General features: G+C 69.9%; 44 protein-coding genes and 3 pseudogenes. 20 read left to right on the top strand and 27 right to left on the bottom strand.

The window, feature by feature from the left end:
* The first annotated feature begins 50 nt into the window (after window positions 1-50).
* On the top strand, window positions 51-1190 hold the full coding sequence (locus KUM44_RS18845) for a Fic family protein (RefSeq protein ID WP_217209198.1): 1140 nt from the start codon (window positions 51-53) through the stop codon (window positions 1188-1190).
* Window positions 1191-1209: 19 nt separating this feature from the next.
* Here the strand turns inward: KUM44_RS18845 and KUM44_RS18840 are convergent, their stop codons facing one another.
* The 3 genes from KUM44_RS18840 to KUM44_RS18830 all read right to left on the bottom strand — a co-directional run bounded on the left by KUM44_RS18840 (window position 1210) and on the right by KUM44_RS18830 (window position 7183).
* Window positions 1210-2205, bottom strand: a complete 996-nt coding sequence (locus tag KUM44_RS18840) for an alpha/beta hydrolase (protein ID WP_217209197.1) — start codon at window positions 2203-2205, stop codon at window positions 1210-1212.
* The gene (locus KUM44_RS18835) at window positions 2202-3890 is read right to left on the bottom strand and encodes an ATP-binding protein (protein WP_217209196.1); all 1689 of its coding nucleotides are present in this window, start codon (window positions 3888-3890) and stop codon (window positions 2202-2204) included. Before KUM44_RS18835 ends, KUM44_RS18840 begins: the two co-directional genes overlap by 4 nt.
* Window positions 3891-3979: 89 nt before the next feature.
* On the bottom strand, window positions 3980-7183 hold the full coding sequence (locus tag KUM44_RS18830; protein WP_217209195.1) for a tetratricopeptide repeat protein: 3204 nt from the start codon (window positions 7181-7183) through the stop codon (window positions 3980-3982).
* A 149-nt stretch (window positions 7184-7332) separates the two neighbouring features.
* Here KUM44_RS18830 and KUM44_RS18825 point away from each other — a divergent pair, with 149 nt between their 5' ends.
* The 3 genes and pseudogenes from KUM44_RS18825 to KUM44_RS18820 all read left to right on the top strand — a co-directional run bounded on the left by KUM44_RS18825 (window position 7333) and on the right by KUM44_RS18820 (window position 9339).
* Window positions 7333-8025, top strand: coding sequence for a hypothetical protein (locus tag KUM44_RS18825; RefSeq protein WP_217209194.1), 693 nt, complete (start codon window positions 7333-7335; stop codon window positions 8023-8025).
* 480 nt (window positions 8026-8505) lie between these two features.
* A pseudogene (locus KUM44_RS47580) lies at window positions 8506-8772 on the top strand (winged helix-turn-helix domain-containing protein); the annotation flags it as partial.
* Window positions 8773-8829: 57 nt separating this feature from the next.
* Window positions 8830-9339 (top strand): AfsR/SARP family transcriptional regulator, encoded by a 510-nt coding sequence (locus tag KUM44_RS18820; RefSeq protein ID WP_254389743.1) that lies wholly within the window; start codon window positions 8830-8832, stop codon window positions 9337-9339.
* A 32-nt stretch (window positions 9340-9371) separates the two neighbouring features.
* On the opposite strand, the gene KUM44_RS18815 is transcribed toward KUM44_RS18820, so the two are convergent.
* From KUM44_RS18815 to tvaA, 11 genes are all read right to left on the bottom strand, one after another.
* On the bottom strand, window positions 9372-10208 hold the full coding sequence (locus KUM44_RS18815; protein ID WP_217209192.1) for a hypothetical protein: 837 nt from the start codon (window positions 10206-10208) through the stop codon (window positions 9372-9374).
* On the bottom strand, window positions 10205-11017 hold the full coding sequence (locus tag KUM44_RS18810; protein WP_217209190.1) for a C1 family peptidase: 813 nt from the start codon (window positions 11015-11017) through the stop codon (window positions 10205-10207). The genes KUM44_RS18815 and KUM44_RS18810 overlap by 4 nt, the downstream gene beginning before the upstream one ends.
* On the bottom strand, window positions 11011-11880 hold the full coding sequence (locus KUM44_RS18805; RefSeq protein ID WP_217209188.1) for a phytanoyl-CoA dioxygenase family protein: 870 nt from the start codon (window positions 11878-11880) through the stop codon (window positions 11011-11013). Before KUM44_RS18805 ends, KUM44_RS18810 begins: the two co-directional genes overlap by 7 nt.
* A gap of 18 nt (window positions 11881-11898) precedes the next feature.
* Complete coding sequence (locus KUM44_RS18800; protein WP_308402656.1) at window positions 11899-12570, bottom strand: TfuA-like protein; 672 nt, start codon at window positions 12568-12570, stop codon at window positions 11899-11901.
* A gap of 104 nt (window positions 12571-12674) precedes the next feature.
* The gene (locus KUM44_RS18795; protein ID WP_217209184.1) at window positions 12675-14027 is read right to left on the bottom strand and encodes a YcaO-like family protein; all 1353 of its coding nucleotides are present in this window, start codon (window positions 14025-14027) and stop codon (window positions 12675-12677) included.
* Window positions 14028-14034: 7 nt separating this feature from the next.
* Window positions 14035-15243, bottom strand: coding sequence for a 50S ribosomal protein L11 methyltransferase (locus KUM44_RS18790; RefSeq protein ID WP_254389722.1), 1209 nt, complete (start codon window positions 15241-15243; stop codon window positions 14035-14037).
* Entirely contained in the window at window positions 15240-15887 is a 648-nt protein-coding gene (locus tag KUM44_RS18785; RefSeq protein WP_217209182.1) for a flavoprotein, read from the bottom strand. The genes KUM44_RS18790 and KUM44_RS18785 overlap by 4 nt, the downstream gene beginning before the upstream one ends.
* The gene (locus tag KUM44_RS18780; RefSeq protein WP_217209180.1) at window positions 15871-16788 is read right to left on the bottom strand and encodes a phosphotransferase; all 918 of its coding nucleotides are present in this window, start codon (window positions 16786-16788) and stop codon (window positions 15871-15873) included. The genes KUM44_RS18785 and KUM44_RS18780 overlap by 17 nt, the downstream gene beginning before the upstream one ends.
* Entirely contained in the window at window positions 16785-17831 is a 1047-nt protein-coding gene (locus tag KUM44_RS18775; RefSeq protein WP_217209178.1) for a T3SS effector HopA1 family protein, read from the bottom strand. Before KUM44_RS18775 ends, KUM44_RS18780 begins: the two co-directional genes overlap by 4 nt.
* A complete protein-coding gene (locus tag KUM44_RS18770; protein WP_217209176.1) occupies window positions 17828-18925 on the bottom strand; it encodes a phosphotransferase family protein in 1098 nt (365 codons plus the stop codon). Before KUM44_RS18770 ends, KUM44_RS18775 begins: the two co-directional genes overlap by 4 nt.
* Window positions 18926-18931: 6 nt before the next feature.
* Complete coding sequence (tvaA, locus tag KUM44_RS18765; protein WP_217209174.1) at window positions 18932-19168, bottom strand: thioviridamide family RiPP peptide; 237 nt, start codon at window positions 19166-19168, stop codon at window positions 18932-18934.
* Window positions 19169-19360: 192 nt separating this feature from the next.
* Between tvaA and KUM44_RS18760 the strand changes: the two genes are divergently transcribed.
* From KUM44_RS18760 to KUM44_RS18735, 6 genes are all read left to right on the top strand, one after another.
* Window positions 19361-20611 carry a cytochrome P450 gene (locus KUM44_RS18760; protein WP_217209172.1) on the top strand — a complete coding sequence of 417 codons (1251 nt, stop codon included), beginning with the start codon at window positions 19361-19363 and terminating at the stop codon, window positions 20609-20611.
* Between the two features lie 223 nt (window positions 20612-20834).
* The gene (locus tag KUM44_RS18755; RefSeq protein ID WP_217209171.1) at window positions 20835-22868 is read left to right on the top strand and encodes a thioredoxin domain-containing protein; all 2034 of its coding nucleotides are present in this window, start codon (window positions 20835-20837) and stop codon (window positions 22866-22868) included.
* A gap of 202 nt (window positions 22869-23070) precedes the next feature.
* Window positions 23071-24360 carry a glycosyltransferase gene (locus KUM44_RS18750; protein ID WP_217209170.1) on the top strand — a complete coding sequence of 430 codons (1290 nt, stop codon included), beginning with the start codon at window positions 23071-23073 and terminating at the stop codon, window positions 24358-24360.
* Window positions 24357-26006, top strand: a complete 1650-nt coding sequence (locus tag KUM44_RS18745) for a glycosyltransferase family 39 protein (RefSeq protein ID WP_217209169.1) — start codon at window positions 24357-24359, stop codon at window positions 26004-26006. The genes KUM44_RS18750 and KUM44_RS18745 overlap by 4 nt, the downstream gene beginning before the upstream one ends.
* A complete protein-coding gene (locus KUM44_RS18740) occupies window positions 26003-27184 on the top strand; it encodes a glycosyltransferase family 2 protein (RefSeq protein ID WP_217209168.1) in 1182 nt (393 codons plus the stop codon). Before KUM44_RS18745 ends, KUM44_RS18740 begins: the two co-directional genes overlap by 4 nt.
* Window positions 27181-29583 (top strand): galactose oxidase early set domain-containing protein, encoded by a 2403-nt coding sequence (locus tag KUM44_RS18735; protein ID WP_217209167.1) that lies wholly within the window; start codon window positions 27181-27183, stop codon window positions 29581-29583. Before KUM44_RS18740 ends, KUM44_RS18735 begins: the two co-directional genes overlap by 4 nt.
* 96 nt (window positions 29584-29679) lie before the next feature.
* Here the strand turns inward: KUM44_RS18735 and KUM44_RS18730 are convergent, their stop codons facing one another.
* The 3 genes from KUM44_RS18730 to KUM44_RS18720 form a co-directional block, all read right to left on the bottom strand.
* A complete protein-coding gene (locus KUM44_RS18730) occupies window positions 29680-30411 on the bottom strand; it encodes a Mut7-C ubiquitin/RNAse domain-containing protein (protein WP_217209166.1) in 732 nt (243 codons plus the stop codon).
* Window positions 30412-30444: 33 nt separating this feature from the next.
* Window positions 30445-31074, bottom strand: a complete 630-nt coding sequence (locus KUM44_RS18725) for a TetR/AcrR family transcriptional regulator (RefSeq protein WP_217209164.1) — start codon at window positions 31072-31074, stop codon at window positions 30445-30447.
* Between the two features lie 168 nt (window positions 31075-31242).
* A complete protein-coding gene (locus KUM44_RS18720; RefSeq protein ID WP_217209162.1) occupies window positions 31243-31989 on the bottom strand; it encodes a hemolysin III family protein in 747 nt (248 codons plus the stop codon).
* A 352-nt stretch (window positions 31990-32341) separates the two neighbouring features.
* Here KUM44_RS18720 and KUM44_RS18715 point away from each other — a divergent pair, with 352 nt between their 5' ends.
* A complete protein-coding gene (locus KUM44_RS18715) occupies window positions 32342-34165 on the top strand; it encodes a phosphoenolpyruvate carboxykinase (GTP) (RefSeq protein WP_217209161.1) in 1824 nt (607 codons plus the stop codon).
* A 249-nt stretch (window positions 34166-34414) separates the two neighbouring features.
* On the opposite strand, the gene KUM44_RS18710 is transcribed toward KUM44_RS18715, so the two are convergent.
* The 6 genes from KUM44_RS18710 to KUM44_RS18685 all read right to left on the bottom strand — a co-directional run bounded on the left by KUM44_RS18710 (window position 34415) and on the right by KUM44_RS18685 (window position 40860).
* On the bottom strand, window positions 34415-35017 hold the full coding sequence (locus KUM44_RS18710) for a hypothetical protein (RefSeq protein WP_217209160.1): 603 nt from the start codon (window positions 35015-35017) through the stop codon (window positions 34415-34417).
* A complete protein-coding gene (locus tag KUM44_RS18705; RefSeq protein WP_217209159.1) occupies window positions 35004-36551 on the bottom strand; it encodes a substrate-binding and VWA domain-containing protein in 1548 nt (515 codons plus the stop codon). Before KUM44_RS18705 ends, KUM44_RS18710 begins: the two co-directional genes overlap by 14 nt.
* Complete coding sequence (locus KUM44_RS18700) at window positions 36548-37723, bottom strand: toxic anion resistance protein (protein WP_217209158.1); 1176 nt, start codon at window positions 37721-37723, stop codon at window positions 36548-36550. The genes KUM44_RS18705 and KUM44_RS18700 overlap by 4 nt, the downstream gene beginning before the upstream one ends.
* Before the next feature lie 16 nt (window positions 37724-37739).
* Window positions 37740-38804 (bottom strand): substrate-binding domain-containing protein, encoded by a 1065-nt coding sequence (locus tag KUM44_RS18695; protein WP_217209157.1) that lies wholly within the window; start codon window positions 38802-38804, stop codon window positions 37740-37742.
* Window positions 38805-39121: 317 nt separating this feature from the next.
* Window positions 39122-39544 carry a hypothetical protein gene (locus tag KUM44_RS18690; protein WP_217209155.1) on the bottom strand — a complete coding sequence of 141 codons (423 nt, stop codon included), beginning with the start codon at window positions 39542-39544 and terminating at the stop codon, window positions 39122-39124.
* A gap of 104 nt (window positions 39545-39648) precedes the next feature.
* Window positions 39649-40860 carry a pyridoxal phosphate-dependent aminotransferase gene (locus KUM44_RS18685; RefSeq protein ID WP_217209153.1) on the bottom strand — a complete coding sequence of 404 codons (1212 nt, stop codon included), beginning with the start codon at window positions 40858-40860 and terminating at the stop codon, window positions 39649-39651.
* 126 nt (window positions 40861-40986) lie between these two features.
* On the opposite strand from KUM44_RS18685, the gene KUM44_RS18680 reads away from it, so the two are divergent.
* On the top strand, window positions 40987-41709 hold the full coding sequence (locus KUM44_RS18680; protein ID WP_217209151.1) for a hypothetical protein: 723 nt from the start codon (window positions 40987-40989) through the stop codon (window positions 41707-41709).
* 45 nt (window positions 41710-41754) lie between these two features.
* Here the strand turns inward: KUM44_RS18680 and KUM44_RS18675 are convergent, their stop codons facing one another.
* Window positions 41755-43716 carry a glycosyltransferase family 2 protein gene (locus KUM44_RS18675; protein ID WP_254389720.1) on the bottom strand — a complete coding sequence of 654 codons (1962 nt, stop codon included), beginning with the start codon at window positions 43714-43716 and terminating at the stop codon, window positions 41755-41757.
* A gap of 393 nt (window positions 43717-44109) precedes the next feature.
* Here KUM44_RS18675 and KUM44_RS18670 point away from each other — a divergent pair, with 393 nt between their 5' ends.
* Window positions 44110-45042: a serine protease gene (locus KUM44_RS18670; RefSeq protein ID WP_217209147.1), complete on the top strand. Its 933-nt coding sequence runs from the start codon at window positions 44110-44112 to the stop codon at window positions 45040-45042.
* 34 nt (window positions 45043-45076) lie between these two features.
* On the opposite strand, the gene KUM44_RS18665 is transcribed toward KUM44_RS18670, so the two are convergent.
* Together KUM44_RS18665 and KUM44_RS18660 are read right to left on the bottom strand one after the other, a co-directional pair.
* A complete protein-coding gene (locus KUM44_RS18665) occupies window positions 45077-46699 on the bottom strand; it encodes an amidohydrolase family protein (protein ID WP_217209145.1) in 1623 nt (540 codons plus the stop codon).
* A gap of 28 nt (window positions 46700-46727) precedes the next feature.
* The gene (locus KUM44_RS18660) at window positions 46728-48011 is read right to left on the bottom strand and encodes an amino acid deaminase (protein WP_217209143.1); all 1284 of its coding nucleotides are present in this window, start codon (window positions 48009-48011) and stop codon (window positions 46728-46730) included.
* Between the two features lie 201 nt (window positions 48012-48212).
* Here KUM44_RS18660 and KUM44_RS18655 point away from each other — a divergent pair.
* The 6 genes and pseudogenes from KUM44_RS18655 to KUM44_RS18630 all read left to right on the top strand — a co-directional run.
* Window positions 48213-48885: pseudogene (locus KUM44_RS18655) on the top strand (sugar kinase); the annotation flags it as partial.
* 827 nt (window positions 48886-49712) lie between these two features.
* Window positions 49713-50003: pseudogene (locus tag KUM44_RS18650) on the top strand (PfkB family carbohydrate kinase); the annotation flags it as partial.
* Window positions 50000-50755, top strand: a complete 756-nt coding sequence (locus KUM44_RS18645) for an IclR family transcriptional regulator (protein ID WP_217209141.1) — start codon at window positions 50000-50002, stop codon at window positions 50753-50755. The pseudogene KUM44_RS18650 and the gene KUM44_RS18645, both read left to right, overlap by 4 nt.
* 10 nt (window positions 50756-50765) lie before the next feature.
* Window positions 50766-51176, top strand: a complete 411-nt coding sequence (locus KUM44_RS18640; protein WP_217209140.1) for a RidA family protein — start codon at window positions 50766-50768, stop codon at window positions 51174-51176.
* A gap of 119 nt (window positions 51177-51295) precedes the next feature.
* Complete coding sequence (locus tag KUM44_RS18635; RefSeq protein ID WP_217209139.1) at window positions 51296-52783, top strand: GntP family permease; 1488 nt, start codon at window positions 51296-51298, stop codon at window positions 52781-52783.
* Between the two features lie 178 nt (window positions 52784-52961).
* Complete coding sequence (locus tag KUM44_RS18630) at window positions 52962-53525, top strand: hypothetical protein (RefSeq protein ID WP_217209138.1); 564 nt, start codon at window positions 52962-52964, stop codon at window positions 53523-53525.
* 7 nt (window positions 53526-53532) lie between these two features.
* Here KUM44_RS18630 and KUM44_RS18625 read toward each other — a convergent pair whose 3' ends face one another.
* Window positions 53533-54885 (bottom strand): M14 family metallopeptidase, encoded by a 1353-nt coding sequence (locus KUM44_RS18625; RefSeq protein WP_217209137.1) that lies wholly within the window; start codon window positions 54883-54885, stop codon window positions 53533-53535.
* Between the two features lie 355 nt (window positions 54886-55240).
* Between KUM44_RS18625 and KUM44_RS18620 the strand changes: the two genes are divergently transcribed.
* Window positions 55241-57598: a LuxR C-terminal-related transcriptional regulator gene (locus KUM44_RS18620; RefSeq protein WP_217209136.1), complete on the top strand. Its 2358-nt coding sequence runs from the start codon at window positions 55241-55243 to the stop codon at window positions 57596-57598.
* Window positions 57599-57671: the final 73 nt, after the last annotated feature.

Below are 57671 nucleotides of genomic sequence, written 5' to 3'. Positions count from 1 at the left end.
CGATGCGATGACGGCATGATTCTGTGATGCCTTTTGGGTATCATGGGGTCATGCTGTATCGCACCCCTGCCCTCACTCCGAAGGACCGCGAAGTGCTGGAGAGCATCGACAAGATGCGCCATGAGCTGCGGCACCAGGTCCTTCAGACGCCCACGAAGTGGACGGCGGGGCTGCGTAAGACGCTGACCGCCGAGGCCATCGCCGGCTCCAACACCATCGAGGGTTACAAGGTCGACTCTGTCGACGCCGAGGATCTTCTGGACGGCGAGCTGGAAGTGTCCGCGTCGGAGGAGAACAAGGCGGAGACGCTGGCGTACCAGCACGCCATGACGTACGTCCAGTCGCTCCACGACGTCGCGGACTTCACGTACTCCAAGTCGCTGCTGAACGCCCTGCACTGGATGCTCCAAGGGCATCACCACCCTCGCAAGCTCGCGGGCCAGTGGCGCAAGAGCGGGGTGTGGATCAACGAGCCGGGCAGGCCGCAGGAGGCCGCGTATGTCGCTCCCGACGCGGATCAGCTCCCCGCGCTGATGGATGAGCTGGTCACCTGGCTCAACGAGGGCGATCTGAACGGCCATGTGCTGGTCCGCGCCGCCATGGCTCATCTCAACCTTGTCAAGATCCACCCTTGGGGGGACGGCAACGGCCGTATGTCACGCTCGCTCCAGACGCTCCTCATCGCGCGTGGCGGTGTTCTCGCCCCCGAGTTCTCGTCCATCGAGTCCTGGCTGGGGGCGCCGGTCAACACCTGGGAGTACTACAAGATCCTCAGCCGCGTGGGCGGCAAGGAGTGGACCCCCGACCGCGACACCGCCCCGTGGATCCGCTTCAACCTCCTCGCCTACCACCAGCAGTCCCAGTCGGTCCAGCACCGCATCACCCGTTCCAACCGCTGCTGGATCGACCTCACCGAGTACGCGGAGCACCACGGCATCGACGAACGCCAGGTCACCGCACTCCACGACGCAGCCCTGTCCGGCCGCGTCCGCCGCGCCCGCTATCAGCGCGCCGAGAACCTCAGCAACCAGCAGGCGGTACGGGACGTTCGCGCCCTGGCCGAGGCGGGCCTCCTCGAAGCCGTGGGCAACACCAAGGCGCGTTACTACGTGCCGGGTCCGCACTTCCCGACGGACGTGCTGGAGGCGGTGCGGCAGCCGATCCGGCTCGTGGATCCGTACGAGGACTGAGGACCGCCGCTCCCGGAACTCACCGGCAGTGGTCGGCCAGGGACAACAGCAGATGGGCGGACTCCGGCCGCAGATGGTCCGAGTGCGCGCCGGCGGGGCCGGCCCCACGGACGAAGACATCACTGGCGTCGACGCTGACGAACCGGTGGTCGAGGGCGGAGAGCGGATACGGCTCGTCCGGCGGCAGCATCCGGATCGACGAGACCGGTACGGGCGCGGTCCCGATGCCCGCATGGCCGATGCCGGCCCGCCGCTCGGCCCGCACGTGCCAGAAGCCGGTCGCACGGTCGTGCTGTGAGTACGTGGCGACGACCGGCCCGCGCAGGGGCGCCTCGGCGAGCGCGGTGAAGGTGGCGGCGAAGGCGTCCCGCGGGGCTGCCATCTGGAACAGCAGCATCGAGTCGACGGTGAAGGGCCGCCCATGCGGCCGCGGCGTGCTCCACCCCAAGGTGAGCGGCTCCTCTCCCGCAGCCCACTGCACCGCCTCGCACAGGAAGCGGCAGCCGAAGGAGTGGCCGACCAGATGCAGATACTGCCCCTCCTGGTTGGCGAGCACGGGCGGGACTGCCGGATCGGCGCGCTGGGTGTCCAGGTAACCGAGGAGCCGGCCGATGACGTGGGCCGCGTGTCCCTGCGTACTCATCGCATGGGCCCGCTCCCGTATGCGGCGGTAACCGCGAAGGGAGGGCAGGGAGCGCGAGGGCCAGCGGATCAGGACGAGCCAGGGGTGCCAGGGAGCCAGTCGTGCGTACGGCGAGGACGGGGAACCGTGTCTCTGCGCCGCGAGCGCGAGGAGCCGGCGGGCCGCGGTGAGCGCGGAGTCCGGCTTGGTCTGCCAGCCATGGACGTAGACCAGCAGGTCGGTGGCCCCGCCGGGTGGGGCGAGTTCCTCGGCGAAGTGGTCCTCGAGCCGGTCGGCGGGGACGGGACGCGGGCCGCGCACGGTGTGTTCGAGGATGCGGCCCTCCGCGTCCAGGTCGACGGTGCGTACGCCGTAGGTGCCGGACGCCGTCATACGGTGACCGCCTGCCCGCTGCCCGTGCCGTCGGCGGGGTCGCCCGCAGCCCGCTCCAGGCGGGTTTCCATGCCGTGGTGCAGGGCGTAGGCGAGGCCGAGCGGGTTGCACAGTTCGTCGGCGAAGCGGCGGGCGACGGCGTGAGCGATCGCGCCGGCCGTCTCCGCGCCGTGCAGATAGCGGGTCACGAACTCCAGCGCGTACTCGGCGGCGAAGACCTGGGGCATCTCGATCTGCGGGCCGAGCACACCGCGGGCACCCGCATGGATCAGCTCGCGACCGAGGAACGCGAGGTCGCCGCCGCCTGCGGGTACCCCCGCGTGGCAGGCGTTGAGCACGACGAACGGCTGGAAGGGGCTGCCGTCGCCGAAACGTCGTCGGCGGTCCCGTACGGTCTGCGCGTCGATCGGCGTCTGGTCCGTCAATCGGCGTGCGCGGCCCCCCGACTGCCGGTGGACGGCGATCAGGCGGTGGGCGTCGCCGCGTACGGCCAAGAAGGCGGCCAGCGTCTCCGGGAGCGTTTCAGGGGAACGGTGCGGATCGAGCAACGCCATGAACTCGTCGATGTGCGTGGGCACATCCATCGGCGCGAGGTCGGACCTGAACCACTTGGGCCGGCCGTCCAGTGGATGCACGGCGTGCCAGGCACTGTTCAGCGCCGCGTTCCGCTGCTGCTCGACCACCAGTTCGCGCAGGGAGTAGCGGTCTCCCGGCCTTATGTCGCGCTGGACCGCGTCGGCGACACACGAGGGAAGAGCCCAGAGCCCCTCCCGCACCGTGCCGACCAGCTCGTACGCCCTGAGGCTGCTCAGGATGTCCGGCGCGTCGTATGGCCCCCCGAAATCGGGCAGCAGGGCCTCGACGGTGCGGACGGAGAAGGGCGCGGTGTTCGACACCCGCAGGGCCAGGCGCTGGAGAACGCCGCGAGCGGCGGGGTCCAGCCGGCGGGTGGCGAGCGCGAGGAGGGCGTCGGGGGTGGTGACGTGGTCGGGCGGAGTGTCGTGCGGTCCGGGCGGCAGGGCACCCGCCACCCTCAGCCAGACCGGCAGCCCCTGTGCGGCGCGCGCATGTCGAGACGGATCGACAGCCTGGGCCGGCTCGCCGGGTCGCGCCACGCCTTCGATCAGCCGGACGGCGTCCGGGGTGTCGAGTGGCCGCACCTCGTGGACGTGCATCCGCGGCGCACGCGATATCGCCACCCGCGAAGTGGCGATCACCAGGCGGGGACCGCTCTGGCCCGGCAGCAGCCCGCGCAGAAGGCGGCGCAGCAGCGCGGCGTGCGCACCGTCGAGGACGAGGACGGAGTCCCTGACGTACTTCTGGACTTGTTCGGACAGCAGACGGGCGAACAGCAGATCCTCGCCCGCGTTCTCGGCGCGCACCGCCGCGGTGAGGATCGGGCGCCGCGGCGCCCCGTGCTCCGCCAGGAGCCGCAGCAGTACCGTCTCCTCGGTCGCGTTCCCGTCGAGCGACAGCCAGTGCACCGGCCGCCGACCGAACCTGAGACGCTCCACCAGCGCGGCGGCCAGCGCCGACTTCCCCACGCCGGCGAGACCGTGCAGGACCAGGACACGCGGCGACTGGTCGGCCAGGAGCGCGGCGAGCTCCTCGACCTCCTGGTCCCGCCCCACGAACGGCACCGGAATCCCCGGCGGCGGTGTGGGTGCGCGCAGCGCATCGTTCACCGAAGCCCCCAACTCGTCGACCGTCGACCGCAGTTACCCGCATCCAAGCTGCCAGGAACCCGGCCGTCCGGCCACCGGATCGGCCGACCTCACCTCGGTGATGCCGCCACCGGCACCCCCATGACCTCCCGTGCGTGGCGGTTCGGCACCATGCCGAGCCGCCAGGCCTGCCAGCCTGCCTCCAGGTCCACGCCGCGTTCGAGCAGCAGCTGGTACGCCTCCACGTAGTCGCCCAGCTTCCCGTCCCGCAGCGCGTGCCCGCCCCGGCCCAACTGCGCCAGTTCCTCCTGCGCCACAGCCGATCCGACCTCGACGCCGCCCGGCGCCGCGTACGGCAGCAAGGTGCAGCGCAGGAAACGGGCCCAGTCCTCGCCTCTGCGGTCGCCGTACGACGTGAACAACGCCACGGCGTCGTCGCACAGCGCCAGCGCCTGCTGGGTGCGGGCGTTCCCGGCGTCCACCACCGCCAGCTCCAGGCAGGTCCACGCCTCCCCGTGGGCGACCCCGATGCGCTGGAAGTTGGCGCGGGCGTCCACGAGGAGCTGGCGGGCGAAGCCGGAGTTCTTCAGGGAGCCGGTCTGGGCGGCCCGCTGGTCCCGCGTCACGCGCGCCGAGTGGTGCCGGGCGCAGGCGAGACCGTAGACGTCCTGCATACGGGAGAACATCGTGCGGGAACGCTCCAGCTCGCGCACCGCGACGTCCAGGTTGCCCGTCTCCTCCAGGGCCTGCCCCAGGTAGTAGACGGACCAGGCCTCGCCGCGCGCGTCCTCGTTGTCGCGATGCCGGGCGGCCGCCTGCCGCAGCCCGTCCACCGCCGCGGAGGGGTCCCCGGCGACCAGGCGGGCGCGGGCCAGCTGGGTCATCGCCCAGGCCTCCCCACGGGCGTCGCGGGTACGGCCGTACAGTTCGAGGGCCTCGCGCAGCTCGGACTCCGCGCGCGGCACGTCGCCCATGCGCAGGATCAGCTGGCCCAGCTGGAAGTGGGCCCACGCCTCGCCGTGCACGGACTCGCCGGCGCGGTGCAGGTCCAGGGACTCGGTCAGCAGGTCCATCGCCTCCGGCACCCGGCCCCGGTCCCGTTCCACCGCGGCCAGCGCGTGCATCGTCCAGGCGCGGTCCGTGGCCAGCTGGGGCGGCGACTGAAGGTCCAGCGCCTCCCGGAGCCTGGCCACCGCCTCGGTGAGGTTGCCCTGGTGGTGCAGGGTGATGCCGAGGGAGCACAGCGCGCGGGCCGCGCCCGCGTCGTGGTGGGCCTCCATATAGAGGTCGACCACCGACGACAGGGTCGTACGGGCCTTGTCCAGCTCGCCGAGCTGGCGAGCCGCGATGCCCGTACGCCATTGCACCGAGCGCACCAGCAGACCCTGGTCCACGGCCTGGGCCAGCTCGCTGATCTCGCCGAGGCGGTAGAGGTCGCCGCGCAGCAGGCAGTAGTCGCACAGGGCGCCCAGCAGGTTCAGGACGGCCGCCTGGTTGGCGTCCTCCGCGTGCCGGAGCGCCGCCGTGATGAAGCTGGACTCGTCGTCGAGCCAGCGCAGCGCGTCGTCCAGCGAGGTGAACCCGTGCGGGCTGAAGCGGTCCGAGCGGGTCGACATGTTGCCGTCGACCAGCCGCAGCACGGACTCCGCGAGGTCGGCATAGTTCACGATCAGCCGCTCCTGCGCCGCCGTACGCTCCGCCGCCTCCTCCTCGTCGAGGAGACGGGCGTGGGCGAAGGCACGGACCAGGTCGTGCAGGCGGTAGCGGTTGCCGCGCACATGGTCGATCAGACCGGACCGGGACAGGGCCTCCAGGTTGCGTGTCGCCTCGGCCTCGTCCGTGGCCAGCAGCGCCGCCGCCGCTGCCGCGCCCAGCGAGGCGCGGCCCGCCAGGGCCAGTCTGCGCAGCAGCCGCCGGGCCGCCTCCGACTGGTCGGTGTAGCGCAGCCACAGCACCCGCTCGACCGGCTCCACCGGGCCGTACGCGCCGAGGTCCGTCGCCAGCGTGCGCGGTGAACGCGGGCCCAGCGACGAGCCCGCGATGCGCAGTGCCAGCGGCAGCCCGCCGCACAGCCGCCGGATCAGGTCGGCGGATTCGGCGTCGTAGGGCGCCGAGGAATCCTCTGCCGCCGCACTCAGCAGCTCCTCGGCGCCGGCCGCGTCCAGCGGCTCGACCGGCAGCTGGTGCACCCGGGCGGCGAGATCGGCGGGCAGGTCGAGGGGCTCGCGGGCGGTGACCAGGACCAGGCTGTCGGAGCGCTCGGGCACGAGGGTGCGGACCTGCGCCGCGTCCGAGGCGTCGTCCAGTACGACCGTGACCGGCAGGCCGGCCAGGTGCTGGTGGTAGAGCTCGCCCAGCCGCTTGACCTGCTGATCCGCGGACGAACGCTCACGGAAGAGGAGCTGCTCACGCGGGGCGCCCAAACGGTTCAGCAGATGCAGCAGCGCGTCCCTCGTCGACAGCGGCGCCTCCTCCGTCGTGTCGCCGCGCAGATCCACCACGCACGCCCCGCGGAACTGGTCCCTCAGATCATGGGCGGCACGGATCGCCAGTGCCGTACGGCCGCCGCCGGGCGCCCCGTGCAGGACGACCACCGTCGGCTTCGTCTCCGTGCTCGCCCGCGCCGCCTGCACCCACTGCCGGATCCGGGCCATCTCCTGCCTGCGCCCCGCGAACGGGCCCATCGGCTCCGGGAGTTGACCGAACGACTGCTCCAGCACGCTCCGGCCGCGGGCCGCCGCGCTCTTGTCCGCGCCCCGCAGCCGCGGCCCGGTCTGCTTCGGGCCGGTGGACGCGCTCAGCACCCGCTGCTGGTCGAGGAACGGACGGATGCCCCGCACCTCCAACGCCGTCAGCCACTGGAGCCGCAGCTGCTGCGGGCCGCCGGGCTGGCCGACGGCGCCCGCCCGGTGGTGGGCGGCGGGCAGATGCGTGCCGGCCACCTTCACGACCGTCGCCGCCGCGCCCACGACACCGACGGTCACGCCCGCGCCCACGGCCGTCCCCGTGCCGGTGCCGAGCGCCAGGTCGGACACGACGGCCGCGACCGCCGCGACGCCCGCCACCATCAGCGGCGTGGCGCCGCCCTCCCGCGCGAACCGCTGCCCGAACGTCAGCCGGCCGGCCTCCGCCTCGTCCAGCGCCCGCGCATACGCCTCGTACTCCTCGGCCGCCGCCTGCGCCATCGCGTCCAGCGCCCCGCGCGCCCGCGACAGCAGCACCTGCCCGTCGACCCGCCCGCCCGAGCGCCGCACTTCCTCCTCCACGGCCCGGGCCAACAGCCGCTCGGCATCGGCCCGATGACTGTCCCGCATGTCACGTCCTCCTCCGGCGGCAACGGCGTTCTTGGTCAAGTGTGCGGTGGATGGGGTGTGGTTGGGGAGGGGGCCGGGTTCTTCTGGGGCCGCGAGGAGGTTTTGGCTATGGTGATCGCGCACACGAACGGGAACCATCGGGGGAGAACATGAGCTGGGCGAACAACGGGCCGGCGGGTCCACCGCAGGGGCAGCCGTACGGGCCGCCGCAGACCCCGCCCCCGCAGGGTCCCCAGCAGCCCCGCTGGGCGTGGTGGGTCATCGGGATCGTCATCCCGGTCGTGGGCATCCTGATCACGATCCTGGTGGCCAGGCCGGGCTCGTCCGGCGACGACGGCGACCGGCCTGCGGAGTCGGCGCCCACCGCGTCCGCGCGGTCCGGCGGCGGTGAGGGACAGGGCGGCGGCCAGGAGCCGAGCAGCGCGCCGCCCACGGCCGACGGGCAGCAGTACCGGAAGGTGTTCGGGCCGGACAAGGTGGACGCCGAAGCGTCCATCACCGGGTCGTACATCGAGCTGGACACGCCGAAGCCGCTCGTGATGAGTGCCGGCACCGACGGTGCGGACATCATCTTCGGATCCGAAACCGGCGACCCGAGCCTGTTCGTACCGGATTCCGCCACCACCCTGGCCCAGTGGGCCGACCCCGGTACCGCCCCGACGCCCGAGGAGTGCGTGGAGAGCGTCGGGCGCAACAGCGGCTACAGCGCGAACGTGAAGCCCGGCGAGACCTACTGCCTGCAGACCGGTGAGAGCCGGATCGCCTACCTGAAGGTCGTCACCGCGCCGGACAGCGGCGGCGGACAGCTCGACGTCACCGTCTGGGAGCGGTCTGACGCGTGACCCGTGGGGTACTGCGGCAGGACGGAATCAGTCCTGCCGGGCGCCGAACTGCCGCATGCCGTGAGCGAGATGGACGTTGAGGGTGAGGTAGGCCGCCGGCTGCGACCGCGTGGCACCGGGCACGACCCGAGGAACCCTGGAGCACCCGACCCACGCGCCGGTCCTCGGCCATGCCCGCCGACGACAAGCAGCCGGACCCGCAATCTCGAACAACGCGATAAAACCGGTCAGTTGCCCGTCCCGGCCATGCCTGTCGCCAAGGAGTTCCGCCGCCTGCTCAACCGGCTCGCGTGGGCCACATCGCGCTGCCAGTGCAGGAGGGTACGCAAAATGGAACGAATAATTCCTCTCGTGTCTTGACGCTCAGGGGGGAAACGGGCGGCACCGGGCTCAGGAATTCCACCTTCACGTTACAATGGATAGGTCACTCGCTAAAGTGACGGCCTCCACTGAGAGCGCGCATGACTGAGGGGACTGCTGATGATCTTTGGGATACTCGGCTCCGTAACGGTTATGGGTCCGCAGTGCTGTGACAGTAAACTCATCGAGGTGAACCTGTCCGAACATCGCGTACGGGGGTTATTGGCATCGTTGCTGCTGCGGCCGAACAGATTTGTAACGCAGGCGGCACTAGCCGAACTCTTATGGGATAAAACCCCCGCTACCTACCGCTCTAACCTGCGCACCTATGCGTCTCGGCTGCGCCGGTGCCTACGTGCTGCGGATCCCGCGACAAAGCGACTCGAATCGGTGAGAGGCTCCGCCCGGAGTGGCGGCGGAGGTTACTCGCTCAGCGTGACGGAAATGGACCTGGACGCCGATATATTCGTCCGCCTGGTATCCCGGGCGCAGACCGAGACGAGAAATGGCAACAATGACAGGGCCATAGTGAATCTGGAGCGAGCACTGGCCTTATGGCGTGGCACGGCGGGTGGTGCCGATGTCGCGGGCTCCAGCCGACTGCTCACCCAGCTCGACTCGTTCAACCATCTCCGCCTGATCGCTCGGGAGGACCTGATCTCGGCGCGGCTGGTGAGGGGGGAGCATCGGCTGGTCGTCCCGCAGGTACGGGCCCTGCTCGCCGACCACCCGTACCGCGAGGTCTCCTGGGGACAGCTGATGTACGCGTACTACTGCTGCGGCGACATCGAGGCTGCCCTGCGCACCTACCTCGAGCTGCGGAAGGTGCTGGACGAGGAGCTGGGGGTGGAGCCGGGGCAGGAAGTGGGCAGGCTCCACCAGGCGATCCTGGCGCGGGACGACACACAGGCTCGCCGGCTGATCCTGCCGGAGCCGGATCGCTTCGCCGTGTGACGCGTCATCCGTACCCGGTAGCCCCTCGTGCGTCACTTGTCGTATGCGGCCTCGGTGAGCAGGGCCAGCAGCCGGTCGGGGTCGTCGGCCCACAGGTGTACTTCGCTGACGAACCGCTCGCCTTCCTTGGGGAGCGAGATGAGCACCGGCTCGCGAAGCCGGATGGCGACGTTGGTGCTGCCGTAGACCTCCACGTAAAGCGCGTCGTCGGCGAACATCGCGATGCGCCGCTGGGAGCGCGACTGCCGGTGCAGACGCACCCGCTCCACTCCTTCCAGCGGCACGGTCACATCGACCATGTCGGAGAAGCGGATACGCAGCTTTCCGTTGTGCAGCGTCGTCGGATATGCGACGAGCGAGGCGAAGAAAGCGACGAGCCACCACAGTCCGATAACCGAGACGACGAGCAGAATGATGCGCACGGTGGGCCAAGGAATGGCGAGATGTACGACCACGATCTCGACGATTGTAACGGCGAGCATGACCCACAGGATTCCGCTGAGCGCGCGGTAGTACGGCACGCCTGTCCCGCCTTTGGGGACATCACGGCGGCGGGTGGCGAGGAGCAGAGTGGAACGCTGCAAGGTCAATTCGAATGCGATCAGCTTTCCCAACGGCTTGGGCAGGACTTCCTCCACCGCACGCATTGCCGCGGTGAAACGGTCGGGAGCGGTGTCCCGCTGCTCCCGGTATATGTTTCTGATCTGCCATGCGCCGAGGAGCAGCAGGCAGAGAAGCAGGCCCTCGATAATCACCACGACGATCGCAGCGTCCGTGAAAGAGACCTTCCCGGTCCACACCAGGAGGATTTCTGCTAGGATTGTTAAAAGTGCTGCCCATTTGATGAATGGCGTCAGGCGTTGGATCATGTGGACGTTACAACCCAATCTGTCTCGGCTACGATCCAACTATCGCATAGCAACCTTCGGTGAGCGTAGGCGAAAGGTAGCCAACCGTAGCCGCCTTCTCCCCAGGTTTCTCCCCAACTGTTCCGCACCCGGAACGCGCCTTTGAGTCCGGGCCCACATTCCTTGTTCTCGTCGTAGCCGATGAGCAGCGCCACATGATCACCCAGCAGCCGCTCTCGGGGGTGCGGCACCGGGAGGACGCCCGTCGGAAAGGACTTCGCGGTCGAAATATGCAGCGTGAACTCGACGATGACCGGAAGCCCCACCGCGAGCGGCACCTGGAGTGCCGCGAGTTGCTCCTCTGGTGAGAGGGCGCCGCGGTCCAGCTTGCGGCAGTGGAGCTTGGGCCGGCGCGAGGGGTAGGCAGCCTCCGGCGGATCTTCGTTGATCCGGTCCAGGTCGAACGGCCACCGCGCCTCGTCGGCCAGGCCGTACCGCTCCCACGCGGCCATGCTGAAGAGGACATGGGAGCCGTTGCGGTCGGGGTCGCCGCCGAGCCGGCGGGAGAGACGGTAGTTGAAGAGCAGCGAAGGGTCGCTCGGCCGGCCGGTTGCCCGGTGCTGGTAGTACGAGGCCATCGCAGTGATCACTGCGGAGGTGCAGAGCGGCAGGGCCCACTGGTTGATCACCTTGGGGTACCACTTTTCGGTGTCTTCGACGGCGGGAGGAGGCTTCACCTCGGCCGTGCTCAGCGGTGACCAGGGCGGAGAGATGGCCGAAGTGCTGTTCACAAAGCCGTCGTTGATGATGACCTGCCAGTTGTTCAGCACGCGGTCTTCCCCTCGTGTACCTCTCGCATCACCCTGAGCAGACGTGCGTCCCGCAGCGACACCGCGGCCCGGAAGCCACGGAGCGCCTCGGCGGAGAAGTCCGTGTCGGGACGCCTCTCGTATGTGTGGTGGCCGTGGCGGTCCTCACCTCGGACCAGTAGGGCCGAATCCTCGCCAACCGTGGGACGTATCGCGGGACTTATATAGTCGATCGCGAAGCAGAGGCGTTCGGCCTCGCTGGTGCTGGGGCCGGAGCTGTGCACCGTGGCCGGTGTGTGGATCGCGCACTGCCCGGGCTCGAGGTTCACGCTGACGGTGTTCTCGTCCGCGACGAGATAGTCGGCTTTCTCCCCTTGAGTCAGGTCGGCCACCGTCCGGCCGGTGAAATGGTGCGGGACCAGGCCCTCGGCGTGCGAGCCGCGGCAGTAACGCATGGTGCCATTCGCCTCGTCGGTTTGTGTCAGGGCGATCCAGATCCGCACCGCGCGTCCGTTGAAATCGTGCCATCCGTAGTATGGGCCGTCCTGGTGCCAGGCCAGGCGGGCGTCGCTGTAGCCGGAACGTTCGAAGATGTTGGTGGACCACACCATCAGGTCCGGGCCGATCAGGCTCTCGGCGAGGTCGAGTACCGCCTCGTTGTGCACCAGCTCGTCCGCCCAGCGGGTGAGCAGATGGATCTTGGGGTAGTTCCACCGCTGCCACAGGAACCCACCCGCGCGACGAGTGACTTCCTTGTAGGTGCGCACCTGCGCGGCATAGGACTCCGCCGTCCCACGCTCCAGCAGGTCGATGGGGCAGAGGAAGCCGTCGGCCCGGAACCGGGAGAGCTGGTCCTCACTCAGCAGCGGGTGTCGAGTGGTCATCGCGGATCGCCTCTCTTGTCACGCGGCCGAGGCGGCCGGGTTGGCGGCGGCGCGGTCGAGGTACTCCCGGATGGCTGTGAGCAGCAACCGGGCGTCGTCGGCCTTGGTGTCGGGGGCCCCGTCGGCGAAGAAGCGGGTGAGTGCCTCGTGTTCGGCCGGGCTGACCTCCCCGATGATGACCCGCAGTGTGTTGCGCACCGTGCGCTCGGGGAAGTAGAGGCCCTTGGCAGCGGTGAGGAAGACCTCCGCGCTGTCGGGGCTGATGACCTGGCGCTCGGTCGCCGCCTCGATGGCGAACCTGAGGTTGACCATCGGGTCCGAGAAGGCCGCGCCGCTCTCCTCGTCGAAGACGATAGCCACCTCGTCATCGGCGTCGACCGCCCCGGTGGCGTACGCCTCGAAGATCCTGCCGATGCCGACCATCCCCCAGGGGGCGCACTCCGCGGCACGGAGGGCACCCATGCTGGAGGAGCCGTAGACGCGGGTGCCCCGGTCGACCGCGTTGAGCACCTCCTTCGGTGAAATCGACAGCGAGGACAGGAACTTGCCGTCCACGATGCCGATCACCTCGGGCGGCTCAGGGCGGCGTAGCAGCGCGTCGATGTCCCCCCGCTGGACGGGGGGCAGATACTCCGCGTCCAGCACCTCTGCGGCCTGGGCGGGGGAAAGACTTGGTCCCAGAAAGACCACAGCGCGCATTGTGTTTCATACCTTTCTTCGTGGGTGGCTGGAGAGGACTGGCCGGGCGCGGGCAAGGGCGAGCACCACGGCACCGTGATCGACACGAGGGGAGCTCAGCCGGCGTGGGAAGCTGTCAGGCGGCGGTTGAGTTCCGCCACGGTGCGCACCGCGCGGTTCCACTCGGTGCTGGCGCGAGTCCCGAGCTTGCAGTGGTCGACGCCCCAGGACTCCAGGCCGGGCACCAGCAACCGGACTACGGAGACGGGGACTTCGGGTGGTGAGAGGTCGACGACGATGGCGCGCTTCATCCCGATCGTGCGCAGCCGGTCGAGCATGAAGCGCACATCGTCCATGAGGTCGCCGTGCTGGTGGGTGTCGATCCCCCGGGCGTCGACGATCTTCTTCATCGGCTGCCAGATCCAGCCGGTCTTGTCGACGGCCGACGAGCGGTGCACGTGCATCAGATGCTTCGGTATATCGGCGCCCGGCAGCGAGATGTCCTCGCGCATCGCCTGGATGTCGACCGCCCGTCCCTGGGCGCATTCGGTGATCGCGCGAATGATCGCCACCTCGGCGTCGGGGTGAGTGCCGAAGCCGGCATGGCTCTGTGCCGAGGTGGCGGTCAGGCCTTCGGAGATCGCTGCCATGAAGGTCGGTACTCCGATGTCGTTGGTGAGCTGGAGCACCCGGATCTCCAGCCCCGCCGCGCGGATCTTGGCGATCAGTTCCTGGGCGGCTGCCGGCAGGGTGGCGGTGTCCACATGCGGGTGCTTCTCCTTGAGCCAGCCGGTGATCGCCGCCGAGTGCTCCGAGGCCAGGGCACCGCGTTCCAGGGCGCGACAGAGTTGGGTGCACAGCACTTCGGAGATGGTGATCGCGTCCCGCTCGATCACCTCGCACAGTGCGTGGCAGATGGCCTCCTCCAGGCTGTTCCCTGAGGCGAGCCCGTTGGTGGTGGTGATCCGATAGCAGGGCGCCTCGTGCAGTTTGGCCACATAGCAGGCCGCGTCCTGGGGTATCAGCACCCGCTCGTCGCTGAGCAGGTCGTATCCCTCGGCCCAGGAGAGGGGCAGGTCGTCGGAGTAGTGCGGGGCGAGCTCCAGGACGTACTCGGCGGGGTGCATGACCTTCCGGCCGGCCGCGAGGAGTTCGGCGTACGAGGCGATGGCGTCCGGACGGCGGGGCAGCCAGGCCGCGAACCGCTCGATCGCCTCCATCACGGCTGAGGTCTTCGCCTGGAGCGGGGTCGTGCCCTTGCCGTTATAGACGGAGATGATGTCGTTGGACCTCGGTGAGACCGCGTTGTAGACCGGGATGCCGATGCGATCCAGCCAGGTGATGTCGGCGACTCGGGTGATGCCCGCTCGCAGCAGATGCGGCTGCACCTTGGCGAAGGTCTCGGCTGCGGTGATCTCCCGGTGGACGCCACCGCCGTTGATCTTGGGAACGCTGGTACGTAGTTTCATGCTTCCCTCACTCCTCGACCAGGTCCACACGGGCCCGGCCATCGCCCTGGTACTGGTAGCTCAGCGTGATCGCGTCTCCGGGGGTCACCTTCCGGTCCTTGGCGAAGGTCCAGCCGGCGCAGTACCAGTGGCTCAGTTCGCCGCCGTTCCACGGCGCGGTGGAGAGCGTGGTGGTGGGGCCGAGCCGCGCCTCGAAGAAGACGATCGCGGTGTTGAAGACGCCTGAGGTGGTGACGGGGACGGTCACCTGGTTCTCGAAGTGCCGTACATCCGTGCGGAGATCGACGGTGAAGAGTGGCGCGGGATCGGAGAGTCGCTCCCAGTTCCTTACGTGTTCGGGCCGTTCGTAGAAGCCGGCCGAGCGGGGGAGGTCGTCCTCCAGCATCGGGGTGAAGTCGATGCCGTAGCGGTCCTGCCAGGTCCGGATGTGGGAGTCGAGGATCCGGTGCCGGAGGCGGAACTCCTCGGGCATATGTGCGAGATAGGCATGGCTGCGCAGCGAGCCGGGGATGAGCCGGGCGTCCTCGGTGAGCAGGCGTCTCCTGGCGTCCTGGAGGTTCTCCCAGATCACCATGTCCAGGCAGTCGTTGCCGACGATGTCGGTGGTGAGAACCGTCGCCTTCTCCGGCAGCTCGGTGGCCGTGGACCAGCCCCGCACCATGGTGACCCGGTCCTTGAACCCGTTGCGCTCCACGATCCGGGACGCGATGTCTCCGGTTCGGGCCGGCTCGACCGCGTACACCCGGCGGGCTCCGGCCCTGGCCGAGGCGACCGCTAGTATGCCGGAACCCGTCCCGAGGTCCAGGACCACGTCGTCCGGGCCGACCACCTCGTCGATCGCCTTGATGAACAGGCTCTTGCGGATCGGGTCCTGGAGCATCGCGATGTCCATGTACGCCTGGCCGTAGCCACCGACCGGGAACATCAGCTCGGAGTGGCCGGCGGCCGGCTCCGTGGTCAGCAGACCGGCGCTGACCATGGTGGCGAGGGTGGCGACCAGCTCGTCAACCGCCCTACGGCCCTTGAGCCTTGGGCGGAGTCGATGGATCGCGTCACCGACGGTCGTGGGCTCGTAGAAGACGTCCAGCAGGGACAGCGCGTGGGGTCCGAACTCCAGAATGCGGCGATCGTGGTGCACCCGGACCTGATGAGCGCTGTCCACCTCGACCAGAAGCTCCGGAACGCGACGCAGTGTCGCATCGAGGGCAAGGGTCAACGGTCTCTCCTGTTCTCGTTGCGTGCGTGGTGGCCCGCGGCCTGCGTCAGCGCGGCGACCAGCGGTGCGCGGTAGTCGCCCATCGAGCCGGTCTCGTCGGCGCCGGTGGCGAGTGACGGGCCGAGTTTCGGCTCGACCACCTGGTAGCCGTCGGATTTGAGCTGGTCGATGTTGCGCCGCATGGCGGGCTTGTTCCAGGTCGTCTCGTTGGTGGAGGGCACCACGATGGTCGGACAGGACACGGCCATGAGCGTGGAGCTGACGAGGTTGTCGCCAATACCGTGCGCGAGCTTGCCCGCCAGGTCCGCTGTAGTGGGCAACACCAGTGCCACCTGAGCCCATTGGGCGACGGAGACATGCGAGCGGGCGTCGTCCGGAAGGTCGTCCCAGTCGCAGAGCACCTCGCAGCCGACGACCCGTTTGAACGAGTCCTTGGTGACCAGGCGCAGTGCCATCGGGGTGAGCATGACTCGTATCTGGGTCAGGCCTAGGCGGCTCTTGAGCCAAAGCAGGATGTGCGGCACACCGAGGGCGGCCACCGATCCGGAGACGCAGACCAGCAGCCGGACGCCGGAGAGATCGATACGTCCTTCGGCGTCGGCCGCCGCGTCTGTCGTGCTCGCTGATTCAGTCGCTTCGGTCATCCCATCCCAGCCCCCTTGTGCATCGCTCCCATTGGTCTTCCAGCACCCGCAACGTCCGGTCCAGGTCGCCGGCGGGCGTCGGCGCGAGCAGGGCGCTCTGCGCGCAGTGCTCCAGCAACCGGTCGGCGATCAGCGACCTCAACCGGTCCGGGTCGGCCACCTGGCCGTAGCCGTCGAGGAACGCCGCCGGCGCCGGGTCGTCCATCACGCTCATGACTGCCGCCGCCTCGATCAACTCGCTGAGGAAGAAGGCCACATCACGTAGCGGGTCGCCCAGCCCTGCCTCCCGCCAGCCCAGTACCACCGGCCGGTCGGTGTCGGCGCAGACACCGGTGGAGAAGCGGCCATGGACGATCGTCAAATCTCCGGTGTACGGGCGCAGCCGGGCCGCGCTGCGGGCGAGTTTCCCGTGAGGGAGCCGGTCGCGGGCGTTCGCCACGGCCGTGGCGGTCGGCGAGCCCTCGGGCAACCAAGGTGACCCGTGCCGTCGGGGCAACTCGGGCGGCGGCCCGGAATGCAACCGGCCGAGGAAACGGCCCAGTTCCCGGCAGGTGTGCTCGACTCCGCGCCGCTCGATGGCGTAGACCCGGTCGCACAGCAAAGCCGGGGTCGGCAGGGCGGGCCACGTCGCGACCTCGGCTCCATCCTGGGCGGAGAGCGTGGGAAACGCGGCACGTACGGTCCCCGTCGCCGGTACCACGGCACGCAGCGCAGCAAGCTGAACGGCGTTCAGATAGCCGGGTCGCCCGGGGAATGACCCCTCCGGCGTGTCTCCTGCCGCGCCTTGGGGAACCTTGTCCCGCTCTGCCCAGCGGAAGCCGGACGGGGTCCGTACGCACAGACGAAGCACGAACGGGCCCTCCATACGACGCACCGTGTCGGCGCTGGTGGCAGCGGTCACGCCACCACCATCGGGTCGGCGTAAGGGGCCTCGAGGTCCAGGCCCTCCCGCGCGTAGCGTTCGCGGATCGCGGCCACCCGGCCGTCCAGGTCGCGTACGCCCTGCTCGTACGCCGTCACCAGCGCCTCGGCCACCAGCAGACAGCGGTGCTCACCGAAGCTCAGCCGGTGGCCTGCGACCTGCGGCTCCACCGCGAAGGAGACTCCGGGGCGCAGTGGCAGGGCCAGCCGCGGATAGTCGTTCCGCAGTACGGCGTCGGCCTCGTCGCACACCTCGAGCAACGTCTGCCGATGCGTGGACCAGGCCTGGCGGCTGAGGTAGAGGACTCCGGAGTCGCGCCTGGTGTAGGCGGACGGATGGTTCGCCATCTTGAACTGGAAGGGGAGTTCCAGCCGGTTGAGCGCCGAGGTGAGTGTGCGCATCAGGGACGGGGCGCCTTCGGGTCCGTCCAGCGAGAAGTAGAGGCGTACCAGCCCTTCGTCCCGGCTGGGTGCGCCGTGGTCGCCAATGGCCATGTACCAGCCGAGCACGCTGTACCGCTGGCACGGTGGGAAACGTACCGAGACCTGCCCGCCGACCTGGAGCTCGCTGTTCGCCGTACCGCCCGAAGGTGCCGGCTCAGTCGGCTCGTCGGGCACCAAGTCGCTCGACGGGGCGCTCAGGGTGAGGCCGTCGCGCTGTACGAGCCAGGCGTTGCCGCGTCTGCCAGTGACCTGCCAGCCGGGTACCAGATGGCCTCGGCCGGTGTTGTGCGCGTGCAGACGCTCGGCGAAGGCGTAATCCTCGTGGTCCGGGATGGCGGCCACGGCCTTGCCGCCTTCGACGAGCATCCGCGCTGCGACTTCGTCGCCCGCGTAGTACGTCAGATAGATCAGCTTGGACAGGTAGGTGACCACGGGGAACTGGGTGTTGGTCTCCATGTCCCGTGGCGGTTCCAGGGTGCCGAAACGTGGGTGGGTGAAGGTACGGGCGTCCTGGATCACCACCTCTTCCGCGATCTCCTGGAAAAGCCGCAGATAGCTGTTGTCCCGGTCGGCCGTCATCGCAAGATCACCTCTGGCGAGGGGTTCTGGATCAGCCGCCTCCCGTACAGCAGGCAGAGGTGGCCGACTCTGTTGAGGGCGCCAAGCTGCTGGAGGCGCATCGACGCCTGGAGCAGCAGGGTGATGCCCGCATACTGGAAGATCCGTTCCTCGTCTGCGCGTTCGAGTGTGGAGAGCCGGCGGTAGGCGGTGAGGAAGGTTCGTATGTTGCGCTGGGCCGAGGTGGAGGCGTTCATGTCACCGTGGCGGCGCAGCGCGCCCATCATGAACTGGCCCACCAGATAGCCGATGTCGTAGCGCGGGTCGCCGAAGCCGGCGAGCTCCCAGTCGATGATCCGCAGCGGCAGGGGCGAGTCCGGGTCACGGGCGATCAGGATGTTGTCGTCGCGCATGTCGAAGTGGACCAGGGAGTCTGGGCGCCAATCGTCATGCAGCTCCCGGAAGTCGGGTGCCAGGTCCTGCATCGTCCGGATGTAGACGTCGAACTCCATGCCGCAGCCATGGGCGTACTCATACGGCGAGAGGTCCGTGGTCTTCGGCACCGGCGGCCAGAGCAGCCACTCCGGGTACTCGGCGTACGCTTCCGCGATCGGCGTACGGTGCAGACCCGCGAAGACCGCCGCCAGCCGGACCAGATGGCCGGTGTCCACCGGCTGCCGACCGCGGATCAGATCGCTGAGCGGGTCGCAGTCCCGCACCACGTCCAGCGCGATCACCCGGGTCTCCGGGCCGCCGGCGAGGAGCCGGGGCAGCGCCGCCCGGGTCTGGGCGGGGAAATCGAGGCGGTCGAAGAGACTCAGCATCACGTACTCGTAGTCGTTGTCGAGCTCCGTGTCGCTGTCCGGCCACTTCAGCAACTGTGCGCTGCCGTCGGCCAGCTCCACCAGCAGGACCAGCCGACGTGAGATGCACTTGGTCATGCGTACGACGGAATCGGGGTCGATACCCAGTCCGTTGAGCGTCGTGGCGAGCTCGCCGATGTCGTAGGTGATCTCCTGCGTCTGCCGGGGAGCGGGGCGCCGCCCCGGACGCGGGGTGTAGAACCCCAGCGTCCGGGCGCGCAGGAGCTCCTCAGCCCCTGGATTGTGAATCATTCGGTCTCAGCAGTGAGTTGCCGCGGTGACCACGACCGAGATGAAGGAGCCCTGGACACCCTCGTCCGGGGACATGCCGACCTTCTCCTCCAGGAACTGCTGAAGCTCCTCGGGGGAGACGCCGGCCAGCTCGCTGAACGCCTCGTCCGACGTGGTGGCGTCCGCGGCCGACTCCTCGGCCTGGATCTGCGCGACGAGGTCGTCAAGGTTCTGCTCAGAGACAGTCGTCGTAGCGGGTGACATATCCCTCTCCTCTCTGTGTTTCGGCGCTCCCTCACAGGGCGAGCGCCGGTGAACGTGACGGACAGCCCGAGACAAACAGCCGAGGGCATGTCGAACGCATGACGAGTGGCGAATGCGGCAGGCGATGCGTTCGCCATGCACGCGCTACGTACGTTCGGCCTGTTCAGGCATGGCTGGGACGGGAGGGGACGGATGGGCGCGCTGCCGCAGGCCGGTACCGACACAGACGCCGAGGAACTCTTCGAGTCCATAACCCTCAACCCGATGAGTGAGGATCCGTACCCCGAGTACGCGCGACTGCGCAGCAGGGCACCGGTGCTGCTCACCACCTACGACGCACTGGTGCTCAGTCGGCACGCGGAGTGCGATCAGGCGTTGCGGCACCGCTCGTTGGGGAAGAGCACCGAGCTCAAGGCGCTCGACTTCATCCAGGTGCCGCAGGAGCGGCTGAGCCAGGTCACCGAGCGGCTTCAGTGCAGCATGCTGTACGCCAATCCGCCGGATCACACCCGGCTGCGCCGAGGCGTCAACTCGGCCTTCTCCGGTCGCCATGTCGAGGCCCTGCGCCCGCAGATCACCGCACGGGTAGACCAGTTGCTGGACGGGATGTTCGGCGAGCCCGCAGCCGACTTCATGAGCGGCTTCGCCTACCCCTTGCCCATCCAGGTGATCTCCGACCTGCTGGGCATCCCGGAGAGCGACCGCGAGGCGATTGCGAACGACGTGGACAGCTTCGCCGCGATCGGCGAACCGACCGTTGACCCGGACGTATTGGACATCGCCATCGAGGCCGAGGCGCGGCTCGCCTCGTACTTCGCCGATCTGCTCCGGCACAAGCGCCGCCATCAGGCGGACGATCTCCTGACCCGCCTGGCCACCGAGACCGCGCTGACCGAGCTCGAACTTGTCTCCACCGCACAGCTGTTGCTCGGTGCCGGCATCGATACCACCAGCAACCAGCTCGGTAACATCCTCCACGCGCTGCTCGCCGAACCCGGCCGGCTGGACCGGATGTACGCCGGCGTCGCCGTCCGTGCGCCCGGCAGCCTGGGGACCGCGGTGGACGAACTGATCCGCTACGACCCGCCCCTCCAGTTCGATGCCCGGACCGTGCTGGAACCCGTGGAGTTCGCGGGGGCCAAGCTGGAACCTGAGCAGACGGTCATCATGATCCTCGGAGCCGCCAACCGGGACCCGGAACGCTTCCGTAAGCCGGACGAGCTGCTCTTCGACCGGGCAGACAACCCGCACCTGTCGTTCGCGTCCGGTATTCACTTCTGCCTCGGCGCGTATATGGCCCGGCTGGACATCCAGATCTTCCTGGAGCGGCTGCGGGAGCGCGGCCTTGTCATCGAGTCGGCCGCGCCCGCGGAGCGGCGGGAGAGCTACAGCGTGCGCGGTTTTGCCCGGATGCCGATCCGGCTCCGGTACGTACGGTCCTGAGGGCGCGCCTTGAGAGTGCGGCCTCGCTGGATCAGGGCGTGCAGAGCACTGGAGGGCAGTCGCCCGAGCCGTAGGTGCGCCGGTCCCGGTCGGCCGGAGTCTGATCACTCACGGAGTGCTCGGCGCTTCGAGATGTCCGCACCTTCGTGCTGATCGTGTGCGGTCAGCGGATGGGTGCTGGTCTTTGCACAGGTCGGTGGGGGCCTTGTGGGAGGCTGAGCACATGGCCAACCGACTCGCCCAGTCCCAGTCGCCCTACCTCCGGCAGCACGCCGACAACCCGGTCGACTGGTGGCCGTGGTCGCCAGAGGCGTTCGAGGAGGCGCGGCGGCGCGACGTACCCGTATTGTTGTCGGTCGGCTACTCCGCCTGTCACTGGTGCCACGTCATGGCCCACGAGTCCTTCGAGGACCAGGAGACCGCCGACTACCTCAACGCCCACTACATCAGCGTCAAGGTCGACCGCGAGGAACGCCCCGACGTGGACGCCGTCTACATGGAGGCCGTCCAGGCGGCCACCGGCCAGGGCGGCTGGCCCATGACCGTGTTCCTCACCCCGGACGCCGAGCCCTTCTACTTCGGCACCTACTTCCCGCCCGCCCCCCGGCAGGGCATGCCGTCCTTCCGGCAGGTGCTGGAGGGCGTGCGCAGTGCCTGGGTGGACCGGCGGGACGAGGTCGCCGACGTCGCCGGGAAGATCACCCGGGATCTCGCCGAGCGGGAGATCTCCTACGGCGGTACCGAGGCACCCGGCGAGGAGGAGCTCGCCCAGGCGCTCCTCGGGCTGACGCGGGAGTACGACCCACAGCGCGGCGGGTTCGGGGGCGCGCCCAAGTTCCCGCCGTCCATGGTGATCGAGTTCCTGCTGCGGCACCATGCCCGCACCGGGGCCGAGGGTGCGCTGCAAATGGCTCAGGACACCTGCGAGCGGATGGCCCGGGGCGGTATCTACGACCAGCTGGGCGGTGGGTTCGCGCGGTACTCCGTCGACCGTGACTGGATCGTGCCGCACTTCGAGAAGATGCTGTACGACAACGCCCTGCTGTGCCGCGTCTACGCCCACCTGTGGCGCGCCACCGGCTCCGAGCTCGCGCGCCGTGTCGCCCTGGAGACCGCCGACTTCATGGTGCGGGAACTGCGCACCGACGAGGGCGGGTTCGCCTCCGCGCTGGACGCCGACAGCGACGACGGGACCGGCCGGCACGTCGAGGGCGCGTACTACGTGTGGACGCCGGAGCAGCTGCGCGAGGTGCTGGGCGAGGAGGACGCCGAGCTCGCCGCCCGGTACTTCGGCGTCACCGAGGAGGGCACCTTCGAGGAGGGGGCGTCCGTGCTGCAACTCCCGCAGCAGGACGGGCTGTTCGACGCCGAGAAGGTCGCCTCGATCCGTGAGCGGCTGCTCCGGCAGCGCGGCACGCGCCCCGCACCCGGCCGGGACGACAAGATCGTGGCCGCCTGGAACGGCCTCGCGGTCGCGGCCCTAGCCGAGACCGGCGCCTACTTCGACCGCCCCGACCTGGTGGAGGCCGCGCTCGGGGCCGGTGACCTCCTCGTACGGCTGCACCTCGACGACCACGTCCGCCTCGCCCGCACCAGCAAGGACGGCAGGGCCGGCGCCAACGCGGGTGTGCTGGAGGACTACGCCGACGTGGCCGAGGGCTTCCTCGCGCTCGCTTCCGTCACCGGTGAGGGGGTCTGGCTGGAGTTCGCCGGGTTCCTGCTCGACCACGTGCTGGCCCGCTTCGCCGACGCGGAGTCCGGCGCGCTCTACGACACCGCCGCCGACGCCGAGCAGCTGATCCGCCGCCCCCAGGACCCCACCGACAACGCCGCCCCCTCGGGCTGGAGCGCGGCCGCCGGCGCCCTGCTGAGCTATGCCGCGCAGACCGGTGCGGAGCCCCATCGTGCCGCCGCCGAGAAGGCGTTGGGCGTCGTCAAGGCCCTCGGCCCGCGTGTGCCCCGGTTCATCGGCTGGGGGCTGGCCGTCGCCGAGGCCAACCTCGACGGACCGCGTGAGGTCGCCGTCGTCGGTCCGTCCCTCACGGACGAGGGCACAAGGACCCTGCACCGTACGGCACTTCTGGGCACCGCTCCGGGCGCGGTCGTGGCCGTGGGTACTCCGGAGAGTGACGAGTTTCCCCTCCTCGCCGACCGTCCTCTACAGCAGGGACAACCCGCCGCCTACGTCTGCCGCAACTTCACCTGCGATGCCCCGACCACCGATCCGGACCGCCTGCGAACCGCGCTGAGCAGCTGAAACGGCAGTAATACAGCAGTCGGCGCGGGGCGGTTACGCGACCTGTGTTCGAATTGTTCACTCTCGCGGCTCGTTGTGATGAAACGCGCTCTTCACCGAAAGGGCCTGCGCGCTTCACAGATCCCCCCTAATGTCTGCACAGTGGCGCGACAGGTGTAACTCATCGTCGCGACAGGGGGCATTGGGGATCTGGGGGGATCTGTTGCTGACGTCTGTCTTCATAGCCGTCGTCTCGCTGGCCTTGTTCTGGATGGCGGCTTTCACTCTGTGGTGGCAGATGCACGCGTGGCGTACGCCCGAAGTGCTCGCCTCCACCCGGTTCAGCAGACCGGACGGCGGCGAGCACGTGTCGTTCTCGCTGCTGTTGCCGGCCCGGCACGAACAGGCCGTGCTGGACCACACCATCCAGCGGCTGCTGGAGTCCACACACGCCGACTTCGAGATCATCGTCATCGTCGGGCACGACGACCCGGAGACCACTCAGGTGGCCGAGAAGGCCGCCTCGCGTGATCCGCGCGTCCGCGTCGTCGTCGACACCCACGAGAAGAAGAACAAGCCGAAGGCCATGAACACGGCGCTGCCGCACTGCCGCGGCGACGTCGTCGGGGTCTTCGACGCCGAGGACCAGGTCCACCCGGAGCTCCTCGCCCACGTCGACCACGCCTTCCGCACCACCGGGGCGGACGTCGTCCAGGGCGGCGTCCAGCTGATCAACTTCCACTCCAGCTGGTACAGCCTGCGCAACTGCCTGGAGTACTTCTTCTGGTTCCGCTCCCGGCTGCATCTGCACGCGCAGAAGGGGTTCATCCCGCTCGGCGGCAACACCGTCTTCGTCCGCACCGACGTGCTGCGGGAAGCCGACGGCTGGGACCCGAACTGCCTCGCCGAGGACTGCGACCTGGGCGTCAGGCTGTCCAGTGTCGGCAAGAAGGTCGTCGTCGCCTACGACTCCGACATGGTGACCAAGGAGGAGACGCCCGGCAGCCTGATGTCGCTGCTGAAGCAGCGCACCCGCTGGAACCAGGGCTTCCTCCAGGTCTACCGGAAGAAGGACTGGAAGCAACTGCCCACCCTCGGGCAGCGGTTGCTCGCCCGGTACACGCTCATGACGCCGTTCATGCAGGCCTTCACCGGGCTCATCATCCCGCTCAACATCGTGATCGCCGTATTCCTCGACGTGCCGGTGTCCGTCGCCTTCGTCACCTTCCTGCCGGCCGTCACCGCACTGGTCACCTTCGTCTTCGAGGTCGTCGGACTGCACGACTTCGGCAAGCAGTACGGACTGCGCGTCCGCTTCGTCCACTATCTGAAGCTCATCGTGGGCGGTCCCTTCTACCAGGTCCTCCTCGCCGGTGCCGCCGTCCGCGCCGTATGGCGTGAGCAGCGCGGCCGTAACGACTGGGAGCTGACCACTCACGTCGGCGCGCATCTCAATCACGCCGAGACCCGTGCCGGAACGACCCGAGACATCCGAGAGGACGTCACCGCGTGACCTCCACCCTTCCCGCGGTGACCACTCCGAAGGTCCCCGCGCAGAGACAACCTGTCCCTACGCAGCGTTCGACCGGCCGAACGGAGCCGCCGAGACGGCTTCGCTCCTCCCGCCCCGACTTGATCCTGTGCGGCGTACTCCTCCTCGCGATCCTCGTCGTGCAGGGCTGGAACATCGCCGACTACCCGACCCTCAGCGACGACGAGGGCACGTACCTGGCCCAGGCCTGGGCCGTGCAGGAGGGCCGGGGCCTGGCCCACTACACCTACTGGTACGACCACCCGCCCCTCGGCTGGATCCAGATAGCCCTGCTGACCTGGATACCCGCCGCCCTCAGCCCCGACTCGATGACGGTCGGCACCATGCGTGCCGCGATGCTCGTCATCAGCGCGATCAGCGCGGTCCTCGTCTACGTGCTCGGCCGGCGGCTGTCGCTGCCGCGCTGGGCGGCCGGGCTCGGCATGGTCATGTTCGGCCTCTCGCCGCTGTCGGTCGTCCTCCAGCGGGAGATCTTCCTCGACAACCTCGCGGTGATGTGGACGCTGCTCGCCTTCGCGCTCGCCGCTTCCCCGAGCCGTCATCTCTGGCACCACTTCGGCGCAGGCATCGCGGCCGCCACGGCCGTACTGACCAAGGAGACGATGCTCTTCGTCCTCCCCGCGGTCTTCGTCACCATGTGGCGGCACAGCCACCGCGACACCCGTAAGTTCGCCCTCACCGGCGCCGTCACCGCCTGCGCGCTGATCGGCCTGTCGTATCCGCTCTTCGCCCTGCTGAAGGGCGAGCTGTTCGCCGGCAGCGGGCACGTCTCGCTGTGGGACGGCATCAAGTACCAGATGACCAGGCCCGGTTCGGGCTTCATCCTCGACCAGGGCTCCGGCTCCTGGGGCGTCCTCCAGTCGTGGCTCTACTACGATCGTGTCCTCATCGTCGGCGGCCTCGCGGGCGGCCTGCTGCTCCTGGTCACCTGGCGCTGGTCGGTCACCGCCCGCGCCCTGGCCGGACCCTCGTGCGCGGTCGTCATCCTCGCCCTGGTCGCCATGCGCCCCACCGGCTACCTGCCCGCCATGTACGTCATCCAGGTCCTGCCCTTCCTCGCCCTCGTCCTCGCCGGAGGAACGGCCTCAGTCGCCCACGCCGTCCTGCGGCGCCGGCGGTCCGAGGCCGAGAAGCGGTACGTCACCGGCGCGCGGTACGCCCTCGCGGCCGTCCTCGCGCTCGCCGCCTGCGCCTATGTCGTGCCGCGCTGGTACGACGGCGCCCGCACCGCCGTTACCGCCGACGCCAACGCGCCCTACCAGGCGGCCTCGAAGTGGCTGGCCTCGGAGGTGGCCGACCCGCAGGACACCCGGGTGCTCGTCGACGACGCGCTGTGGCTGGACCTGGTGCACGCCGGGTACGAGCCCGGGCTCGGGGCCATCTGGTTCTACAAGGCCGACCTCGACCCGGCCGTGACGAAGACGATGCCGCGCGGCTGGAAGGACCTCGACTACGTGGTCGCCTCGCCGACGGTACGGCGGGACGCGGCGGACCTGCCCAACGTCAGGGCGGCGATGGAGCACTCGACGCCGGTCGCCGTCTTCGGCACCGGCGAGGACCGGATCGAGATCCGGCGGATCCAGACAGCATCCGGAGGGGTTCGATGACTCACGAGTACACCGCCCCCGGAGAGCTGGGCGATCCGTCGGTGGACGCCGCCGAGGTTCCCGAACCCGGCGCCGTCACCATCGTCGTACCGACCTTCAACGAGTCGGAGAACGTAGGGCAGTTGCTGCACCAGATCACCGAATCGGTGCCGTCCCGGCTGCCCTGCGAGGTCGTCTTCGTGGACGACTCCACCGACGACACCCCGCAGGTCATCACGGAGGCGGCCCAGGACTGCCCGTTCCCGGTGACCGTCATCCACCGGGACGAACCCGTCGGCGGGCTCGGCGGCGCGGTGGTCGAGGGGGTGAAGGCGGCCGGGTCGGACTGGATCGTCGTCATGGACGGTGACTGCCAGCATCCGCCGTCCCTGGTCCCGGAGTTGGTGGCCACGGGCGAGCGTGCGAGCGCCGGGCTCGTCGTCGCCTCCCGGTACATCAAGGGCGGCAGCCGGGCCGGGCTCGCGGGCAGCTACCGGATCGCCGTCTCACGGGGCGCCACCTGGCTGACCAAAGCCCTCTTCCCTCGCCGGCTGCACGGCATCAGCGACCCGATGAGCGGCTTCTTCGCCATCCGCCGCAGCGACATCACGGCCGAGGCGCTCAAGCCGCTCGGCTACAAGATCCTGCTGGAGCTGGCGGTCCGCAGCCGTCCGCGCACGGTCACCGAGGTGCCGTTCGTCTTCCAGGAGCGGTTCGCGGGGGAGTCCAAGTCCACGGCGGCGGAGGGGCGGCGCTTCCTGCGGCACCTCGCCGGGCTGCGTACGGCCGACCCGCTGTCGCGGATGGTGGTGTTCGGGCTGATCGGGCTGACGGGCTTCGTGCCGAACCTGGCCGCCCTGTGGGCGCTGACACAGGCGGGCCTGCACTATCTCCCGGCGGAGATAGTCGCCAACCAGTTCGGCGTGGCCTGGAACTTCCTGCTCATCGAGAAGCTGCTGTTCCGCGACCGACGCGTCCACCGCCACTGGGCCGACCGCACCACCCGGTTCGCGCTCCTCGCCAACGCCGACCTGGTGCTGCGCATCCCGCTGATCGCGCTGCTCGTCGGCCAGTTCGGGCTGGCCGTCCTGCCGGCCACCGCGCTGGCCCTGGTCATCACGTTCGTCCTGCGCTTCGTCGGTACCGAGGCGCTGGTCTATCTGCCGCGCAGGAGCCGCACAGCAAGGAGCACTGCATGAGATCGAGACCGAGAACGGCCTTGCTGGCCGTGTTGGGCCTCACCGGAGGTCTCCTCCTCACCGCGCCCCAGCCCGCCTCCGCCGCCAACCTCATCAAGAACCCCGGCTTCGAGACCGCCGGCACCGACGACATGCCCTACTGCTGGAAGAAGTCCGGCTGGGGCGACAACGACTTCACCTTCACCACGACCACGGACGCCCACAGCGGCACCAAGGCCATGAAGGTCGAGCTCACCCGCCGTGTCGAGGGCGACCGAAAGGCCCTCATCACCGAGTCCGCCGAGTGCGCGCCGGTCGTCACGCCGGGCAAGCAGTACGACCTGGGCCTCTGGTACAAGTCGACCACCCCGGACGCCTCGGTCACCCTGTTCCGGCACGACCCGACGGCGGGCTGGCAGTACTGGACCGACCTCAAGACGCTGGACATGGCGGCCGGTTGGACCGAGGCCACGGTCCGTACGCCCGAGGTGCCCACCGGCACGGACCGGATCGCCTGGGGCGTCTCCGTCTACGGCACCGGCTCGGTCACCACCGACGACTACACGATGGACCAGGTCGCCGACCCCGTCCCGGACCCGGTGTGCACGGGCACCGCGGACGAGTGCGCGAACGGCCGCTGGGACGTGCTGCCCACCCAGAACCCGGTCCGCTCCATGCACTCCGTCGTCCTGAACAACGGCAAGGTGCTGCTGATCGCGGGCTCCGGCAACGACCCGGAGAGGTTCGAGGCGGGCACGTTCACCAGCGCGGTCTACGACCCCGAGAACGGCACGTACAAGCAGATCCCCACGCCCAAGGACATGTTCTGCGCCGGGCACGTCCAGCTCGACGACGGCCGGGTGCTCGTGATGAGCGGCAACAAGGGCTATCCGTCGGCCGACGGCACGGTCGGCTACCAGGGCTACAAGGACTCGTACCTCTTCGACCCGGTCACCGAGACCTACAGCAAGACCAACGACATGAACGACGGCCACTGGTACCCGTCGGCCACCATTCTCGGCAACGGTGACGTGATCTCCTTCGGCGGTCTGAAGGAGGACTCGTCCGGTTCGGTCACCGCCGAGCTGTGGTCGGACGCCGAGCAGAAGTGGCTGGAGCTCTGGAAGGTCAACCAGACCTGGTCGTACTGGGGCCTGTACCCGTCGATGATCCTGATGCAGGACGGCCGCCTCTTCTACTCCGGCAGCCATGTCTTCGGCAACAACATCCCGGGCACCGGATCGGCGATCTACGACTACGACGCCAACACGATCACCCAGGTGCCGGGCCTGCAGAACAAGGACGAGCGCGACCAGTCCGCAAGCGTGCTGCTGCCCCCGGCCCAGGACCAGAAGGTCCTCACCGTCGGCGGCGGCAACATCGACTCCAACCCGGACGCGAACCGTCTCACCGACGTCATCGACCTCAAGCAGCCCAACCCGTCCTACGTCGCAGGACCGCCGCTCCCGCAGGGCACCGTCGACCTCGGAGGCGGCAAGGTCCCGCAGACCGGCAACCAGGGCAAGATGTACCCCTCCGTCGTACTCCTTCCCGACGGCAAGGTCCTGGAGACGGGCGGCGCGCTGCACAACCGGGCCAACCCGGTGTTCGAGTCGTCGCTCTACGACCCGGCGACCAACACCTTCGACCCGGTGGCGGCGGACCCGGAGGAGCGCGGCTACCATTCCTCGGCGTTCCTGCTGCCCGACGGCCGTGTGATGGCCACGGGTGACAACCCGGGCAACGGCTCCTGGAACCACGACGTGTCGATCTACACCCCGCCCTATCTCCTCAAGGGCGAGCGCCCGACGATCACGTCGGTCATCGACACGGAGTGGACGTACGGCGACACCCAGCGGATCACCGTCGACCGGCCCATCGCCAAGGCCGAGCTGATCCGTCCGGCCGCCGTCACCCACTCCTCGGACCCCAACCAGCGGTTCGTGGATCTGCCCCTGTCGGTGGACGGCGACAACGTCGACCTGAACGTGACGAGCAACCCCAACCTGGCCCCGCCCGGCTGGTACATGCTCTTCGCGGTCGATGCCAACGGGGTGCCGTCGGTCGCCAAGTGGGTCCACCTCCAGGGCCCGCAGGCCCTGAGCGCGACGGACGCCTCCGCCCACGTCCACGATTTCGCCGACAGCCTCGAAGGCAAGGTCACGGGCCCCGGCAAGAAGCGGAAGTCCCAGAAGGTCAGCCCGACCGTCTCCGGCTGCGACCGGCACTACGGCTCCGCCAACGTCTGCGTGCCGACGGACTTCCCGCCGGCCGTGAAGGCGACGACGAAGGCCCGCTGCGACTGGCTGAAGAAGAACGACTACGGCCGCCTGGAGGTCAACGGCAAGGACGACCCGCTACGGCTGGACCCGAACCGGGACGGTATCGCCTGCGGTAAGGCGGATCCAATGAGGCGTTAGACGCCCTGAGGCGCGCGGGGCCGTATCGATATGCGGCTCCGCCGCCTGGGCGCGGCCAGCCACAGACGGCCCGCAGTTCCCCGCGGCGCTCAACCATCAACGGCGCTCCGAGCGGAGCGACATCGCGCGCTCCACGATGGCCACCAGTTGCTCGTGGTGCGCGCCCTTCCAGTACGCGCGCTTGCACGCGGTGCACTGCGCGAACACGTCGTACGACCGCTGCGTCCCGCCCTCCAGCTGGTCCGCCACCTCGTCCTTGGTGGCCGCCTTGAGCAGGCCGTTGCAGGCGGAGCAGCGGGTCCAGGGGCGTAGTTCGGGGCGGAACCGGTCGAGTACATCGCGGAGTTGGTCGTCGGGCCGTGTGCTGTAGACATACGCCCCGGCCCACAGCTCTCGGCGCCGCAGCAGCCCCCGGTCACGGCTCAGCATGACCCGCTGCTCGGCGGCCGAGAGCGCGGCGAGCGCCGGGTCGCCGATGTCCGTCGACTCGTACGCGGTGTCCACGCCGAGCAGACGCAGACGGCGGGCGAGGGTGCCGAGGTGGACGTCGAGCAGGAAGCGCAGGGGAGCGTCGGGCACCCGCTGGGGGCGCTGGACGGGGCGTACGGTCACGGACTCGCCCGCCGTCGGGATGTGCGACACCGGCACCTCGTGGCCGTCCACGACCAGGGTGCCGACCTCGGTCAGCGGGACGCCGAGGGACTCGACGACATGGCCGAGGGTCGAGACGCCGTCGGTGGTGACTGCGCCGGCGCCCGCGCGCCGTCCGTTGGGCAGGAACAGGCGCAGTTCGGGGGCGAACTCGACGTGGATCTCGGGACCGTTCACCTGGTCAGGATGTCACGGCGGACAGCTCGCGCCTCAGGTGATTTCCGCGGGAAGACCGTGCTCGATGACGTCCAGGGTGCGGTCGAGAAGGTCGAGGAGGTCGTCCTTGAAGTCGTTCTCGGCCCAGTACAGGGGGATCTCCGCAAGGCCGCCGATCAGGGACATCGTGTAGACCCGTGCCTCCAGGCTGTTCCGGTCGAGCCCGTTGCGGACGGCGACGGCCTCGGCGAGCATCCGGCCGGTGACCGACATGCTCTCCAGCATCCGGGACCGCACCGCCGGGACCTGGACCATGAGATGCGACCGCAGCCGGGCGGCCTCGGGCCCCTCCGCCGTCCCGGCGCTGATCGCCAGCCGCATGACGTACCGCAGCGACTCCCCCCACGGCTCGTCCGCCGGCCGCCTGCGCAGCTCGTCCAGCAGGATCGGGTCGTACTCGTCCGTGAGGACGATGTCCTCCTTCGTCGGGAAGTAGCGGAAGACCGTGGACGGCGACACCTCGGCGCGCTCGGCGATCTGCTCGATCGTCGTGGCGTCGTAGCCCTGCTCCTTGATCAGCGCGTACGTCGCGTCGCGGATCGCTGTCCGGGTCTTGATCTTCTTCCGCTCGCGAAGCCCCAGCTGGGGGCGGTCGGTCAGGGGAGAGGACTGTGCGGGGGTCATGGGGATCATTGTCGGGCACCGGCCCCCTCGACAGCCATGTGAGCGCGGAGGCGGCGTGACCAGCGCCGCGCCGACGTCCGTGGGGGCCCGACGACGTCCCCGGTGTTCCGGGGCGCGAAAAGGGCCACGGCTCGGAAGCCGTGGCCCTCGGGGGAGCCCTGCGCTGGGCTACGCGTGCTGGTAGGCCACCAGTGAGATGCCGACGTAGTGCGTGATGAACGCCGCCAGCGTCAAGGTGTGGAAGACCTCGTGGAAGCCGAACCAGCGCGGTGACGGGTTCGGGCGCTTGATGCCGTAGATCACGCCGCCCGCGCTGTAGAGGAGACCGCCGACGATCACCAGGACCAGCACCGCGATGCCGCCGGAGCGCATGAAGTCCGGCAGGAAGAAGACGGCCGCCCAGCCCATCGCGATGTAGCAGGGGGTGTAGAGCCAGCGCGGGGCGCCGACCCAGAAGACCCGGAAGACGATGCCGGCCGCGGCGGCGGCCCAGATGCCCCACAGCAGCCACTGACCCTTGGCCCCCGGCAGGAGCAGCATCGTCAGCGGTGTGTAGGTGCCCGCGATGATCAGGAAGATGTTGGCGTGATCCAGTCGGCGCAGGATGCCGTCCATCCGGGGGCTCCAGTTGCCCCGGTGGTACAGCGCGCTCACGCCGAACAGCAGACAGGCGGTGAGAGCGAAGATCCCGCAGGCGATCCGGCCTCTGGTCGAGTCCGCGAGGGCGGTGAGCACGAGGCCCGAGACGAGCGCGGCGGGGAACATCCCGAGGTGCAGCCAGCCGCGGAGCTTGGGCTTGATCTCGTCCGTGAGCTGCTGGGCGTGGTGTGCGATCTGGTGGGGCAGGGAGGGCGCGCCGGAAGCGCGGCCGGCGGCCGCCGTGTCCGGTTGCGCGTCGGGGACGGGCGCAGTCATGGGGGGCATCGTACCTACGGAACCGTAAGTTACGTATCAGCGCGGCGAGATGAGAGCCCGGAAGTGGCCATCCTCTCATGGGGTGCCCGCGCGGGGCGCACCTGGGGTGAAGCCGTGGTGACGCATCGAAAACATCTGGATGAGTGGCGATGCTCACGCCGCTCACCTGTGACGCCCTCTGGACATATGGGCGGACCCGTCGGATGATCAAATGAGTGCGGTCGACACCGGATGAGCGCGAAAGATCGGGACGGCGGATCCAGTCCATCCCGTTCGCGAAGCATCCGGGTCGCGGCCCCCACGGGGCATACAAGGGCATATTCACGACAAAATCCCTCTCTTAGGAGCAACCGTGGCGCGCGACATCGCGGCTCCCCCCGTCGTCCCCACCCACCACCGGGAGCTGGTCTCGTGGGTGAACGAGATCGCAGAACTCACGCAGCCGGACAACGTGGTCTGGTGTGACGGATCCGAGGCCGAGTACGAGCGTCTGTCCGAGGAGCTCGTCGCGAAGGGCACCTTCAGGAAGCTCGACCCGATCAAGCGCCCCAACTCGTACTACGCCGCCTCCGACCCGACCGACGTCGCCCGCGTCGAGGACCGGACCTTCATCTGCTCCGAGAAGGAGGAGGACGCCGGCCCGACGAACCACTGGATGGACCCCGCCGAGATGCGCGAGGTCTTCTCCGGTGAGAAGGGCGTCTTCCGCGGCTCGATGCGCGGCCGGACGATGTACGTCGTCCCGTTCTGCATGGGCCCCCTCGGCTCCAAGCTCTCCGCGATCGGCGTCGAGATCACCGACTCCGCCTACGTCGCCGTCTCCATGCGCACCATGACCCGCATGGGCCAGGCCGTGCTCGACGAGCTCGGGGAGGACGGCTTCTTCGTGAAGGCCGTGCACTCCGTCGGCGCCCCGCTGGAGCCCGGCGAGCAGGACGTCCCGTGGCCCTGCAACCAGACCAAGTACATCTCCCACTTCCCGGAGAGCCGCGAGATCTGGTCCTACGGCTCCGGCTACGGCGGCAACGCCCTGCTCGGCAAGAAGTGCTACGCCCTGCGGATCGCCTCCGTCATGGCCCGCGACGAGGGCTGGCTCGCCGAGCACATGCTGATCCTGAAACTGACCCCGCCGCAGGGCGAGTCCAAGTACGTGGCGGCGGCCTTCCCCTCCGCCTGCGGCAAGACCAACCTCGCCATGCTGGAGCCCACTATCTCCGGCTGGACCGTCGAGACCATCGGCGACGACATCGCCTGGATGCGCTTCGGCGAGGACGGCCGCCTCTACGCCATCAACCCCGAGGCCGGCTTCTTCGGCGTCGCACCCGGCACCGGTGAGCACACCAACGCCAACGCGATGAAGACCCTGTGGGGCAACTCGGTCTTCACCAACGTGGCGCTGACCGACGACAACGACATCTGGTGGGAGGGCATGACGGAGGAGACTCCGGCCCACCTGACCGACTGGAAGGGCAACGACTGGACGCCCTCCTCGGACGCCCCGGCCGCCCACCCCAACGCCCGCTTCACCGTCCCCGCCTCGCAGTGCCCGATCATCGCGCCCGAGTGGGAGGACCCCAAGGGCGTGCCGATCTCCGCGATCCTCTTCGGCGGCCGCCGCGCCACCGCCGTACCGCTTGTAACCGAGTCCTTCGACTGGAACCACGGCGTGTTCCTCGGTGCCAACGTGGCCTCCGAGAAGACCGCCGCCGCCGAGGGCAAGGTCGGCGAACTGCGCCGCGACCCCTTCGCCATGCTCCCCTTCTGCGGCTACAACATGGGCGACTACATGGCCCACTGGGTCGACGTCGCCAAGGACAAGGACCAGTCCAAGCTGCCGAAGATCTACTACGTCAACTGGTTCCGCAAGAACGACGAGGGCAAGTTCGTCTGGCCCGGTTTCGGCGAGAACAGCCGCGTCCTGAAGTGGATCGTCGAGCGCCTGGAGGGCAAGGCCGAGGGCGTCGAGACCCCGATCGGCATCCTGCCGACGAAGGACGCCCTGGACACCAACGGTCTCGAGCTGGCCGACTCCGACCTCGACTTCCTGCTCACCGTCGACAAGGAGATCTGGCGCGAGGAGGCCGCGCTCGTCCCCGACCACCTCAACACCTTCGGTGAGCACACGCCGAAGGAGCTGTGGGACGAGTACGAGGCGCTGGTGCGGCGCCTGGGCTGAGGCCCTCCTATGAGCTCCGCGGCCGGTTGGGATGCGCCCTGACCAGTGATCGTCACGGCCGGCCGCGGTGAGATACGGCGAAGCCGCGTACAACGGCGTGCGTGGCTCTGGGCCTGTCGTCGTGAACCCCGTCCGCCCCGACGGGGTTCACGACGACAGGCCTTCGTCTGTGCGGATGCTCGCCGTTGGTGGGTGTCGTGTGCGGGTCGCGTCGTGGCTGGTCGCGCAGTTTTTGCGCCCCTGGGTGGGCTACTGTGAACGGTCTTCCAAGTAGCGGGTGTGTGACTCCTGTCGCCTTGCCTCCGTCTCGCGTAGCCCCGCCGCCAGCTGCTCCGCCTCCTTCTTCAGCAGACCCAGCTGTCGCTCCAGATGCAGCTCCGGCGACTCCGTGCCCGGCGTCATCCGCGTCCACCACCGTGTCCGTACGAAGCTGTCGACGGCCTCCGGAAGATCGCGCCGCACGATCCGGGAGAGCACGTGCACGCCCTCCGGGTCGTGCGCCAGCAGCTCGGCGACCCAGCCGCGGTCGAGCAACGCGGCCAGTAGCTCGGTGAGTTCGCGGAGCCTTGCCGCGGCCGTGACCGACAGCTCGACGTCCCCCAGATAGCCGCGCAGCTTCTCGAAGTCGCCCCGCACCTCGTCGAGCTGGGCCGACGGGTCCGGGAAGTCGGGGGGCGCGGGCCGCTCCGGCGGGGCGATCAGCGCGCCCGCGCCGTACAGTCCCGCGACCACCACGGGCCAGTAGGGGCCGGCCACTCCCGTGAAGGTCAGCACGACGCCGACCAGCCCGCACGCGCTCCCGGCGATGTTCTTGCGGGACTCCAGATACGCCACTGCCTTACTGGTAGCCACGGATCTCCTCGAAGGCGCCGTCCAGCGAGCCCTCCTGGGCGTCGAAGAGACGGCCGCCGGTCAGCTCGGCGATGTGCTCCAGTTCGGACCGGTCGGAGTCGCCGAAGAGGATGGGGAAGACGGGCGTCTCCCGCCGGTCGCGGTCGAGCCCCGCGTAGAAGGCGTCGAAGTCGCCCGCCTCGGCGCCGGTGGTGTTCTCGCCGTCCGTCATCAGCACGATCGAGGTGAACGTGTCCTCGGAGCGTCCGGCGCCCAGATGCTCGTACGCCTTCTCCAGCGAGGTGTAGATCGCGGTGTCGCCCTCGGCGCTGAGCGCGTCGGTGTCCTCGCGGATGGCGTCCAGCCCGGTCTTCGGGCGGGCGGGCTCCACGACATGCGTGCGCACGCTCTTCACGTCCGACCCGAAGGGCATCAACGTGACCTCCTCGCGCTCGCGGAAGTCTCCGGTGAGGTCGGCGAGCGCCTTCTTCAGCTGTTCCAGCCGGTCGCCCTCCATCGAGCCCGAGGTGTCGAGGACGTAGACGGTCCTGGACGGGCGGCGCAGCTCGTTCTCGTACGAGTCGAGCAGGCCGTCGGCGACGGAACGGGTGCCCGGGAAGGGCAGTTCGCGCCGCCTGCCGGGGTCGAGGCCGGGCGCGGGAGGGACGGAGGCGACGACCGGGCGGCGATGGGTGCGCTCGGTGATCAGCCGCTGGATGCCCTCGGTGCGCAGGGCCTCGGTGAGGCGGCGGACGTCCTCGCGGGTCGCGGCGTTCGTCGAGGCGAGGGAGGAGAGCGGGTAGTCGGCGGTCACGACGCCGTCCTTGGGGCGGATCACGGTCAGGCCCGGGATGCCCTTGAGGACGGACTCGTAGTTGAGCAGGGCGTCGACGTTGCCGCGCCGGCCGTACGCCGCCGCCAGCCAGCCCGAGGAGCCCGATGTCAGCTTCTGCCCCTTGAAGAACTCCTTGAGGCGGGGCGTGGCCTTGTCGACGTCGGTGTCGGTGAGCGCGGACTGGGCGCCGGACAAAGCCGAGGCGACGGAGACGAGGGTGGCGAAGCCGGAGTTGGAGCGGGCGGGGTCGGTCATGCCGTAGGTCAGCCTGCCGTCCTGGACGGCCTGCTCGATCCGCGACCAGGTGACGTCCTCGGGCTTCCAGCCCAGCGAGCCGAGCGTCGTCGACCTGACCCCGATGGCGACCGGGCTCGACATGACCGGCGTCTCCGACACGACCTTCCTCGCCGCGTCGGGGCGCAGCCGCAGATAGTCGTTGGAGGACAGCCACAGGGCGTCGTACCGCCCGTCCGCCTTGCCCTTCGCCAGCAGTTCCACGGCGTCGAGGGTGCCCATGTAGGTGGGCCGGACCTTGATGCCGGTGTCGTCGGCGATCCGGTCGAGGACCGGGGCCATGTCACCGAGTTCGCTGGAGGCGAGGACGCGCAGGGTGCCCGGCTGCGGGGCGTTCTGGTCCGGAGCGTCGGCGGCCTTCTGCGAGGTGCAGGCCGTCAGCAGGGCCAGCGCGGCGAGCGCGGGCGCGAGAAGCCGTGCTCTCATCCGAGCCCACCCTCCAGCGCGCCCTGTGCACGACTGCGCTCCAGGTAGGCGCTCGCGTGCTCCAGTTCGGCGGTCAGGCTCTCCACCGTCGTCGCCATCGCCTCGGTCGCCTGGACCTTGTAGGTGTCGATGGCGTCGAGGGTGCGGTAGATCTGCTGGAAGGCGCTTCGCAGGGTCTCCGCACCCACCGCCGGGTCGGCGGCGATGCGCTGGATCTCCCCGCTCTGGCCCGCCAGCATCTCGGCATTGCCCCGGATGAGGTCCTCGGTCGTCCCGCGCAGGGCGTTGACCTGCTCGATGACCTTCTTCTGGTTGTCGAGCGCGGAAGCCAGCATCACCGAGATCCGCAGCGCCGAGACGGTCGTGGTCGCGGCCCGGTCGACGCCCTTGATCAACTCCTCGTTGTTGCGTCGTACGACGTCCATGGCGAGGTAGCCCTGCGCGCACACCGCGAGCTGGGTGAGCAGGTCCTGGTGCTTCTGCCGGACGGGGAAGAGGACGTCGGCCCGGAGCGAGTCCGCCTGCTGGGGGTCGCTCGCGTCCACCCCGGCGATGTGCTGCTCGACGGCGCTGTCCAGCGCCTCCGTCAGCACGACGTACTCCTGGAGCTTGCCCATGGACTCCCAGAGCCGCACCCGCTCGGTCTGGAGCGCCGCGTTGTCCCGCCGCAGCTCGTCCTGCCCGCCCCGCAGCGCCCCCACGATCTTGTTGAGGGTCCCCTGCGCGGAGGCGTACTTTGCGACGTGGTCGCGCAGCTTGTTGCCGCCGGGGAGCCGGGACAGGAACTTGCGCCCCTTGGCGGCGGGCAGATCCCGCGGATCCAGGTCCTCGACGACCCGCCGCAGCTCTACCAGCGAGCCCGCGACCTGCGCCTGGGCGTCGCCGCCGCGGTCGGGCAGGCTCCGGATGGTCCGCTCCAGCATGCGGTTGGACTGGGCGGCGGCGGTACGCATCTCGCCGGCGCCCAGCGCGGTGATCTCACCGACCTTGCCGGCGAACTCGGGGGAGCGGGCGTCGAGCGCCGCGAGCCCCTCGACGTAGGCGGAGGCCTTCTTGGCCATGTCGGTACGGACGGCGTCGTCGACCGGGACGAGCCCGCCGGCCTTCTCCCGCGGCACGGTGGCCACGGGCTCGGGCGGGGTGAGGACGAAGGTGTCGTCACTGCTGTTCATTGCGTTGCTGTCCCCCTTATCCGCGCGCCCGTCGCGCCAGTTCGTGCAGCACCTTCGAGGTGGGCACGGGCGCCTGGCGGACGCCGGTCAGCTTCTGCTTGAGGTAGGTGGTGTCCGAGGCGAACTCGGCGTCCTCGCCCTGCGGACGGAACCCGTGCCGCACCTGAAGCGCACGCAACTTCGCGTCCTGGGAGAGGAGTCCGGCGACGGCCTTGCCGTCCTCGGTGAGCGGTACGACGGTGTGGTCGCTGTTGACCGTGGTGTCGGGGTAGAGGACGACCAGGTCGTCGGGCTGCTGTCCGTCCGTCAGGAGGGAGGCGACCTGCGACTCGTAGACCACGACCAGCGGATTTCCGGCCCCGCTGACGAAGTCCCGGAAGGCGGCGTCACTGCTGGACTGCTGGGCGCCCTGGACGCTGACCAGCTTGTGCAGCAGCGGAGCGGTGCGGTCCACCTCGGCGTCGGTGGCGACGACCTTGCCGCCGTTCGCGACGTAGGAGGCGGCGGCGAGGTACAGGGCGCCGGAGTTCGACGTCTCGGGGTCGGTGCTCGACAGGTAGAGCGTGCCCGTCAACTCCCCGTACTTCCCGGTGCCCTTGAGCTGCTGCCAGGTGCGGTCGGCGCGGGCCGCGTCCAGATAGGCCGTCATCTTCAGCGTGCCCCGGTGGGACTCGTCCAGCGTCGCGAGACCGTTCCCCTCGAGCACCTCGGCGGCGTTCTTGTGCGCCACGACGACGAGGGGCGAGTAGAAGGGCCGGGGAAGGGTCCCCGTCACCTTGTACTTGGCGGCGAGTTCGTCGGCCGGCGCCCGGCTCGACGGCAGCGCGAGGTCGTACCCCTTGAGGTCCAGCCCCTCCATGGCCCACGACCCGGAGGTCTCGGCCTTCACGGTGTAGCCCTTGGCGGCGAGGGCTTCCACCACATCGGGATCGGCGAAGAACTCCGCCTTCTCCGACCCGATCACCGCGCGCACGGTCTTCGTTGCCGTGCCCTTGTCCTCATCACTGCGGCCCGCGACGACGGCAGCCACCACGCCACCGATCAGCAGCACCGCGAGGACTATTCCTGCGATTCGTCTCACGCAGGGGAGAGTGCTCGCGGAATCCAACGTTCCCCGTCAACGGGGATGAACGGCGGGTGTCATGCCGGTCCCGTTACAGCACGGGGAGACTGCAACGCCCCTGTCTTTCAGCTTCTAGGGGCGCGGGGAACTGCGCGACAAGCCACGACGAACCCGCAGCCGCCCGCGAACAGAACCACCTACGGCGAATCGCACGGCAGCCGACAGCACCACACAACCCGGCGTGAGCAAGACACCCGGCTCAGCCAACGCAGTGCCATGGCACCCGGTCCGCGCGTCGCTGCGGGTGCACGCGGACCGGGGCCGTTCAGGGGGGATCAGCCGACGCCGGTCAACTCCTGCGGCTCGGCCTGCGCGGCAGCATGCGCGTCCATACGCTCCGCGGCCAGAATCGCCACCGCCGTATCCGCACGAGACGCGGCGACGACCAGCGCCCGCCCGGCGAGGGCATGCGCACGGCGGTGCAGTGCCGCGAGCTTCGCCTGACCGCCGGAGGCACCCGCGCGGGCCGGCGCGGGGCCGCCCCGCAGTCGGGCCACCTGCTCGGCGAGCCGCTCGGCGGCCGCGTCGAGGTCGGTGGAAGGGGCCGCCTCGCGCAGCTCGTCCGTGACGGCGAGCAGTGCGGCGAGGTGGCCGGCGAGCTGGATGTCCAACTCCTCCTCGCGCGAGCGGTGAGGGAAGTCGGTGGTGTTGCCGGCCATCGTGCTGTGGACCGACTTGGTTCGGATCGGTTCGTACATGGGGATGGCCTCCTGTGCGCTGACAGGAAGCCATCCTAGCTTAGATTTCGTCTAAAGTTGAGCCGTTCACAAGACCGGACCGTCTCTTGCACACAGAGTGAGCGTCAGGGCTGGCTGTATCCGTCGAGGAAGCGCCCGATCCGGCCCACCGCGTCCCGCAGATCCGTGACCGTCGGCAGGGTGACCACGCGGAAGTGGTCCGACTCCGGCCAGTTGAAGCCACTGCCCTGGACGACCATGATCTTCTCGCTGCGCAGCAGGTCCAGGACCATGCGCCGGTCGTCCTTGATCTTGAAGACCTTGGGGTCGAGGCGCGGGAAGAGATACAGCGCCCCCTTCGGCCGCACACAGCTGACCCCGGGGATCTGGGTCAGCAACTCGTACGCGACATCCATCTGCTCCTTCAGCCGCCCCCCCGGCAGCACCAGGTCATTGATGGACTGCCGCCCGCTGAGCGCGGCGACGACACCGTGCTGACCGGGCATGTTCGCGCACAGCCGCATGTTCGCGAGGATGGTGAGACCCTCGATGTAGGAGTCGGCGTGGGCGCGCGGGCCCGAGATCGACATCCAGCCGACCCGGTACCCGGCGACCCGGTACGCCTTCGACATGCCGTTGAAGGTGAGGGTGAGCAGGTCGGGGGCGACGGCGGCGGTCGGGGTGTGCGTGGCGCCGTCGTAGAGGATCTTGTCGTAGATCTCGTCGGAGCAGACGAGGAGGTTGTGCCGGCGGGCGATGTCCGTCAGCCCCCGGAGCACGGCCTCGTCGTACACGGCCCCCGTCGGGTTGTTGGGGTTGATGATGACGATGGCCTTGGTGCGGTCGGTGACCTTGCGCTCGACGTCGGCGAGGTCGGGCATCCAGTCGGACTGCTCGTCGCACCGGTAGTGGACGGCGGTGCCGCCGGACAGGGAGACCGCGGCGGTCCACAGCGGGTAGTCGGGCGCCGGAACCAGCACCTCGTCCCCGTCGTCGAGCAGGCCCTGCATCGCCATGACGATCAGCTCGGAGACGCCGTTGCCGATGAAGACGTGCTCGACGTCGGTCTCGATGCCGAGGGTCTGGTTGTGCATGACGACGGCCCGGCGCGCGGCCAGCAGGCCCTTCGCGTCGCCGTACCCATGGGCCGTCGACACGTTGCGGAGGACGTCCTCCAGGATCTCGGGCGGGCACTCGAAGCCGAACGCGGCCGGGTTGCCGGTGTTCAGCTTGAGGATCCGATGCCCCGCCGACTCGAGCCGCATCGCCTCCTCGAGCACCGGGCCCCGGATCTCGTAACAGACGTTGGCGAGCTTGGTCGACTGGATCACCTGCATGTCAAGGAGCTTACGGCTGCGTAACGTCCGGTGGGCCGTGTTTTCCGACACGTGAGACGCGGCGGTTTGGGCCGTTATCGCCGGTAGCTGTCCCGAGGCCGCCCGCCGTCCCTACAATGCGCCCCCATGTCCATGCCACCTGAGCGCGAGAACGGGACGCCCCAGGGGCCGCCGAACGTGTACCACCCGCGGTCGGCGCCGCCCCCGGCCTACGAGGCGTACCCGGACCCGGCGGCCGCGCACGGCTGGGAGAACGCGTACGACGAGACGGCGGAACTGCCTCGGGTGGACGATGCCGGGACGGCCGAGGGCGCGGGTGCGCGAGGTGGGCGTAGGGCCGGGGGCGCGGGTGCGCGAAGTGGGCGTAGGGCCGGGGGCGCGGGCCGAGGAGCGCGCCGCAAGGCGCGGGCCCGGGGCTCGCGCCGCCTGGTGATCACGGCCGGCGTGGTGGGCGCGGTCTCGGCGGCGGCGCTGATCGCGGGGCTCTCCCTGTCCGGGTCGTCGCCGGAGGGCGCCTCGCGCGGCAAGCAGAGCGGTGACGGTACGAGCCCGACGGCGGGAGCTTCGACGGACCCGACCGGCGCCCCGCACGCCGAACCGGCCACGCCCCGCTCGTCCGGCGCCACCGCCTCGCCCCGCGCGGACGCTCCGGGCACCTCGCCGAGCGCCGCCGCCACCGACGAGGACGACAGGACCGGCAGTGCACCCTCAGCGACGCCCTCGACGCCCTCCGCCACGGGTGCTGCGCCCTCGACCCCGACCGCCACGGCGAGCACGGTCGCACCGGGCGGCAGCGGACGGGACGACCCGCCGGGGCGAGGGCCGGGGAAGACGAAGGGCCCCCGGTAGTGCGCAGGCGGCTTTGGCGGTCACCCCGCCGAAGCCGTACGTCTGTCAGCCCTTGACGCGCCGGGCGACCGCCCGGACGAGGTCGGTTTTGGCGACCTGGAGCGCGAACCCACCGCCGCTGCCCGGGGCAGGCTTGGCGTACCGGGGCAGGGCCCGGTGGCGCCACTTGGCGGGCGGCATGTTCTTCGGGAGCGCCGGCAGCGGTACGGACCAGCTGCCCAGCCGGAGTTCGCCGCGCCAGACGCCGAGCGGGAGTTCGGAGACGGGGACGCGGATGACGAACGCGCCGCCGGCCTCGGGACGCCGGGCCGGCCGGTGGGACACCGAGCCTCCCTGCCCGTCCGTCAGGGTCACGGTGAGGGCAGGGGCGCCCTCCGGGTGGCCGGCGAGCGTGCAGCGGCCGGTGAACTCCAGCTCCGTGGGGGCGTCCGGGGCCCACCGGACCGCGCCGTCGAGGCGGAGCCGCGACGCCACCGTGTGCTTGCGTTCGCCGATGTCGAGCGTGAAGTTGCCGTGCGGGTGGGTGGTGTAGAGGGTGACGGCGCGCAGGCCCTCGGCGGTGTCCACGACATGTGTCGCGGCCTTGCCGGACACGTCGTCGGCCCGCTTGCTGCCGACACGGACCTCGCGGGTGATGCCCTGGGCGCCGATGGCGAGCGAGATGTCCCACAGCCCGTCGCCCAGCGCGCTGCCGTCGGCGGCCGTGGTGATGTCGACGGCGGCCTCGAACCCCGCCCGGTCGTAGGTGTAGCTCCCCTCGTCCTCGCCGGCGCCCGCACCGGGGGTCGCGGTGTGCGTGACGGGCAGCCGGAACTCCACCTTGCTGTCGCGCTCGCGCAGGACCAGCTCGGTGGTGACGTCACGCGTCTCGACGCGGTGCAGATAGCCGTGCCCGGCGAGGTGCAGCACGGTGCCGCGCAGGTCGGCGCGGGTGACGCGGTGGCGCACGCCGAGCTGGGCGGTGACGTCGTAGCAGTCGTCGGGGATCGCGCGGGCGGGATCACGGAGGAAGGGGTAGCGGGCGAGGGCCCGGCCCGCGTCGACGAGCACGGGCGTCGCCACCTTGCCGCGCGCCAGCTCCCGCTCGAACCGCACCAGGTCGAGCAGCTCGTCGAGCATCCGGTGGCGTACGAGGTGGAGCCGCAGGCGGGCCATGGCCGAGAGCTGGTCGTTCAGCCCTTCGTGCCAGAGCGGTTCGATGCTCTCCGCGAGACGGGCGAGGGCCTTGTCCTGCTCGGTACGCGGCTCGCGGGCCAGGTGGCCGAGGAGCTGCTGGACCTCGACGGTGAGGTGCCGGTGTGCCAGGTGGTCGCGACCGGGGCCGGGCGGGACGTTCTCCAGGATCATGTCGACCACACGCGGCAGGAAACGCAGCCGGGGCTCGGTCCCGCCCGTGCGCAGGGTGATGTTGCCCGCGTCCTCCCGGCGCACCCAGTACAGGCAGTCGTAGGAGGCCAGGACGGAGATGCCCGCCGCGTGCAGATAGGCGGGGCCCACGAAGAGCTGGTCCTCGCCGATGGAGAGGTCGGTGGGGAAGCGCAGGCGATGGCGCTCCAGCAGCTCCCGGCGGAAGAGCTTCATGGGGTTGAGCGTCCAGTACACCCGGGAGGAGAAGACGTCGGTCTTCGGCTGGTCGCGCCGGAACATCGAGGTCGGTGCCCCGCGCCCGCCCTCGCCGACCATCTTGCCGAGCACGACGTCGGTGCCGTTCTCCTCGGCCATCGCCACCATGCGCTCCAGGGCCTCGGGCCCCAGGTGGTCGTCGGCGTCCAGGAAGAACACGAACCGTCCGCGCGCGTGGTCGAGTCCGAGGTTGCGGGGTGCTGAGGGGCCGCCGGAGTTCTCCTGCCGGAAGACGCGCAGCAGCCGCGGGTAGAGGCCGGCCAGCCGGTCGAGTTCCTCGGCCGTCCCGTCGGTGGAGCCGTCGTCGACGACCAGGATCTCCAACTGGTCCCGACCGATGGTCTGTTCCGTGACCGAGGTGATGCAACGCGTCAGATACGGCATTGCATTGTACGCGGCGACAATTACCGAAACGGCAGGGCCAGTCATCGTCACGATCTCCATGAATTGCGGGGCACACCCCGTTTTTCCTGGATGGCTCATAGATTGGCCGATTGGATGCGGTAAGGCACCATTTGCGGGGAGATTTGCCGACAGAGCTGTGAAGATATCACGACCGTCGGGTGCCTATGAGGTGACCTTGTCAACTTCTCCGTGGGCGTCCTGCGCCGTCGGCCCGGCACTTCTCGTCCCCCGTGATAGGGAAAGCCCTACGGACTGAACCCGTCGGTAATCAAGTCCTTGTCCCCACCCCCCTCCTGCGTGAGAATGCGCATGACAAAAGTGCGGGTGACCGGAGATTTTCCGGTCACCCTCCTCGTATGAGGGGACCCCCACATGAGAAAACCTCTCGGCGCCGCCCTCCTCGCCCTGGCGATAGCCGGGGCCGGCGCCGCACCCGCGGTCGCGGCTCCCGTGGACTCGGCCGCTTCCTTCGGCAAGGGCGTGGACACGGGCTCGGTCACGTCGGTGGTCAATGACACCGTCGCCACCACCGCGGACACCCTCGGCCAGGTCCTGAACGGTCCCAAGGCCAAGGCCGTGAACTTCGCCGGCACCGTCGCGCTCAGCAACTGTTCCGGCTCTGTCGTCCGCTTCCCGGACTCGGAGGACAACGACCCGGCCCTGGTCATGACCAACGGCCACTGTCTGGAGACCGGCATGCCGGGCCCCGGCGAGGTCGTGGTCGACCGGGCCTCCAGCCGTACGTTCAGTCTGCTCAATGCCTCGGGCAGCCGGGTAGCCACGCTGCGGGCCAGCAAGATCGCTTACGGGACGATGACCGACACGGACGTCGCCTTCTACCAACTCACCACCACGTACGGGCAGATCAAGAGCTCGTACAGCATCAACCCGCTGACGGTGGCCGACACCCACCCGGTCAAGGGCACCGCCATCACCGTCGCCTCCGGTTACTGGAAGCGGCTGTACAACTGCAACATCGACGGGTTCGCGTACCAGCTCAAGGAAGGCGACTGGACCTTCAAGGACTCGGTCCGCTACACGTCCGCCTGCAACACCATCGGCGGCACGTCCGGCTCCCCCGTCATCGACCAGGCCACCAACCAGGTCGTCGCCGTCAACAACACCGGCAACGAAAGCGGCGAGCGCTGCACGGTCAACAACCCGTGCGAGGTCGACGAGAGCGGCAACGTCACCGTCCGCCAGGGCATCAACTACGCCCAGCAGATCTACCAGATCCACGCCTGCTTCGGCGTCGACAACAAGCTCGACCTGAGCGCGAGCGGGTGCGTGCTGCCCAAGCCGTGACCGGCTGGGACAGGTGCCAGGTCCTGGACACGGCCTAGGAGGTTCTACGGACCGCCCGTCCCGCCAGTACGTCCGTGCGGCGGCCGTCCTCGACCACGAAACGGCCGTCGATCAGGACGTGCGGGATGCCCGTCGGTAGCGTGCGCGGCTCCTCGAAAGTGGAGCCCGCCGCTACCGTCGCCGGGTCGAACAGCACCAGGTCCGCCCGATGTCCCTCGCGGACCAGCCCCCGGTCCGCCAGCCGCAGCCGCGCCGCCGGCCGCCCGGTCAGATGGGCCACGCACTCCTCCAGGGACAGCACCCCCAACTCCCGTACGTACCGGCCGAGATAGTGCGGGAACGTGCCGTACGCCCGCGGATGCGGCTTCGTGCCGCGCAGGATGCCGTCCGAGCCGCCCGTGTGGACGCGGTGCCGCATGATCGTCCGTACGTTCTCCTCGTGGCCGACGTGCTGGAGGATCGTCGAGCCCAGCCGGTCCTCCAGGAGCAGCCGCCGGGCCGTCACCCAGGGGGCCTCGCCCCGCGCGTCCGCCGACTGCCGGACCGTACGGCCGACGAAGTCCGCGAGCGCCGGGTCGCTCACGCCCGAGATCTCGATCGTGTCCCACTCGATGGGCACGCCGTGGCAGCCGTCCGCGCCGAGGACCTCCATGTGGTGGCGGATCCGCCCGGCGGTGTCGTCGTCCGACAGCCGGGCCAGGATCGCCTCGGGGCCGCCCTCGCTCGCCCAGCTCGGCAGCATGGCGACGAGGGTCGTGCAGCCGGGGGTGTAGGGGTACGTGTCCAGGCTGATGTCGGCCCCGTCGTCGAGTGCCTTGTCCAGCAGGGACAGCAGCTCCGGCGCACGGCCCTTGTTCACACCGAAGTTCATGGTGGCGTGGGCGAGATGCAGCGCGCAGCCCGCCTGTCTCGTCAGGGCCACCATCTCCTCGTACGCCTCCAGGGCCCCGGCCCCGTAGGAGCGGTGGTGCGGGCAGTAGTAGCCGCCGTACGACGCCACCACCCGGCACAGCTCCGTCAGCTCGGCGTCCTCGGCGTACATGCCCGGCGTGTACGTCAGGCCGGACGACATGCCGACCGCTCCCTGCGCCATGCCCTCCGCGACCAGCTGCCGCATCCGGTCCAGCTCGTCCGGCGTCGCCTCGCGGTCCTCCCAGCCGACGGCGAGCGCGCGGATCGTGCCCTGCGGGACGAGGTACGCCGCGTTCACGGCGATGCCCTGACCGTCGAAACCGGCGTCGAGGCGGTCCAGGTACTCGCCCACCGTCCGCCAGTCGAAGTCGATGTCGTCGCCGGAGCCGTTCCAGCCGGTGATCGCGCGGCGGACCTCGGCGAGGGTGCGGTCGTCGACGGGGGCGTACGACAGCCCGTCCTGCCCGATGACCTCAAGGGTGACCCCCTGCGCGGCCTTCGCGCTGTGGTCGGGGTCGCGCAGCAGCTCCAGGTCGCTGTGGGCGTGCATGTCGATGAAGCCGGGGGAGAGGACGAGGCCCTCGGCATCCAGCTCCCGGCGGGCCCTGGGGCGTTGACAGCCCGCGGCGGCCGCCTCCTGGACGATCGTCACGATCCTGCCGCCGTCCACCACCACGTCGGCGCGGTAGGAGGGACCGCCGCTGCCGTCCACTACGTCCGCGTCCCTGATCACCAGCTCTTCCATGACCCGCCTCCCCTCTACCCCGTGTCCCCTAGAAGAACGTGCGGATGTATGCGACGACCGTCCCGTCCGCCTCCGCGACCGGAATCAGCTGCCACTTGTCGAACGACGTGCACGGGTGCGACAGCCCCAGGCCGAGCCAGTCCCCGACCTCCAGGTCCGCCTCCCCGGTCGTCCGCAGCCACGCGTGCTGGTCGGACAGGGCGGTCACCGAGACACCGGTGGCCGGGCGCTCGGCGCCGTCGCGGCGGACCACCTGGGCGAAGGGCAGATCGAGGTCGTAGGCCGCGTCGCGCTTGCCCGCGTTGACGAAGGCCTGGTCGGGGGAGGGGCGGGAGACGACCTGGGTCCAGAGGCGGAAGGCGGGTTCGAGGGCGCCCTCCTCGGGGACCCGGTTGAACGGGGTCAGCTTGCGGTAGTGGCCGTCGTCGTGCGAGACGTACGCGCCCGAGCGCAGCAACTTCAGTACGGGGGCGGACAGTTCGGGGATCTCGGCGAACACGTCCGCCACCGCGTCGAACCAGGCGCTGCCGCCCGCGCTGACGACGATCTCGTCCAGCCCCGCGAAACGCCCCGCCTTGTCGAACTCGGCGGCCAGCGCGAGCAGCCGCCGCAGCCAGGCGCGCACCCGCTCGGGGTCCGCCTGCGGGACCTCGCCCTCGTACCCGGCGACGCCGACCAGCCGCAGCGTCGCCACGGCGGCCACCGCGTCCGCTACGGCCGCGCACTCCGCCTCCGTACGGACGCCGGTACGGGCGCCGTCGCCGGCCGCCAGCTCGACGACGACGTCCACCGGGCGGGTGGCACCGGCGTCGCGCAGGGCCGCGTCCATCAGTTCCACGCCGCGCACGGAGTCGACGTAGGTGATGAGGCGGAAGTCCTTGTCGGCGGCCAGCTCGGTCGCGATCCAGCGCAGCGCGGCCGCGTCGACCAGTTCGTTCGCGAGGAAGATCCGCTGGATGCCGTACGCCCGCGCCACCCGCACCTGGTGCGGCACCGCGAGGGTGATGCCCCAGGCACCGTGCTCGATCTGCCGCTGGAACAGCTGGGGCGCCATGGAGGTCTTGCCGTGCGGGGCGAAGGCGAGGCCATGGCGGACGGCGTACGTCTCCATGAGGTCGAGGTTGTGCTCCAGACGCTCGGCGGAGAGGGCGAGCACGGGGGTGGCGAAACCGTCGGTGAAGAGATTGCGGCGCTGGGCGGCGAGCTCGGCGACGGTCAGGCCGTCGGCGTCCGGGGGGAGGCCCTTGAAGCGGTGGTCGACGCGTTCCTCTCCGAGGCGGGCGAGGGCGTCCGCGGGGCTGTCGGCTGTCATGGGGCCTCCCTGATCGAGCCTGTTGCACATCTTGCAACGACCATTGCGTATATCGCTTACCGCTGTCTAACATCTCGGCCAACCGCGGGTCAACGGAGCCGCCGATCCACCCGCACAAGCCCTGGAGCTACGACCATCGTGACCCTCACCGGACCCTGCAACGCCCCCGACGTCGTGGACGTCGTCGCGCTCGGCGAGTCCATGGTCACGTTCCTGCCCACGCGGCCGGGGCGCCTCGCCGACGTGCCGTCGTTCGAGCGGGCGATCGGCGGCGCGGAGTCCAACGTCGCCTGCGCACTGGCTGCCGCCGGCTACCGCACGAGGTGGGTCAGCCGAGTCGGCGCCGACGGGTTCGGCGACCATCTCGTCGAGGCGATCGGGAGGTACGGCGTCGACGTCGTGTCCGTGCGGCGGGATCCGAGCCGTCCCACGGGCGTGTACTTCCGCACGGCCGGGGACAGGGGCACGGACGCGCATGAGGTGGCGTACTACCGGGCGGGGTCGGCGGCGTCGGCGATGTCCGTGGCCGACGTGGACCTGGACGCCGTGCGTTCGGGGCGGGTGCTGCATCTGTCGGGGATCACGGCGGCGTTGTCGGAGGGGTGCCTGGAGCTGCTGCGCGAGCTGACGGCTCCCTACGAGGGGCGCCCGCTGATCTCGTTCGACGTCAACTACCGGCCGGGGCTGTGGGGAGACGGCGAGGGACCTCGCGTACTGCTGGAGTTGGCGCGCCGGGCTGATGTGGTGTTCGTGGGGGAGGACGAGGCGGAGCAGGCGTGGGGAATCTCGGGCGGACCGGAGGCGGTGCGGGCCGCGTTGCCGGAGCCGGGGGTGTTGGTGGTGAAGCAGGGGGGAGCGGGGGCTACGGCATTCGTGTCGGCCGCGGGTGACGGTGGGCTGGTCGCGCCCACGCGGGGGAGCCGCAAGTGTCACAGGCCCGCATCCCTTGGGCTGTCCGGCGCCCCGACGACGCATGACGCGGCCGCTCGCCCCACCCAGCCTGGAGACGGCGGTCTCTCGCTGCCTGTGGATGGTCGGCCCGCTCAGCCTGCGAGCAGTCGTCAACCGCAGCCTTCGGCCGCTCGCTCCGCCCTGCCTGCGGGTGGTCGGCCCGCTCAGCCTGCGAGCAGTCGTCAACCGCAGCCTTCGGCCGCTCGTCCCGTCCTGCCTGTGGATGGTCGGCCCGCTCAGCCTGCGAGCAGTCGTCAACCGCAGCCTTCGGCCGTTCGCCCCGTCCTGCCTGTGGATGGTCGGCCCGCTCAGCCTGCGAGCAGTCGTCAACCGCAGCCTTCGGCCGCTCGTCCCGTCCTGCCTGCGGGTGGTCGTCCCGCTCAGCCTGGGGACGGCGGTCTCGTGCTGCCTGCGGACGGCGGTTCCGCGCAGCCTTTTGGTAGTCGTCCCGCGCTGCCTGTGGATGGTCGTCCCGCCCAGCCTGGGGACGGCGGTCTCGCGTTGCCTGCGGACGGCGGTTCCGCGCAGCCTTTTGGTAGTCGTCCCGCGCTGCATGCGGATGGTCGCCCCGCCCAGCCTGCGGACGGCCGTCCCATCCAGCCTGGGGGCAGCCGTCCCAGCCAGCCTGCGGGCAGTCGTGCCGCTGGGGCGGCGCCCGTCCCGCAGAGAGGCGGCACGCCGTCAGCGCCGGGCTGCGCGGCTCACCCCCGCTCAGGCGCGACGCCGGGCGCCCCACAGCCCACGGCGTTCGTGCCGTCCCCCCACGTCCACATCGCGGCAGCGACAGGTGCCGGTGACGCCTTCGCGGCCGGGTTCCTTTCCGCCACCCTCCGTGGGTTGCCCGTACGGGAGCGGCTGCGGCACGGGCACCTCTGGGCGGCAGCCACCCTCACCGCCCCCGGTGACCTCGCCGCACCCCCGTCCCGCGACATCGCCGACCGTCTGGTCGCCCTCGACGACGCCGCGTGGGAGAAACTTCGACTCGGCCCCGGCTGGACGCAAGCCGCTGAGAGGGCCGACGAGGAGGGACGTACGCCATGAGTCAGACCGTCGACCGCGCGCTCAGCATCCTGCCGCTGCTCGCGGAGGGCCCCGCCGACCTGGGCCAGGTCGCCGAGCGGCTGGGGGTGCACAAGTCCACCGCCCTGCGGCTGCTGCGTACGCTGCACGAACACGGGCTCGTCTACCGCCAGTCCGACCAGCGCTACCGCCTCGGCGCCCGCCTCATCGCCCTCGCCCAGGAGGCGATGGAGAACCTCGACATCCGCGAGATCGCCCACCCCCATCTCGTGCGGCTGAACGAGCAGTGCGGGCACACCGTGCACCTCGCCGTGTACGAGGAGGACGAGGTGCTGTACATCGACAAGGTGGAGAGCCGGTACCCGGTGCGGATGTACTCGCGGATCGGGAAGCCGGTGGCCATCACCGTCGCCGCCGTCGCGAAGCTGCTGCTCGCCGACCGGCCCGAGCACGAGCGCCGTGTCCTCGCCGAGAAGCTCGACTACCCCATGTACACGGCCCGTTCGACACCGAGTCCGGATGCCTTCCTCAGGGAGCTGGCCAAGGTGCGCGACCAGGGCTGGGCCACCGACCTCGGTGGCCACGAGGAGTCCATCAACTGCGTCGCCGCGCCGATCCGCGGTGCCGACGGCCGGGTCGTCGCCGCCATGTCGGTCTCCGCGCCGAACGTCGTCGTCACCGCCGACGAACTCCTCACCCTGCTCCCCCTGGTGCGCCGTACCGCGGACGACATCAGCGGCGAGTACTCCGGCAGGAACACAGTGAAACAGTGAAAGGGCCCGCATGACCGAGAAGATCGCGCTCACCCCCAAGACCCACACCACCCCGCCCGCCAAGTTCTCGCACGGTGTGAAGAAGGGGAACATCCTCCAGGTCGCGGGCCAGGTCGGCTTCCTCCCCGCGGTCGAGGGGCAGCCCCCGACGCCCGCCGGCCCCACCCTGCGTGAGCAGACCCTCCAGACCCTCGCCAACGTCAAGGCGATCCTGGAGGAGGGCGGCGCCTCCTGGGACGACGTGATGATGATCCGCGTCTATCTCACGGACGTCGCCCACTTCGCCGAGATGAACGACCTCTACAACACCTACTTCGAGGAGCAGGGGTTGACCCAGCCGCCCGCCGCGCGCACGACCGTGTACGTCGGGCTGCCGGCCGGCCTCCTCATCGAGATCGACGCGCTGGCCGTACTCGGCTGACGCCACCGCCTCCTCAACCCCCGCACGCCGTACACGGCATGGTGTCCGTCACCCCTGGGACGCCATGCCGCGATCCACCCTGCCCGAAAGCCGCATGTACTTACCCAGAGGACCCCCTGATGTCCCCCTTGTCCCTCACGCTCGCCGCATCCGCCCCAGCCGGAACACCACCCCACACCGGCGGACTGCTCCTCCTCATCGACGGTACGGCCGGACTGCTCACGGTCGCCGCCATCGGCATCGCGCTGCTGCTCTTCCTGATCATCAAGACGCGCCTCCAGCCCTTCGTTGCCCTGCTCGCGGTCTCCATAGCCGTCGGCCTCATGGCCGGCCTGTCCGTCACCGAACTCTTCGGCACCGTCCAGCGGTCCGACGCCGTGTCGACCATCGAGTCCGGCATGGGCGGCATCCTCGGCCATGTCGCGATCATCATCGGCCTGGGCACCATGCTCGGCGCGATCCTCGAAGTCAGCGGGGGCGCCGAGGTGCTGGCGTCGCGGCTGCTGAACCTCTTCGGCGAGAAGAGAGCGCCCCTGGCCATGGGCCTCACCGGCCTGATCTTCGGCATCCCGGTCTTCTTCGACGTCGGCATCTTCGTCCTCGCGCCGCTCGTGTACGCCGCCGCCAAGCGCTCGGGCAAGTCCGTCCTGCTGTACTGCCTGCCGCTGCTGGCGGGCCTGTCGATGACGCACGCCTTCCTGCCCCCGCACCCGGGTCCGGTCGCGGCGGCCGGTCTGCTCCATGTCGAGCTGGGCTGGGTCATCCTCATGGGCATCGTCTGCGGTATCCCGGCGGTGCTGGCCGCGTGGGCGTTCTCCGCCTGGATCGGCAAGCGGATCTTCGTGGCCGTGCCGCAGGACATGGTGGAGGCGGCGGACGAGGCGAAGCGGGCGGTCATCGACGAGCAGCGCAAGGCCGGAGTCGAGCCCCAGGAGACGCCCGTCCCGCTCGGCACGGTCCTCGGCATCATCGGCACGCCGCTGGTGCTGATCCTCGCCGCGACCTTCTCGTCGATCGCGCTGGACCCCTCCACCACTCGTTCGGTGGTCGAGTTCTTCGGCAACCCGTTCGTGGCGCTCACGATCGCCCTGTTGCTGGCGTACTACCTGCTGGGCATCCGGCGTGGCTGGTCCCGCAAGTCCCTGGAGACGGTGTCGACCTCGTCCCTGAAGCCCGTCGGCAACATTCTGCTGGTGGTCGGTGCGGGCGGTGTCTTCGGCGCCGTCCTCAAGGCCAGCGGTGTCGCTCAGGCCCTGTCCGACACCTTCAACGACGTGGGCCTCCCGGTCATCGTCCTTTCCTACCTGATCTCGGTGGTCCTCCGCGTCGCCCAGGGCTCGGCCACGGTCGCCATCGTCACGACGGCCGGCATCGTCGCCCCGCTCCTCACCGAGGGCGACCACTCCCAGCCCTTCGTCGCCCTCGTCATCATGGCCATCTCGGCCGGCTCGATCTTCGCCTCCCATGTCAACGACGGTGGCTTCTGGATCGTGGCCAAGTACTTCGGCATCAGTGAGCGGGACACGCTGAAGACGTGGACGGTGCTGGAGAGTGTGCTGTCGGTGGCCGGGTTCGTGGTGGCGGCGGTGCTGAGCCTGTTCGTGTAGCGGCGGCCCGGCCGGGGCCGCCCCCCCGCCTTCGGTCCGAAGGGCCTCGTCCTCGAACGCCGGACAGGCTGAAAACGCCCGGAGCGGTGCCTGATCACGTCGGTGTCTGTGAATCTTCGTGTAACGATGCGGGGGCTGGTTGTGCGGGACACAGGGTTGTCGACCATACTGCTCGGCTGTGGAGCAGCGCATAGGTTCAGGCAGCCAGCCCCTGGAGGGCGCCGGGTTCGATCCGGCCTTCATCCCCGGGCTCCCCTCACCCGCGTCCCCCGCGCCGGAGGGCGCGAAGAAGGAGGACGCCGAGGAGCCCGAGGCGAAGGTCGATGACGAGGGCGGCGAGGAGACCGACACCGACGTCGAGGGGACCGACACCGACGTCGAGGGGGATCGTGACGTCGACGAGCCGCCCGCCGACGGTCCCGTCTTCGAGGCCTCCGACCGCCGCGCCCGGATCGTCGCCGACCACTCCGGCGTACGGCTCTCCCTGGACGACCAGGAGTGCGAGTTCCGCTGGGACGAGATCGGTGCCGTGGAGACCGAGGCGCCGCGCTTCGGGAAGCGGTACACCGTCACCGTGCACACTCCTGACCGCCGTTGGTACCCGATCGAGATCGAGGCGACGGCCAGGAGCCGGTTCACGGAGTGGGACGAGCAGTTGGACGCGGTCCTCGACGCCTACTTCGAAGACGGTGCCGAGGCCACCGAGGGTGCCGAAGCCGTCGAGGAGTCCGACGCCTCGTAGCGGCGCGCTAGCTACAGTACTGGGCTTCCTTGCCGATCGACCGGTACATACAGTCGGCGTTCTCCAGCAGCTGCAACACCGCATCCCGGTTCCGGGACGTCTCCCGCTCGATCACCTCGTCGGGCGGGTAGAAGCCCCCACCGCCGCTGGACGACGGGTACATCTCGAAGGTGTACGCGAAGATCTTCTGGCTGCCCCACAGCCAGTCGTCGATCGATCCGTCGGTGATGTACAGGTCGCTGGCCTGCTCCGCCGTGTAGCCGTTGCTGGCCGCCATCTTCTGCCCGACCGCGGCGAAGGCGTTGCGGTCGTCGGCGGTCATCCCGGTCGTCGTGTCGGAGTACGTGTACCCGAACGGCCACAACACCAGCTCGCTGTACGTGTGGAAGTCGACGCCGGCCCTGATCTGCTGGACCCCGCCGACGACACGGCTGCGCACGAAGTTGGCGACGACCTTGACCTCCGGCGCCGACTCGGCGGACGCGCCCCGGTAGGTGTCCGAGGACGCCGACCCCGAGGAACCGCCGCAGCAGCCCCACCGATGGGCCCAGTTCCGGTTGAGGTCGGTCCCGACCGCCGACGAACCGGAGTTGGGCTGCCGGTTCTTGCGCCACGACCGGTAGGAGCCGGTGGCGATGTCGTACTCGCCGCCGTCCGGGTTGAGGTCGGGGACGATCCAGATCTCACGGTTGTTCACCATGCTGGTGACCCGGGAGTCGCTGCCGTAGTCGGAGGTCAGCTCGCGCAGCAGATAGAGCGCCATCTCGACGGTGAGATGCTCGCGGGCGTGCTGGTGGTGGGTGAACAGGACCTCCGGCTCCGACTCGTCCGTCCCGACGTTGTCGCTGATCTTGATCGCCACGATGTTCCGGCCCTGGTGCGACGTACCGATGACACGCTGGCTCGCGATCGAGGAGTTGGCCGAGACCAGTGAGTTGATCTCGCTCGTCATCTCCGCGTAGTTGTGGTACCGCGAGTCGCCGGACGGGAAGTCGTAGAGCCGGACGTCGTCCTCGCCTGCGGACCGGTCGGGGACCGCGCCGAGCGGGGTGACGTCGTAGCCGAGGGTCTTCAGCTTCTTGATCTGGTCCGCGCGGCCGGAGACGACGACGCCGTGGCCATGGGCCTCGTCCACGGTCACGCCGGTCCGCTGAAGTGCCGTGCGGTCCTTGGCGGTCGAGTGCATGTGGACCTCGTACTGCCGGATGTCGTCCGTCGAGGGAGCCGCCTTTGCGGCGCTGTCGGCGTTCGCGGACACGTTCGCGGAGAGGGGTGCCGCGAGGGCGAGGGCGAGCAGTGCGGCGAGCGCGGCGGTACGTCTGCCGCTACGGGTGCCGGAGCCGCGTATGCGAAGTCGCATGAAGTCTCCTTGTGGGAGCGGGGGGTGGGGTTCAGTGCGACGTACTGCGTGGTGCGGGTGTGGCGCTCATCGTGGGCTGCTGGCATGAGCAGGTCAAGAGCGAGCCGTTGGTGGCGGCGTGAATCATTCGAAAATCAGCCGCGCAGTGTACGCGTGCCGCCTCCGTGCGGAGCGGTCCCGGGCGAAGTCCACCCGAGGGTGTGATTCGGGCGTGCGGACCGGCGCGGGGGGCGGGAAGGGTGAGGAACCGCGCAAGGGGGGGAGCGGTGGGAGCGACGGCTTAGGCGGGGACCGGCGCACCCTCCGACTCCCCGACCCCCCTTCGACACCACCACCCCCAGAGGAACGGCTGATCATGGGCGGATCAGCGCCACGACGGGACCACCGGCTGCCGGTCGAGACGACCAGCTTCGTCGACCGGCGCGGCGAACTCGCCGCCGGACGCGAGCTGCTGGCCAGGACACGGCTGGTCACGCTGACCGGTCCGGGCGGCGTCGGCAAGACCCGCCTCGCCGCGCGCATCGCGGCCGCGGTACGGCGCACCTTCCCCGACGGCGTGCGCTTCGTGCACCTCTCCGGCCTGGACGATCCGGCACTCGTCCCGCTCGCCGCCGCCGACGCGCTCGATCTGCACGACCACTCCGCACGACCGCCGCTGCACGCGCTGGTGGAACGGTTGCGGGACCGCAGGCTGCTGTTGCTGATCGACAACTGCGAACACCTGCTGCCGGCCTGCGCCGAACTCGCCGCGGCACTGCTGCACGGCACCACCGGCGTACGGATCCTCGCCACCAGCCGCCACCGCCTCGGTCTCACCGAGGAACACCTCCTCGACGTAACGCCCCTGCCGGTCCCCGACCCGGACGGCGACCTCACCAGCCCCGAGGGCTACCCGGCCCTGGCCCTCTTCGCCGACCGGGCCGCCGCCGTGGTCCCCGGCTTCCGGCTGACCGCCGCCAACCGTGGGGCCGTCGCCCGTCTCTGCCGCCGCCTCGACGGACTTCCGCTCGCCATCGAACTCGCGGCGGTCCGCATGCGCGTGCTCGACGTGGAGCAGCTCCTCGACCGCCTGGACGACCGCTACCGCCTCCTCACCGGCGGCAGCCCCGCGGCCCTGCCCCGCCATCAGACCCTGCGGGCGGCGGTCGACTGGAGCCACGAACTGTGCACCGAACGGGAACAGTTGGTGTGGGCGCGGCTGTCGGTGCTGGCGGGGAGCTTCGATCTGGAGACGGCGGAGGCGGTGTGCGCAGGGGAGGCCTCCTCGGGGGGTGCGGCGGCGCTCACCGGTGACGACGTCCTCGACGCCGTCACCGGCCTCGTCGACAAGTCCGTACTCTCCCGGGAGTCCGGCCCCGACGGCATCCGCTACCGCCTCCTCGACACCCTCCGCCACTACGGCCTGGACCGCCTGCGCCGGCTGCCCGACGAGGAGCCCGCGGCCCGCCGCCGCCAGCGGGACCGGATGCTGAGCCGGGCCACCGCCTGCGAGCGGGCCTGGTTCGGGCCCGGGCAGCGGGAGATCGTCGCCCGGCTGCGCGCCGACCAGGACAACCTCCGCGCCGCCCTCGACTTCAGCCTCACCGCCCCGGACGAACGCCTCGAAGGCCTGCGCCTGGCCGGCACCCTGTGGTTCTACTGGCACGCCTGCGGCGCCCCCCGCGAGGGCCGTCACTGGCTCGACCGTGCCCTCGCCGCCAACCCGGACCCGACCCGGGAACGGGCCCGCGGCCTGTGGATCGCGGGGCTCCTCGCCGCCGCCACCAAGGACCTCACCGCGGGCCTCGCCCTCGCCCGGGACGCCCACGCGCTCGCCCTCGACCTGGGCGACGAGGCGGAGGCGGCGCACGCACAGTACGTCATCGGCGTCATCACCCTGTTCATGGACGACCTGCCGACCGCCCTGAAGCACTTCGAGACGAGCGTCGCCCGCGGCCCCGTCCCCGGCCAGCACCTCAGCCTGTACGGCCTCGACCAGGTCGAACTCGCCTGCGCCCTGGGCTTCCTGGGCGAGGCCGACCGGGCCGTCGAGGTCTGCGAACGGGCCCGCCGGATGTGCGAACGGCACGGCGAGGAGTGGGTGCACTCGTACGTCCTGCGGATGCTGGCCCTCGCCCACACCGTGCAGCGCGACTGGCAGCAGGCCGAACACCACGCCCGTCACGCCCTGCGTCTCAAACTCGCCGTCCACGACGTCACCGGCATCGCCCTCACCCTCGACCTGCTGGCCCGTGTCGCCACGGAGACGGGCGCCCACGAACGCGCGGCCGTCCTACTGGGCGCCGCCGACCACATCTGGACCGGCATCGACCGCGACCGCTGGGGCTCGGCGACCCTCAAGTCCGCCCGCAGCGACAGCGAGACCCGGTCCCGCGCGGCGCTGGGCGCACCCGACTTCCGGCGCGCCCACGAACGCGGCCGCGTCCTCGGCACCGACCTCGCGGACACCGTCGACTACGCCGTCCACGACACCGTCACCCGCGACGCGAACGCCACCCGGCCCAGATCCCCCCACGCCACGACCGGCGTCCACCTCACCCGCCGCGAGACCGAGGTCGCCGAACTCGTCGCCCAGGGCCTCGCCAACCAGCAGATCGCCGACCGCCTGATCATCGCCCGCCGCACCGCCGAGGGCCACGTCGAACGCATCCTCGGCAAGCTCGGCTTCAGCAGCCGCAGCCAGATCGCGGCCTGGGTCACGGCCCAACGCTGACCCGCCCACCGGACCGCCCTCGCCCCTCCACCCCCGGGAGCCCAACCCCCATGACCACCCACCCCGCCCCAGC

Origin of the sequence: Streptomyces sp. AC550_RSS872, assembly GCF_019049285.1 — a bacterium.
Classification (GTDB): Bacteria; Actinomycetota; Actinomycetes; order Streptomycetales; family Streptomycetaceae; genus Streptomyces.
The sequence above is the reverse complement of the archived record's forward strand: the minus strand, read 5'-3'. Positions and strand labels throughout refer to the sequence as shown.

Bases quoted from the DNA above. Each gene is read 5' to 3' on its own strand.
- KUM44_RS18845 (WP_217209198.1), top strand. From the start codon at position 51: ATGCTGTATCGCACCCCTGCCCTCACTCCGAAGGACCGCGAAGTGCTG.
- KUM44_RS18840 (WP_217209197.1), bottom strand. From the start codon at position 2,205: ATGACGGCGTCCGGCACCTACGGCGTACGCACCGTCGACCTGGACGCG.
- KUM44_RS18830 (WP_217209195.1), bottom strand. From the start codon at position 7,183: ATGCGGGACAGTCATCGGGCCGATGCCGAGCGGCTGTTGGCCCGGGCC.
- KUM44_RS18825 (WP_217209194.1), top strand. From the start codon at position 7,333: ATGAGCTGGGCGAACAACGGGCCGGCGGGTCCACCGCAGGGGCAGCCG.
- KUM44_RS18820 (WP_254389743.1), top strand. From the start codon at position 8,830: ATGGACCTGGACGCCGATATATTCGTCCGCCTGGTATCCCGGGCGCAG.
- KUM44_RS18815 (WP_217209192.1), bottom strand. From the start codon at position 10,208: ATGATCCAACGCCTGACGCCATTCATCAAATGGGCAGCACTTTTAACA.
- KUM44_RS18805 (WP_217209188.1), bottom strand. From the start codon at position 11,880: ATGACCACTCGACACCCGCTGCTGAGTGAGGACCAGCTCTCCCGGTTC.
- KUM44_RS18795 (WP_217209184.1), bottom strand. From the start codon at position 14,027: ATGAAACTACGTACCAGCGTTCCCAAGATCAACGGCGGTGGCGTCCAC.
- KUM44_RS18785 (WP_217209182.1), bottom strand. From the start codon at position 15,887: ATGACCGAAGCGACTGAATCAGCGAGCACGACAGACGCGGCGGCCGAC.
- KUM44_RS18775 (WP_217209178.1), bottom strand. From the start codon at position 17,831: ATGACGGCCGACCGGGACAACAGCTATCTGCGGCTTTTCCAGGAGATC.
- KUM44_RS18770 (WP_217209176.1), bottom strand. From the start codon at position 18,925: ATGATTCACAATCCAGGGGCTGAGGAGCTCCTGCGCGCCCGGACGCTG.
- tvaA (WP_217209174.1), bottom strand. From the start codon at position 19,168: ATGTCACCCGCTACGACGACTGTCTCTGAGCAGAACCTTGACGACCTC.
- KUM44_RS18760 (WP_217209172.1), top strand. From the start codon at position 19,361: ATGGGCGCGCTGCCGCAGGCCGGTACCGACACAGACGCCGAGGAACTC.
- KUM44_RS18755 (WP_217209171.1), top strand. From the start codon at position 20,835: ATGGCCAACCGACTCGCCCAGTCCCAGTCGCCCTACCTCCGGCAGCAC.
- KUM44_RS18740 (WP_217209168.1), top strand. From the start codon at position 26,003: ATGACTCACGAGTACACCGCCCCCGGAGAGCTGGGCGATCCGTCGGTG.
- KUM44_RS18735 (WP_217209167.1), top strand. From the start codon at position 27,181: ATGAGATCGAGACCGAGAACGGCCTTGCTGGCCGTGTTGGGCCTCACC.
- KUM44_RS18725 (WP_217209164.1), bottom strand. From the start codon at position 31,074: ATGACCCCCGCACAGTCCTCTCCCCTGACCGACCGCCCCCAGCTGGGG.
- KUM44_RS18720 (WP_217209162.1), bottom strand. From the start codon at position 31,989: ATGACTGCGCCCGTCCCCGACGCGCAACCGGACACGGCGGCCGCCGGC.
- KUM44_RS18705 (WP_217209159.1), bottom strand. From the start codon at position 36,551: ATGAGAGCACGGCTTCTCGCGCCCGCGCTCGCCGCGCTGGCCCTGCTG.
- KUM44_RS18700 (WP_217209158.1), bottom strand. From the start codon at position 37,723: ATGAACAGCAGTGACGACACCTTCGTCCTCACCCCGCCCGAGCCCGTG.
- KUM44_RS18690 (WP_217209155.1), bottom strand. From the start codon at position 39,544: ATGTACGAACCGATCCGAACCAAGTCGGTCCACAGCACGATGGCCGGC.
- KUM44_RS18685 (WP_217209153.1), bottom strand. From the start codon at position 40,860: ATGCAGGTGATCCAGTCGACCAAGCTCGCCAACGTCTGTTACGAGATC.
- KUM44_RS18680 (WP_217209151.1), top strand. From the start codon at position 40,987: ATGTCCATGCCACCTGAGCGCGAGAACGGGACGCCCCAGGGGCCGCCG.
- KUM44_RS18675 (WP_254389720.1), bottom strand. From the start codon at position 43,716: ATGCCGTATCTGACGCGTTGCATCACCTCGGTCACGGAACAGACCATC.
- KUM44_RS18670 (WP_217209147.1), top strand. From the start codon at position 44,110: ATGAGAAAACCTCTCGGCGCCGCCCTCCTCGCCCTGGCGATAGCCGGG.
- KUM44_RS18665 (WP_217209145.1), bottom strand. From the start codon at position 46,699: ATGGAAGAGCTGGTGATCAGGGACGCGGACGTAGTGGACGGCAGCGGC.
- KUM44_RS18660 (WP_217209143.1), bottom strand. From the start codon at position 48,011: ATGACAGCCGACAGCCCCGCGGACGCCCTCGCCCGCCTCGGAGAGGAA.
- KUM44_RS18645 (WP_217209141.1), top strand. From the start codon at position 50,000: ATGAGTCAGACCGTCGACCGCGCGCTCAGCATCCTGCCGCTGCTCGCG.
- KUM44_RS18640 (WP_217209140.1), top strand. From the start codon at position 50,766: ATGACCGAGAAGATCGCGCTCACCCCCAAGACCCACACCACCCCGCCC.
- KUM44_RS18635 (WP_217209139.1), top strand. From the start codon at position 51,296: ATGTCCCCCTTGTCCCTCACGCTCGCCGCATCCGCCCCAGCCGGAACA.
- KUM44_RS18625 (WP_217209137.1), bottom strand. From the start codon at position 54,885: ATGCGACTTCGCATACGCGGCTCCGGCACCCGTAGCGGCAGACGTACC.
- KUM44_RS18620 (WP_217209136.1), top strand. From the start codon at position 55,241: ATGGGCGGATCAGCGCCACGACGGGACCACCGGCTGCCGGTCGAGACG.